Source organism: Streptomyces daqingensis (assembly GCF_014645895.1).
Lineage (GTDB): Bacteria > Actinomycetota > Actinomycetes > Streptomycetales > Streptomycetaceae > Streptomyces > Streptomyces daqingensis.
Window position 1 is genome coordinate 456,058 of record NZ_BMMP01000001.1, and the last position, 57,671, is coordinate 513,728.

Consider the following 57,671-nt stretch of genomic DNA (forward strand, 5'->3'; position numbering starts at 1 on the left):
GTCCGCGAGGAAGTTCGCCAGCAGCACGCCGACAGTGGTGAACAGGAACAGGGTCTGCATCAGCGGGAAGTCCTTGTTGGACACCGCTTCCAGCAACAGCCGCCCCATTCCCGGGTAGTTGAAGATGCTCTCGACGAGCACCGTGCCGCCGAGGATGCTGCCCAGGGCGATCGCGAACCCCGTGACGTTGGGGAGGACGGCGATGCGCGCCCCGTAGGTGAGCGCGATGCGGCGCCGCGAGAGTCCCTTCGCGCGGGCCAGCCGCGCGTAGTCCTCGCCGAGGTTCTGCACCATGTTGTTGCGCATCCCGAGGATCCAGCCGATGGGCCCGGTGATCAGCAGCGACACTGCGGGCAGCACGCTGTGCTGGAAGGCGTCGGAGAAGAACAGCCAGGTCCAGCCCGGCTGACTGCCGCCCCCGTAACCGCCGCCCTCCGGGAACCAGTTGAGGGTGATGGCGAAGACGAAGATCAGCAGCAGGCCGATCCAGAAGAACGGCAGCGTGCCGATGAACGTCGACCCGAGGGTGATCAGCGAGTCCGTCCTGCTGTTGCGGCGGTAGGCCGCCCACGCCCCGAGCACCGTGCCCACGGCGAACGAGATGACCTGGGTGACGCCGACGAGGACCAGGGTCCACGGCATCGCCTCGCTGATCACGTCCGTCACCGAGTACGGGTAGTAGGTGTACGAGACGCCGAAGTGGCCCTGGGCGAGCGCACCGAGGTACTCCCAGTACTGCTGGAGGAGGTTCCCGTCCGGCGTGCCGAGCAACTTCCGTACAGCCGCGAGCTGGGCGGGGTCGACCGCCTCGGTCCTGCTGCTCAGCCGGGCCAGGAGCGCCTCGGCCGGGTCCCCGGGCTCCAGCCGGGGGATGAGGAAGTTGAGCGTCACCGCCGCCCACAGGGTCGCCAGGAAGAAGCCGGCACGCCGGACGAAGAACGTCATGTCACTCAGTCCTTGGCGGGCTTGAGGTGGGTCAGCCAGACGAGGTTGTCGCCGGCGGCCGCGTACGGGTCGTTCTCGTCGGGCCAGCCCTCGGCCTTCGTCGTCTTGTACTGGAACCACTTCGCGCCGTACCAGACCGGGATCATCGGCACGTCGGTCATCATCACGTCGACGAGCCCGGCCACGGCCTGCTTCTGCTTGTCGCGGTCGACCGTGAGGCGCAGCCGGTCCAGCAGCTTGTCCGTCCGCGCGTCCTTCCAGCGCACCGTGTTGCTGGGCGCCTTCTCACCGATGGGAGCGGTCTTCTCGCTGCTCAGCGGATCCGCGAAGTTGGTGTAGTTGTTGCAGGTGCCGGGCAGCACGCCGAACGTCATCTCGTAGTTGCCCGTCGCGCGGTCCTCCTCGTGCGCGGTGGGCGTCGGCGTCTCCATGTCCACCTGGAGGCCAAGGGCCTTCATGTTGTCCGTGAGGATCTTGGCGGAGGCCACCCAGTCGTTGTAGGAACCGGGGACCTTGAAGCTGAACGAGATGGGCTTGCCGTCCTTGCCCAGCCGCCGTCCCTGCGAGTCGCGCTTGTAGCCGGCCTTGGTGAGGGCCGCGCTCGCAGCCTTCGGGTCGTAGCCGATGCGGCCCTCGTCCGGGAGGCTCCGGGGCAGGAAGTCCTTCTGGCCGGGGACGATGAGGCCGCTCTGACTGGCGTGCGTGACGTAGCCCAGCTGCGCCTTGCTCACGACCTTCTGGTGGTCGAAGGCCTTGGTCAGCGCGCGGCGGAAGCGGACGTCCTTGAACGGCGCCTTGGTGAGGTTCATGTAGACGCTCACGGCGCCGCCGGGCGCGTACCAGTACTTGTGGTGCTCCGGGTCCCGCTTGACGTACGTCTTCTCGATGTCCGGTACGTACAGGCCCTGCTGGTCGTACTCGCCGCGGCTGAGCTTCAGCTGCTCCACCTGCCCGCCGGCGTCGGTCTTGTTGAAGCGCAGCTCGTTGACCTTGACCTTCTCGGCCTGCCAGTAGCGGGGATTGCGCTCGGTCACCAGCTGCTTCGGGCTGAAGGACTTCATCTTCATCGGGCCCGTGCCGACAGGGTTCTTGGCGTTGGTGAAGGTCTTGGGGTCCTTCACCTTGGACCAGATGTGCTCGGGGACGATGGGTACTTCGTTGATGGCGGTGAAGGAGGAGGCACCCGCCTCCTTGAAGGTGAAGACGACCTTCTGGCCCTGGGCGTCGACCGACTTCAGGTTCGCCCAGGCGCCCTTGGTGTCCAGGGCCGGGTGCTTCTTGATCATGTCGAAGGTGAAGGCGACGTCGTCAGCGGTGAACGGCCTGCCGTCGTTCCACTTCACCTTCGGGCGGATGTCGAAGACCAGCCTCTCGGGGGTCTCCCACTCGTAGGCGCTGGCCAGCCACGGCTTCTCCTTGCAGCTGTTGCCCTCGATTATGTAGAGGCGTTCGAAGATGTAGCCCGTGGAGCTGAGCTTCACCGCGTCGAGGAAAGGGTTGTAGTTCGGTTTCGGTGCGGCGCCGCCGCCGAAGTCGCCGAAGTTGAGGTAGTCGATCCTGCCGCCGGCGCCGGTGGACTCCCCCGTTCCCTCGGTGCCCGTACAGCCTGAGAGCAGCAGGCTGACGACTGCGGTGCCCGTCACGAGGACGGTGGACGTGCTCCGTGGTCGACTCATCGTCGAGTACCTCCATCGGTGCCACCGGCGGGTTGGAATGCGCCGGCTGTGGTGATCGGTCACGTGCGTGCCGGGAACCGCCGTTCGGCGGCGCGCCCGGTCCCCCCGTCGTGGCAGAGGCAGTTCAGCTGTCACCGCCGGCGGTGGCGTCCCGGCCCGTCTCGCCGGAAGGCCTGTCCGGGCAGCCGCACGATCCGCGCAGTACCACGTCCGTCGTAAGGAGGGTGTCGCCGTCCCGCTGTGTGAGCGGAGCGTGCAGCAACCGGGCGGTGACCGTGGCCAGTTCGCGCACCGGCTGACGCACCGTCGTGAGGCCCGGCTGGACGAGCGCCGCCATGGGCATGTCATCAAAACCGGTGACGGCGATGTCCTCCGGAACTCGCATGCCACGGCCGAGCGCGCCGAGGATCAGACCGAGGGCCGTCTCGTCGTTGGCGCAGACCACGGCGTCCGGAGGTTCCTCCTCCGAGTCCAGGAGCTTCTGCGCGGCGATGGCGCCGTCGGCCTGCGCGAGGCCGACGAGCGTGGGCCCGGCCGGCGGCCGGGCGCCCGTCTCGGCGTGGGCGGCGAGGAACGCCTCCCAGCGCGCCGTCACGTCGGGCGACCCCTCGGGGGTGCCGACGAACGCGAGCCTGCGGTAGCCGTGTTCGACGAGAAGGTGCCGGGTCAGGGTGCCCACGGTGCCGCTGTCCGTGCTGACGGAGGCGTGCGCCGGGCCCGCCTTGTGGGCCATCACCACCACGCGGATCGTCTGGGAGACGCGTTCGATCATCGCCTCGGAGACCGTGCCGGCGTGGATGGCCATGCCGTCGACCCTGCCCGCGAGGTCCAGGACCTTCGCGTCGGTGTCGGAGCGGTAGTGCGAGGAGAGCAGCAGCACCTGGTCTCCGGTCTCCAGCGCCTCCGACTCGAAGCCCTGGATCAGCTCCGAGAAGTAGGGGCCCGACAGCCCGGGGAAGACGAGGCCCAGCGATCCGTGCCGCTTCTCGGCCAGCGCCCGCCCGAAGTGGTTGGGCCGGTAACCGTGTTCCTCGATGACCCGCATGACCCGCTCGCGGAGCTCGGGCGAGACCTGGGCCGATCCGCGCGAGACGCGCGAGACGGTGGCGGGTGACACGCCGGCCTGCTCGGCCACCCAACGAACGTTCACGCGGCTGTTGCTCATCAGAGAAGCTCCGGATAGGTTCCTGAAACCGGTTTCTTGAGACCGGTTTCAGGAACCTAAGCAGATCCCCTCCGCAGTGGCAAGACCCGAGTACACGCCCCCGGCGCGACCACCCGTTTTCGAACCGGACCACGGTGAGGACCCTTTCGTGACCACACCACAGACCGCAGGCCGCCGTACCGCCCGACCTGAGCAGGCCGGAAGGCCGCCGGCCGGGGAGGTGCGGCTGGAGAGCCGCCGGCTCCTCGTCGACGGGGTGCCGAGAATCCTGATGGCGGGGGAGGTCCACTACTTCCGCCTGCGACGCAGCGACTGGGCCGACCGGCTTGAGAAGCTGGCCGCCGCCGGATGCACCGCGGTGGCAACCTACATCCCGTGGCTGGTGCACGAGACGCCGACGGGAGAAATCGATCTGGACGGCGGCACCAGCGAGTACCGGGACCTCGTCGGGTTCCTCGAACTCGCAGCCGCGAGGGGCCTGTCGGTGATCGCGCGGCCCGGGCCGTTCATCATGGCGGAGCTGAAGAACGAGGGGATCCCCTTCCGCGTCTACCGCGAGCATCCCGAGGCCCGCCCGCTGGGCTGGGACGGCGAACGGGGCCCCACCGAGACCCTCGACTACCTCGATCCGGGCTACCTCGGCCACGTGGAACGCTGGTACGCCGCCGTCATGCCCGTCCTCGCGGAACGCCTCACCACCCGGGGCGGTCCCGTCGCCGCGGTGCAGCTGGACAACGAGGTGGGCATGCTCTCCTGGGTCACCAACACCCCGGAGATGACGGACAGTTCACTCGCCGCCCTCGCCAGGCGCGCCGAACGCCGTTTCGGCAGGCAGGGCGCTCTGGCCCGGTTCGGCGCCGACCCCGGCGACGCGGCGGCGTGGGCGTCGTGGTGGCGCTGCGGTGGAACACCCGGCGGAACCGAGGCGCAGCAGCTCGCTCTCCACCACGAGCTCGGCGTCCACCACCGCGAGCGCTACGCGGAGTACGTCCACCGGCTCAGCGACCTCGCCCGCCGGCACGGCATCGACGGCGTGCCGTTCCTGGTCAACCTGCACGGAACGGCCGAAGGGCGCGGCCGCACCTTCCCCATCGCCATCAGCCAGCTCTCGGCCGCGTACGCAGGCCGCCCCCAGACCACCTCCGGCTCGGACCACTACATCGGCGAACTCACCGTCGAGAACGTGCCCGACCTGTACGTGATGAACGCGTTCATGGCGGCCGTCCACGATGCCGAACAACCGCTGACGTCACTGGAGTTCGAGGCGGGCACCGGCGATTACGGAGAGGACCTCAGCAGGCTGGTCTCCCCGGAGGCCACGGAGCTCAAGACACGGCTGTGCGTGGCCCAGGGCAACCGGCTGATCAACTACTACCTGTTCGCCGGCGGCCACAACCCGCCCCTCGACGAACCCGTCGGCGACGGCAACGACCGCATCGCCTTCACCGGCGAACGCCACGGCTTCGCCGCCCCGCTCGACCCGGAAGGCCGCCCCAGCAGCACCTACGAGGCCACGCGCAGTGCCGTGCGGGCCGTCGCCGGCGCCGAGCACCTCCTCGCCGCCATGGACGAGGAACACGATGACGTCGTCCTCGGCTACGTACCCGACCACTACCTGACCGAGTACGCGCACCCGGCGGCACAGGCGCGGCGCCGGCAGGTCGGCGAGCTGGAACGCTTCCGCGGCATGGGGGCACGGGACGTGCTGGCCCGTGCGCTGCTGCTCGGCGGCCACTCCTTCCGCGCCGTCGACCTCTCCGCCGCACCCCACTCGGCGGGGGCGCGCCTCGACCCGGAAGGTCCCGCCGTCGCCCTGGCGAGCCCGCCCGTCCTCGGCCGCGAAGTCCAGGAGCGGCTGGCCGCGTTCGTACAGGGCGGCGGACGGCTCCTGCTGCACGGGCTCCTCCCCACGCACGAGGAGGACGGCACGCCCTGCACGGTCCTCGCCGACGCGCTGGGGCTCACCGCCGGCGCCACGCTCGACGGCAGCGTCGGCTACTTCCCCTCCGTCCGCGCGACGGGCTGGCTCCCGGAGCAGCCGGAGGTGCGGGCCGGTTTCGTACAGCGGCTGCGGACGGCCCTCGGTTGCACGTCGCAGCCGCTGGCGCTCGACGTCGCCGACGGCTCTCCGGCCGCCGTCGAGGTGGCCCTCGACGGCGGCGGCCGGGCGATCGTGGTGGCCTGCGACTACCCCTGCCATCTGGCGTTCTGGCGGGGGCTGACGGCCCGCCTGGGCGTGGGACGCCGCATCACCCTCGACGGGGCGTCACCGGGGCTCGTCGCCACCACCACCGCCGACGGCGAAGGGCAGCGGCTGCTGCACCTCGTCAACGTGGCGCCGTCCGCCCAGAACTTCACGGCCGCGCTCGGGCAGACGCCCGTGGCCGGGGGCTTCCGCTTCCAACTGGCGGCCCGCAGCGGTCTGATGCTGCCGCTGGACGTACGGCTGGAGGGGGCGGTGCTGCGCTGGTCCACAGCCGAACTGGACGGCGCGGGCGACGGCTCGACCGTGGTGCTGCGGCGCGGAGAAGGCCCGGGCCAGGCGCTGCTGGAGACCGCCAGGCGTGTCACCGCGGACGCCGGCGCCGAGGTGTCGTCCACCGCGGAGGGGCAGCTGGTCAGCTGGCCCGGCGGCAGCCCGGGCAGCGTGCTGCGTATCCAACTCACGTGACCTGAGGGGCAGTTCAGGGGCGTGCCGAGACGAACAGGCTCTGCACGCCCCGCCCCATGGGGCCGCGCTCGTCGTGGAGCGCGGACTCCGCCATGCCCACCCCGGCTCCGTCGATGCTGGTCGCGGCGTCGACGCACACCCACTCGCCGCACGGATAGCGGTGCAGATGGACCGTCAGATCAGGGTTGACGAACACGTGCCGCGAGAAGTCCAGCACGTTGCTCACCCCGTTCCCCGAATCCGCGGCGATCAGCACCCTGTCCAGGGGAGCGGCCTCCTCGCCGGCCACCAGCGGCACCCTCATCCGCAGCCAGCAGGCCGCCGCCCCCTGCTCGCGGAACGAGCCAGAAGCGAAGCGGAACTCCATGCCCGTGTGGTAGCCCTTCTCCCACGGCACGTCGAAGAACGGCTGTGCGGCGGAACTCTCCGGCGGCGCGACCACGGGCCCGCTGACCACCTCCGGCACCGAGTCCGGCTCGGTGCGGATGCGCAACGCCCTCGCCCGCATGACCTCCTGCCCGCCCTCCGGCGTCAGGGTCGCCTCGACCAGCTCCACGCTGCGCCCCTCCCGCAGGACGCGGGTGGCCAACTCCAGCGGCTTCAGGGGGACGGGTCTGGTGATCTCGAATGTGATCCGGGCCAGAAGCATGTCCTCGCGGGCGTCCTCACGCCGTAGCACGGCCCGTCCGAGCAACGCCGCAGGGGGACCGGCGTGCTGGCTGTCCGCGGCCCAGGGGCCGCGCGTGTAACCGCTGGGCACGTACCGCGCCCGGCCGTCCTGCTCGAAGAAGGCCTCGGCGCTGCTCTCCCGCACGTCCACTCCTGCTCTCCCCGCTCCCGGCGACGCGAATCACCCTACGGGGACGGGGCATTCGGCGCCGCACCGCATCCGTGCGGCCCCGTGCGGGCTCCGGTCCGGCCCGCTCAGGTGCGATGGAGAGTGGCCCACACGACGGTCACGAGGATGGCCAGCGGCACGGTGATCATGACGAACAGCGCCGGGATGCTGGGGTCCCGCAGACTCCTGCGGCGCCTCCGCCGCGGGGCCTGCCGGGAGGGGGCCGATGGCGGACCGGTCGTCCCCTGCGGTGTGGGAGCCGGCTGTGCGGGGGCGGAGGGCCGCCCCGGCGTGCCGTTCGAGACGACCCGCTCCCGCACGACGGACTCGCCCTGCCCGCCGCCGTTCACGGCAGCGGCGGGAGCGGGGGCCGAGGGGTGCACCGTGCCGTCGGCCCGCACGGCGGTCCGGGTGAGAACGAGAGGCTCGCCCGGCGTGGCGGCGACCGTCTGGACCCGTGCGGCGGCCGCCTCGCGCGCGGCCCGCTGCTGAGCCTCGGCCTGCCTGCGGGCTTCGGCCTCACGCTGCCGCTCCTGGACCTCGCGCTGCCGCTGCGCCGCGGCGGCGTGCAGCGTCTTCAGCCACTTCTCCCGTGTGGTCTCGGGAAGGTGCTCGGCGATGTGCGTGGCGGGGACGGCGAGGAGCCCGGAGTTGACGGCGATGGTGTGCGCGACGTGGGGCGCGAGACCGGTGTGGGTGGTGAGGGTGTGGGCGAGCGCGGTGAGGCTGCGCTGCCGCTGTCCGGCGGTGATGTGCGAGGACGTCAGGGCGTGGTGGAGGAAGGTGCCGGTGTCCTTCTCCAGGCGCTCGACGAGCGCGCTGGTCAGCGCGTGCGGCCCGGTACCCCCGCAACTGCCCCCGTCCAGCGGCGGGTGGCACTCGCGCAGGGTCCGGTGCAGCTTGTGGAGGGTGTGCTCGTCCAGCGGCGCGGGGTGGGGGCGGTGGTGGAACTGCCACGCGGTCTGGATGAGCGCCGTGGCCTCCTCCTCGGTGCCGGCGCCCGCCATCGCCTTGAGCGCCATCAGCGCCTGCAGAAGGTGAGGATGGGCGTGGGGGAGGCCCTGCTTGGCGGCGCCGCGCTTGAGGTAGGTGGTCTCGTGCTCGAGGAGGGTCAGCGTCGCGGGCAGCGAATCGGTCAGCTCACCGGGGGAGTTGAGCAAAACGCTGGTGAGCGCGTCCATGTGCAGCGTGAGGATGTGCGGGGGTGTGCTCTTGGTGACGGTCGCCGTCTGCGCCGGAGGAGTCTGGGCGGCTGTCGACGCGCGCTGGTCGGCTGCCTGGTAGGCGTCCCAGTCGTCGGGCGTTCCCGCCCTGTGCAGGGTGAGGATCCGCTTGCTGAAGTCGATCTCGGCGAGTTCCTGGATCTGCGCGGCGGTGTGGTGGCGGTAGAGGGCGTCCGAGCCGAGGCGTACCGGCGGGTCCAGTACGAGCCCGCGGTAGTGGTCCTGCAGCTTGTGCCACCAGCTGCGCGTCGAACGGGTCAGGAGCAGGACGCGGATGCGGTGCTGCGGACGCTCGTGCGTCGCGAGGACGGAGAGGAGCTCGTCGACCTGCTTGAGGCGCGTCTCCGCCTCGTCGACGATGATCAGCGCGGGTCTCGTCAGCTGCCGGAACATGCCGTAGGGCGGCGGCTGCTGGGCCGGTATTCCGGAGAGGAACCCCGCGGTCCACGGGATGTCCGCGCTTCCCGGCTGGTGTTCGGCCTCGGGCCGGCGCTCGCTCAGGCGGCGCGCCAGCTCCGCGCCCAGGCGGCTCTTCCCGACACCGGCGGGGCCTTCGACGGCGGCGACGCTCACGCCCTCACGGGTGTGGCACCAGTCGGTGAGCGTGTTGATCTCGGTGTCGAGCCCGATGAAGTCGACGACTTCGGAACGCGGGTCCAGCAAGTAGGAGGCCGCGGCGGCCGGTTGGGGGAGGCTGTCGAAGAGCCCGTCGAGGTCCGCCGCCTCCAGGCGGGGCCGGCTTCCGCAGGCCTCCTCGATGATGTCGCAGAAGCCGCGGTCCTCCAGCAACTGCCGCGCGGGCACGGCCTCGACGCGGCTGTGCAGACCCGCGCCCGGAGCGTGGGCCACCATGCCCATCAGCAGGTCGGCGCAGAAGACGGCGGCTCCGGACATCCCCTGCCACGGCGAGTACGCCTGGCCGTCCAGGTGCTGGGAGGGCCGCAGCGCGAGGTGAAGCCCGTACGCGGGGGAGGCGTTGGCCACGGTGTCGATGTCGACGTGGACCGGTGCCTTCAGCGGCTCTGGCCCGCCCGCGTCCGGCCACCCGGCCTCCTCATCCCTCCGCGCGCCCGACTCGATGGAGCGCATGCCGTTCGGTGCCAGCCCCAGGGCCGAACACTGCGGCGGCGCGACGGGGTCGGTGCAGGTCATCTCCCCCCACCGCACGGGCGTGAACTCCTGGCCCAGGTCCCTGGGGCGGCAGCGCAGCAGCGCCGCCTCACCGCGCCGCCAGGCCACTTCGGCCTCGGCGCGCGGGCCGGGGCGGCCGGTGCTGAGGACGCGCACGATCCGCGGTTCACCCACTGATTCCGTCGAGGCGGGCTCCACCATGCGGCGGGCGGTGAGGATGACTCCGGGTGCGACGACACAGCCCACGCCCACCCGTCCCGCGTACTCCACCGAAGCTGCGCGATTCCACACCGGTACTGCCCCCTACGCCTCGGGCTGAGCGCTGCGGGCCTCGCGGCCCCGGCGCTGGTCAGCGGACATGCTCACGGTCGATTCCGGCGGAGCGGCCCCCGAAGGGGGCACGCTCCGGCGCACACCAGCGATGCCCTCGCCCTGGCAGTCTTCCGGCTGGTCCTGTCCGTCTTCCTGTTCAGTCGAGGTCATCCGAGTCCGCGGCGTCCGGCCACGCGCGCCCGCCCGCGCGACGGCTCCCGGACCGCTGGGGCCCGGACGCCGCGGTGAGAGCCCGGTGCACACCGAAGCCGCAGATCACAGACACAGCACTACCACCGCGCGGTCACGCGATGGCCACTTCGTGCGAACTTCGACAAGTCCCCTCCACACATCTTGACGTGGCGCTTCCGCTCTTCCCCGGGCGTGCGGCGGGGCCTCGCGGCGCGCCCTTTCCGGCAGGGGCGGGACCCGTCCTCCCGCCCGTGCCCGGCGCCGTGGCGGTCACCTTCCGCCACGTCCGCTGACCGTCCGCTGCAGCGAGCGGCGCACGCCCCTCACGAAGGCCCCACCTGGGACGGGATGCCGCACCGCCTGCCGCCCGGCGCGGATCGAAGGTGCCGGGCATACGCGGCCGCCGCGAGGACACCCGGGCGTCACACCGTCCGCACCGCAGAAAGGGGCGCCCGTCATGGCGAAGAAGCTCCGCAAGGGCGACCGTGTGAGCTGGAGGAGTCACGGAAGCACAGCCGTCGGAACGGTGAGGAGAAAGCTGACCCGCCGCACCCGGGCAGGCGGCAGGACCGTCGACGCCTCCCCGGAGGAACCGCAGTACGAAGTGGAGAGCGAGAAGTCCGGGAACACCGCGGTCCACAAACCGGAATCGCTCAGGAGGAAGGGCCGCTCCTCATGAGCGCGCACCGGACCGGCACCGAACGCGACGAGGTCCTAGCCGACTTTGACGACGCGGTCAACATGAGCGCCGGCGAACTCGAGGAGTGGCTGGCGACGGACGAGTCGTGGAGCGTCGGGCAGCACAAGGAAGGGGAGGAGAGCACCGGCCATGCCTCCGGACGGCGCATCGTCGCGCTGCTGCGCACCGACCGGGACTCGCTCAGCGACGACGACCTCGCCCATATGCGGAAGGTCGTCGGCTACGTGCGCAGGCACCTGGGCCAGCCGCCCGGGGGAGACGCCCGCGACTCGCGGTGGCGCTACTCGCTGATGAACTGGGGCCACGACCCTCAGCGTTGAGGACCGGGGCCCCTCCGCAGCCTCTTCTGCGCTGCGCTTCCGCTGCCTCTCTACGCTTCCGCTTGGTAGACGCGTTCGCCGCCGACGTAGGTCGCCCGGACGGGTATCGAGGCGATGCCGTGCGGGTCGGCCGTGAGCGGGTTCTCTCCCAGCACGGTGAAGTCGGCGAGGTACCCGGGGACCAGCCTCCCCTTGTGGTCGTCGGTGCCTTCGGCTTCAGCCGAGCCGAGTGTGAAGACGCTCAACGCCTCGCCCGGCGTGACCCGTTGGGAGGGGCCGACCGTGACGCCGTCGTCCATGCCCTCCCGGGTGACCATCGACTGCATGCCGCGGAGCGGCTGATACGGGCCGCACGGATAGTCGGAGGAGCCCGCGACGCAGACTCCCGCGTCCAGGAAGGCCCGGTGCGCGAACATGCGTTCCGTACGCTCCGGGCCGTACCAGCGGTTCAGCGAGCCTCCGTGGTAGCCGACGTACCCGGCGAAGGGCACGGCGATGGCCCCCAGCGCGCGCATCCGCTCGACGATGCCCGCGTCGATCACGCTGCAGTGCTCGATCCTGTGCCGCAACCCCGGCCGGGGAGTGCGGCGTTGGGCGTCCTCCATGGCGTCGAGGACGAGACGGATGGCGGCGTCGCCGTTGGCGTGCACGCCGATGCGGTTGCCGTCGGCGTGCACGGTGTGGACCTGCCGCACCAGCTCCGCGGTGGGCGTGGTCTGCAGCCCGTACCCGCCGGTGTCCGCGAACGGCTCGTCGAGCAGGCAGGTACGGCCGCCGATCGCCCCGTCGACGAACGCCTTCACGCCGACCAGCCGCAGCATGTCGTCGCCGAAGCCGCTGCCGAGACCGAGCGCGCGTGCGGCACCGTAGTGGTCGATGGACAGCAGCATCCCTACGCGGAGGGTGAGTTGGCCGCTCTGTCGGGCCTGGTGCAGCAGGTCGGTGTCCTGCGGCGCGATCAGCGCGTCGCACACGGACGTCAGTCCGGCCGCTTGCCACGACCGCTGGGCGCGTGCCAGGCCCCGCAGCTTGTCCTGGGGCGAACTGGGCTGCAGGGGCGAGGGGTTGCCCCGCGCGGTCGCCGGATACACGACGTTCATCAACGCGCGCTCGATGAGCCGCCCGTCGAGCCGTCCGTCGGACGAGCGCCCGAACTCGCCGCCCTCGGGCGGCGCCGAGTCCTCGTCGATGTGCAGGGCGCTCAGGGCCGCGGAGTTGGCGACCCCCCAGTGCCCGGCGACCTGCACCACGAGCACCGGATGGTCCGGAGCGGCCGCGTCGAGCTCCCAGCGGGAGAGCGGGCCCGTCTTGGTGTCGTCGTAGCGGCTGCCCCGGATCCACTCGCCGGGCGCCGCCTGCGAGGCCTCGCGGCGGATCTGGGCCAGCAGGTCCGGCACGTCCGTCACCGCGTCGGCGGACAGGTCCAGATGCAGCATGTCCTCGGCGGCTATGGCGAGATGGATGTGGGCGTCGTTGAGGCCGGGCACGATGCACGCGTCGCCGAAGTCGACTTCCCGCGCACCGGGGAAGCGGTCGCGCAGGGCGGACACGGACCCGGTGGCCCGTATCCGTCCGTCCGCGACGGCCAGGGCCTCCGGCTCGCCGCCCGTGTGCCCCTGACTGACGATGCGGGCGGCCCGGTAGAGAACGGGCGTGGTCTCGTCCATCACGAAGTCTCCCCGGATGTGGAGGCGGCGGCCCCGCCTCCGGCCGGCGCCGCCGCGGCCGGGCGGTCGGTCCCGGGCCGCAGTCGCGAGACAGCGTAGGCGACCGCGAGGTTGGCGCCGAGAGCGATGATGCCGCCGTTGACGCCGTTCCACGGGTCGTTGCCCGAAGCCCACAGCGCGGTCATGACCGTGAGGCCGACGAGAGTTCCGGCTCCCGCGGCGAGAGTCGTCATCCGGCGCCAGTACAGCCCCAGCAGGACCGCGGGCACGAGCTGTGCGAGGCCCTCGTAGGACAGGACCGACAGCTCCACGAGGGTGTTGGGGAAGAACAGCGCCCCCGCGAGTGCCAGCAGGCCGGCCAGGAGGCAGACGAGCTGCGAGAGCCGCTTCGTCCGCACGTCGTCGGCGGGAGCCCGGCCCGTGCGGCGGCTGCGGGGGTCCGCGCCGTTCCCGCCGCCCAGCAGGGTCCGGCCCCACAGCGTGCCGATCGACAGCATGAACACGCTCATCGGCACGATCGCCGAGAGCGCCCCGGCCACGCCGATCACGGCCACGACCGGTGCGGGCAGCGACTCGGTGACGAGCGAGAACAGCGCCAGGTCGGGGTTGTCGAGGTTCGGGATCACGAACAGCGCCGTCGCCCCGACCATCATCGGGATGAACAGCAGCAGCTGGTACCACGGCAGCAGCAGCGCGTTGCGGCGCAGCGCGTTCGGGGACTTGGCGCTGAGGTATCCGGCCACCGTCGTCGGGAAGATCGTGATCGTCACCGCGTTCAGCAGCAGGGTGCTGATGAACCACGTGCCGTCCAGGCCGCCCGAGTCGTGGCCCGGGAAGGTCAGCCACTCCGGCTTCTCGGAGACCATCCGCTGCATGAAGTCGCCGACGCCGTCCACGTAGTGCATCGGCACGTACACCGCGAGGAACGCCACGGCCGCGATCACCAGGACGTCCTTCAGCGCGCTCACCCACGCCGAACCGCGCAGCCCCGAGACCAGGATGAAGACCTCAGCGACGACGAAGGAGATCACCGCGGCGACCCGCAGGTCGACGCTCCCGTACGTCATTGCGTTGACCACGAGGCCCATGCCCTGAATCTGAACCTGGATGTAGGGGACGATGAAGACGGTCGCCACGATGGCGACGAGAATCCCCAACGGCCGGGAACGGAAGCGGTGTTCGGCCATGTCCGCGATGGAGATCAGGCGGTGCCGACTCGCGTACGTCCACAGCGCGGGTCCCACCACGTACGCCACGGCGAAGCCGGTGGTCAGATACGCCACCAGGTAGAGGATCGGAACCCCGAAGGAGAACGACCACCCCGCGGTCCCCAGGAACGAGAAACTGGTGTAGGTCTCGCCCGCCATCAGCAGCCAGATGAACAGCACGCCCAGGCCGCGGCTGGAGACCGACCACTCGGCGAGCCCCTTGTCGCGGCCGCGGGCGCTCAGCACACCCACGGCGATGGTGGCGATCATCGCCACCGCGAATATGGACGTCGCGATCGTCGCGGAGGAGCTCATCGCGCACCCCCCTTGCCCGCGGAGCCGCCCTGGCCGCCCGCGTCCTCGCCGAGCGGGTCGTCGTCGACCGGGACCGGCTCGATCGCCCCCGTCCGGTAGGCCGGATCGAGCCGCGCGACGGCCCATATGACGAGCGGGGAGATCACCGTCGCGGCGATGATCCACGCCAGCAGGAACGGCACGCCCAGGATGCGCGGCTCGATGCTGTTGGCCACCAGAGGCGCCGCGCAGTACAGCACGGCGGGCACCAGCAGCAGCCACAGCATCCGGCGGCGCGGTGCCACCGTGGGCAGCGCGTCGAAGGCGGACGAACCTGGTTCCTGCGGGAGCGGCGGGGACTCCTGCCCGCCCGGTGAGGGGCTCTCGGACATGTGGCTCCTTGATGTGCTCGGTGCTCGATGCGTGCTCGTGCGCTGTGCTTCCGTGCTGTCTGCTCTGCTTTCGGCGGGGTGCCTGTTCGCAGCTCCCGTCGTGGAGTTCGGCGTGCGGCGCGTCCGACGCCGGGGTGTCCGCTCAGCTCACACGGACGGGTCGTAGCGTCCGTCGACCGCGGTCCACCCTCCGTCCACGGTCAGAACGCTGCCGGTGACGTACGTGGAGGCGTCGGAGACCAGATAGGTCACGGCACCCGCGATCTCGCCGGCGCCGGCCCACCGCTGCAGCGCGGAGGCACGGGCGTACGCGTCGTACCACTGAGGGTCGTCCGCGATCTGATCGGTCAGCGGTGTACGGACCACGCCGGGCGCCACCGCGTTGAACCGCACGCCGCTTGGCCCCCACTCCGCGGCCGCCGTACGCAGCAGCTGCACCAGCCCGGCCTTCGACGCCGCGTACACGCTCTGCCCGGCCTCCACCTGGAAGGCGCGCATCGACGACAGCCCCACGACGCTGCCGCGCCCGCGCTCGGCCATGCCGGGCGCCACCGCCTGCACGAGCGTCAGATAGGCGCGCAGGTTCAGCGCGAGGACCTTGTCGAAGTCGGACGCCGTGTAGTCGCTGATCCGCTTGCGCACGTTCGCGCCCACCGTCACCACGAGACCGTCCAGCTCGCCCCACCCCCGTACGGCCTCGCGCACCGCGTCCCCGTCCAGGACGTCGAGCCGGTGCGTGCTCACCCGGCCGGTGGACGCACCCGGGGCCGGCGCCTCGAGCGAGGCGAGCCGCGCCGTCTCGGCCGCGCCTTCATCGTCCCGGTCCGCGACGAGCACCTCGGCGCCGTGCGCCGCGAGGGCCCGCGCCGACTCCCGGCCGATGCCGCTCCCGCCGCCGACCACCGCGACCCGGCGGCCGTCCAGCCGGAACAGGCCCGCGTAGCCCGCCGGCGCCGGCTGTCCCTCCGGCGTCCGCTGTTCCGCCGTCATCGCCGGATCACCGCCATACGTGTCACCGTCATCTCCTCGATGGCGAACCGCGGGCCCTCCCGGCCCGTCCCCGAGTCCTTCACGCCGCCGTAGGGCGCGATGTCGCAGCGGTAGCCCGGGACGTCGTTGACGACGACGCCGCCGACCTCCAGCTCCTCCACGGCGTCGAAGGCCGCGCCGAGATCCCGGGTGAAGACCGCGGCGTGCAGCCCGTAGCGGCTGGCGTTGACCGTCGCGTACGCCGCCGCGAGGTCCGGCACCGCCCGCAGGCACACCACCGGCCCGAAGATCTCCTCGTCCCACGCCGGCTGGCCGTCGGGCACCCCCGTCAGCAGCGCCGGAGTGAGGCAGCGCCCCTCGCGCGTCCCGCCGTGCACCAGGCGCGCACCGGCCGCGCGGGCCTCGTCGACCCACCGCCCGACCCGTTCCGTCGCCGCCTCGTCGATCAGGGCGGACACGCGGGTCTCCTCGGCCCGCGGGTCGCCGACGAGGACCTGCGGCAGCCGCTCCGTGATCTTCCGCTCCAGCTCCGCCGCGACCTCCTCGACGGCGATCACGCGCTGGACGGCGATGCACGCCTGCCCCGACGCGTAGTACCCGCCGCGCACGACGGCGTCGGCCGCCGCGTCCAGATCGGCGTCCGCCGCCACCACCAGCGCGGCGTTGGAGCCCAGTTCGAGGACGACCTTCCGCGGCGCCGCCTCCCTGGCGATGAGATGCCCGATCCCGGCCGATCCCGTGAAGGAGACCGCCGCGACGTGCGGATGCGTCGTCAGGGTCCTGCCCACCCCGGCGTCGCCGGTGACCATCTGCACCGCACCGGCCGGAGCCCCCGCCGCCTCCAGCTGCTCCCGCACGAGCCGCACCAGCCACAGCGTGGCCAGCGGAGTCGCGGGCGCCGGCTTGACGATGACGGGGCAGCCGGCCGCCAGGGCCGGAGCGATCTTGTGGGAGGCGAGCATCATCGGGTAGTTGAACCCGGTCACGCCCACGACCACTCCGACCGGCCGCCGAGTCCAGAACCCCGTCATCCCGTCGCCGGAGGGCAGCAGATCCAGGGGGACCGTCTCCCCGTGCGTGCGCGATACCTCGTCGGCCGTGGCCTCCCACGTCGCCACCGCCCGCATCACTTCGGTGCGGCAGTCCACCCGCGGTTTGCCCGTCTCCAGGACGAGCAGGTCCTCCATGGGGCCGGCCGCGTCCCGCAGGGCGTCGGCGACCCCGAGCAGCACCCGGCGCCGTACCCGGGAGGGCAGCGCCCCGACCTGCTTGCGCAGCGCCGCCGCGTGCTCGGCGGCCCGGTTCGCTGTCGCCTCGTCGCCCAGGGGGGAGCGGGCGATCTCGGTGCCGTCGTAGGGGAAGTGGACGGGCTGCGAACCGTCGGTGGCCACCAGCGCCTCCCCGACGGGCAGTCCCGCCGTGAGGTCCGCGGGGACCCCGGGCAGACCGGAGACGGTGCCCGCTTCCGACGGGGAGTGTGCCGCGGGGCTCACCGGGCGGCCCCACCGGTCAGGAACTGGCGGGCGGCGTTCGCGTAGACCCTCGCGTACGCCCCGATCTCGGCCACCTCCACGAACTCGTCCTTCTGGTGCGCGATCCACTTCCCGCCCGGGCCGTAGACCACGGTCGGCAGGCCCGCGTCGCGGGTGAGGATCGTCCCGTCGGTGGTCCCGGGAACGGCGCCGTACGCGGGCGGTACGCCGTGCTCGCCGAGATGCGCGGCGACGAGGGCCGTGACGACGGGGTGGTCCTGCGCCACCTCAACGGCAGGCCGGTCGTCGACGACGGTCGTCTCCACAGTGACGCCGGCAGTGGCCGCGGCCTCTTCCGCGGCCTGACGGATACGGCCCGTCAGCTCCGCGTGGCCGGTGCCGGGGATCGTGCGGACGTCGACGCCCACGAGGCCGTGCGCCGGGATGACGTTGAGCTGTGCCGCGTCCCCGGCCTGCAGCACCGTCGGCGTGACGGTCACCGCACCTGCGTGCGGGTGCGTCCCCCACTGCCCGACGGCCCACTCCTCCACTCCGGCGAGGGCCTCGATGATCCGTGCGCCCGCCAGCAGAGGGGACTTGGCCTCCTGCGGCATCGCGCCGTGCGCCATCACCCCCGTCAGCTCCAGGCGCAGCCTGATGCCGCCGCGCGCGGAGGTGCACACCTCGTAGCCCTCCGGCTCGCAGACGATGACCCCGTCCACGCCGGCCGCCGCCGGGGAGGCCGAGAACGCCTTGGCGCCGAGCATCATCCCCTCCTCGTCGCACAGCACGCCCAGGACGATCCGTCCGGGGAAGGGCCCGGCCAGCTGGAGCGCGCGCACGCCGTGGACCATCGCCGCCAGACCGGACTTCATGTCCGCCGAGCCGCGGCCCCACAGCTTGCCGTCGCGGATCTCCCCGCCGTACGGGTCGCTGCTCCAGTCCGCGCTGTCGCCCTCGGTGACGACGTCCGTGTGCCCCTCGAACATCAGCGTCGGCCCGTCGCCGCCACCGCCCTCGACGACGGCGACGAGGTTCTGCCTGCCGGGGGCCACATCGACCACTTCGTGCTGCCAGCCGAACTCGGTGAACAGCCGGGCGAGCAGCCGGACGGCCGGACCCTCGACCTCCTCCGCGTCGGCGACGGTGCGCAGCCGCACCAGGTCGCGGGTGAGCTCCACGGCCGCGTCCGCGTCGACCACGAGGTCGCGCGGCGGGCCACCCGATTCGGAATGCATAGACAAGCCTCTCCCACAGCCCTTTGCCGGCCTTCTCCACCAGGCCAGGTGACTGGTCAGACCAGTTGATTTCCCGTACTCTCCTAGCGCGCTGACGCGTTGGTCAAGGGGGAGGGGCGCCGTAGGCACCGGAATCTGCTTCCGGCATGGTGTCCGCAGACCACGGCGAGGCGGCGACGCCGAGCCGGAGCGAGGACATGGGCGACGACAAGAGGGGCGTGCGGTGGCTGCTGGGGGAGTGCCGTTCCAGCCGGTGAGAGCGGTGCGCGCGTACGAGCGCGTCGCGGAGGAGATCGAGAACAGGATCGTCAGCGGAGTGCTGCCGCCCGGCTCGCGCCTGCCGGGGGAACGCGAACTCGTCTCGCAGTTCGGCGTCGGACGCTCTACCGTGCGCGAGGCGTTGCGAGTCCTCGAGTCGGGCGGCCTCGTACGCTCCCGGCCGGGCGACCCGCTCGGCGTGGAAGTCCTCGGCGTCTCCTCGGAGGGCCTCACCCGGGCCCTGGGCAGGCTGACGCGCTCCCGTGTCGCGTCGGTGGGGGAGCTGGTCCAGTTCCGGATGGTGCTGGACGGCGAGAGCAACCGGCTCGCCGCCTGCCTTCGGCAGGAGAGCGACCTGGAGCGGATGGCCGAGCAGATCGCCCGCATGGAAGAGCTGAGCCCGGTAGGACTGCGCGCCTTCAGCGAGGCGGACGCCCTCTTCCACCAGGCCGTCGCCGAAGCGAGCGGCAACGCGCTGCTGGGGCTGTGCGCGCGTGCGGTGCACGAGGCGGTGGTCGGCGTGATCGAGCAGAAGATCGCCGCCGTCTCGGACGCGGGCGCGTGGATGGAGCGTTCAGTGGCCCACCACCGACGCGTACTGGAAGCGATCCGGGCGGGAGACGGCGAAGGCGCCGCGCGCCTGGGACGAGAGGCGCTGTTCGACTACTACGCGGACCTCGTGGGGGAGGGCGACCGCCAGCTGCTGAAGGCGGCGCTGGGCTAGGCAGTGTCCGATGAACGGCGTCGTCCTCCGCGAGCAAGGCGCGTTCTGTCGGACAGGGCGTAGGGCGCGTCGTCGCCTCGCATGGTCAGAGCCTGCCGATGAGGACGCCGCGCCAGGTCCAGCCCGCCGAGAGGACCGTGTCCCGGAGAACTCCCCGCAACTCCGCGCGGTCGATGCGGAAGGTCTCCGTGGTTTCGCCCCCGTCGTCGGCCCTTCGGGCTGTTTCACTGACGTGAGACCGACCGTGCGGGACCACGGGTATACGTGGCGCGCACCTGCTTCCCGCCCACGCGTTTCACCTCCGACTGCTGTTCCAGGGCGCGGACTTCGCGCTGCGCCGCAACGAGACGCATCCGTATGCGCACCGTATGGCGGATCTCGGTGCGGGCGGAGAACATCCCCAGGGCCGGCTCGCGGACCTGCCACTCCGCGATGACGTCCGCTCCCTCCGGGGTGCCGTCCCGGACGTCATAAGCGGCGTGGGCGGCGTCGAGATCGAGCAGCATCGCCCGCACGTCCTCGGCCGGGCGGGCCGCGACGCCGCTGCAGGGGCGCCTGGTGCCGGTCAGTCTGTCGAGGAGGCCCATCGCGCCAGCCTATCCGCGGCAGTCGGGCACAACTCCGCCACCGGAAGCGACGCGGACAGGAGCATGCGCACGGCCTCCTGGGCGGGCGGGCTGCGAACTCGCGGAGGAGGGTGCCGTGTTGCGCCGGGGTGTGGTCAACGCCGGGCCGAGATAGGCCAGTCCAGCGCATTCCGAGCACCAATGCCCGGGAAATCGAGCACGCGCCACGTGGACGTCGCGAACGACGGGACGCGTACGGAGTCGCCGTCGCTGCCCTCAACTACCGCTCGCGGGCGGGACGTTGTGGTTGAGGTGGAACGTGTTGCCGGGGTCGTAGCGGGCCTTGATGCGCGTGAGACGTTCGTAGTTGCGGGGCCCGAAGGCGTTGACGAGCCGGTCGTGGCCTTCCTGGCCGATGAAGTTGAGGTAGACGCTTCCGCTGGTCCAGGGGCGCAACTCCCTGAGGAGGCCGCGGGCCCAGGCGACGGCGCGGTCGTCGTCGACGGGGTCGCTCCACAGCCCGAACGGGTGGACGGTCCAGGGAGCGTGGCGCCAGGGGACGGGGTAGTCGTGCGGGTCGTCGTCGACGGCGCCGCCCTGGGGGAAGAGCACGTGCTGGGAGGGCGAGGGGACGATCATCTCGTGCGCCTTCCTGCAGAAGACGTCCACGGCCTCGTCGGGGAGGGACTGCAGGTGCTCGGCCGACCAGTAGTTGCGGTAGCCGGGCGGGTCGTCGAGCATGCTCTGCAGTTCGGCGTAGGGCATCTCGGCGATCATCTCCCCGGCGGGAGCGAGGCGCAGCAGCGGTTCGAGGACCTCGCGGGCCTCCTGCTCGGGGCCGGTGTAGGTGACCAGGGCGAGGCAGGCCAGGGAGCCGGTCAGGTCTTCCGGGACGAACGGCTCGTCGGGAGCGGTGACGTAGATGAGGCCGCCGCCCACCGAGTCGGGGGCGCCCGCGATGAAGTCGCGGTAGGCGCGAGTGACCTCCGGCCCCTCCTCGGGCCGCCAGATCAGCAGCGCCGCTGTGAGCGCCGCCAGAGGGTGCAGGCGCAGGGTGAAGGAGGTGACGGCGCCGAAGTTGCCGCCGCCTCCGTGCAGGGCCCAGAACAGGTCCGGTTCGGTGGTGGCGTCGGTGTGCACCTTGCTGCCGTCTGCGGTGATCAGGTCGGCGGCGACGAGGTTGTCGCAGGCCAGCCCGAACGTCCGGTCCAGCCAGCCGGAGCCGCCGCCGAGGAGGAAGCCGCCGACTCCGGTGGTCGAGACGCGCCCCCCGGTGGTGGCGAGCCGGTACGGCTGGGTCGCTGCGTCGAGGTCGGCCATGGTGGCGCCGCCGCCGACCGTCGCGGTACGGGCGTCGGGGTCGACGGTGACGGAGTCCAGATGCCGCAGGTCCACTACGAGACCGCCCTCGGTGGTGCAGGTTCCGGCCACGCCGTGGCCGCCTCCGCGGACGGCGGTCTCCGAGCCCGTCTGCCTTCCGAAGCGGATGGCGGCGGCCACGTCGTCCTCGGTGCGGCACTGGGCGATCAGGGCGGGATGCCGGTCGATCATGGCGTTGAACAGGGTGCGACACCCCTCGTAGCCGGGGTCGCCGGGCGCCAGCAGCGCACCGGTGAAGTTCCTTCGCAGCGTGTCCAGGGCAGTGCGGTCCAGCGTCCGCGTTGACATATTCGTCCCTCTTTCTTCCCCTTTCGACCGTAACTCTCCTGGTGGCGGGGGTGACGGGAGCCGGGCGCGAGGCGGGGCGGCCCACGCTCGAGGAGGGAGCGTCGCGCGCGTGGGCGGCGGCCAGGGCGCGCTGAGCGCAAGCCGCCGGAGGCGTCTCACTCTCAGCAGTCGAAGACGGACCAGCAGATGTCGTTGCGCAAGCGCTGGTCGTCGAGGACGAGTTCGCGGATCGCTTCGGGGAGCTGGTCCCGCTGCCATCGGCACTCCAGACGGCCCGCGGCGTCCTCCTCGCCCTTCGGCGCGGCAGCGCGTACGGCCTTGATCGCGTAGGCGGCGGCGCCGAGTTCGTGGGCGGCGACATGCGCGACCGCCCCGGCCTGCCCCGCCGCGTACGCGGCATGGCGTGGTGCCCCGCGCAGGTCTCTCGCCGCACCCATCGCGTGGCCGCCCGCCGCGCGGGCCCGCATCATGGCGACCTCCCCGCGTACCCACGCGCGGGCGTGCTCGATGGCCTCACGCGGGCGGGGGTCGTCGGGCTGCGCGGACTCGAAGAGGCCGAGGACGTGCTCCGCGCAAGCCGCCGCCCAGAGCGCGAGCAGACGATGATCCTCGTCCGTGAGGGTGCCGCCCCGGCGGATCGTGATGAAGCGCGGGTCCCGGATCTTCGGGAGGATCATCTCTGCCGGCGCTCCTTCTGCTGCACCTGATCGCGCGGTTCTGACGGGCCGGACGGCCTGGTCCCCAGATGTTTCGACGGGGCACCGGCAGTCGGGCGTCGGAGCTCAGTATCCTCCGTCAGCGTGCCGACTTATTCGGGAGAACGGGGAGCGGACTCGCGGTAAGGTGCGCCGATGTCCCGGATCAGGCAGTTCCAAGTCACCTTCGACTGCGCGGAACCTGAGCGGCTCGCCCGCTTCTGGTGCGAGGTGCTGGGGTACGTCGTCGCGCCGCCACGGGAGGGGTTCGCCGCGTGGAGCGACTTCCAGAACTCCCTGCCCCCTGAGGAGCGCGACGCGTGGTGCGCCTGCGTCGATCCCTCGGGCGTGGGTCCGCGACTGTACTTCCAGCGCGTGCCTGAAGGGAAGGCCGCCAAGAACCGGCTGCATCTCGACGTGCGGGTGGGCACCGGACTCGTGGGCGAGGAACGTCTCGCCGCACTCGACGCCGAGCGCGCACGGCTGGTCCCGCTCGGCGCGGTACACGTGCGAACGCTGTACGACGGCAGTGACGCGTGCATCCCCATGCTGGACATCGAGGGCAACGAGTTCTGCCTCGACTGAGCGCCCTCGGAGCCGGCGGGGCCGCCCGAGCGAGACAATTCCCGCAGTGCGGAGGCTCGTCGTACGCACCCCTCGTACGCGCTCCGCACACGTGCTTCACCGGGAGTCGCGCACGGCTTCCGCGATCTCCTCGTCCGCCAGAGAGATGGCCGCGTCCGCCCGCTGGTACCAGACTTCCCGGCGGGCCGGTGCCAGTGTCGTCCAGGGGTGGCGCTCGGCGCTGAATCCGAGCGTCGAGTAGAGCGCCCTCGCGTACTTCTCACGGCGATCGGTGCTGCCGTCGGCGGTCACGTGCTCTCCTCCGCGCTGGTGGTCGGCCGGTGCGATGAGTCTCGCAGCATCCGCGAGTCTGCAATCACAGGCCCGGACAACGGCATCTGAGGGGATCGACATGACCGCCACTTACACCTTCGACGTCTTCTCCAGCCTCGACGGTTACGGGGCCGGCGGCGGCGACTGGGAGGGCTACTGGGGCAAGCAGGGTCCCGAACTGCTCGACCACCGCCTCGCCCTGTACCGGCCGGAGCAGCGGATGGTGCTCGGGGCCAACACCTTCCGGGCCTTCGCGAAGATGCTCGCCTCGAGCACCGAGAACTCCGACGTGCGCGACCCGTGGGTCACCAGGCTGCGAGGCATGCCGACGACGGTGGTCTCGACGACGCTGGAAGCCCCCCTTGCCTGGTCGAACGCGACGATCGCGCGTGGTGATGCCGTGGACGTCGTCGCACGGCTCAAGGAGGAGTCCGACGTGCCGTTGCGCTCGCACGGAAGCCTGTCGATGAACCGGGCGCTGATGGCCGCCGGCCTGGTCGACCGCGTGCAGGTGACGATCTTCCCCGTCATCACCGGACGGACGGGGCTCGATCCGGTCTTCCGGGGCGCGGCCGATTTCGACCTGGAGCTCATCGAGAACCGGACGCTGGACGGCCGCATCCAGGAACTCGTGTACCGGCCCACCCTCCACTGACCTGTAGGGGAAGCACGCCCCGCGGCGGCGGTCGCCCGGCGCCGCCGACTGCGAGGGCGTCGATCGTGATCCCCGGCTTCTGCTGCGCGCCAGCCGTTATGTCCGCCGCCCTGAACTCCGGGTAACAGGTGGGGAGGCGCTGTCTCTTGACCTCACCGGCAGGCGGGCCTAACGTGCCCGCCACGCTTCATCATTGTGACGCACCTTCAACATAATGATGGAGGTGCTGGTCAGTCACCAGCCGGCCGAAGCGGGGAGGTCAGGCGCGTGAGACGAGTCAGCCGACGGGAGGCTGCCGCACCCCGCGACAGATCAGGCTTCGCCGGGTGCCTTGGCGAATCACTGCGAAGAAGCGCAGTAACAGTCGGGCGGACCCTGGCGTTTCGCCCGATGCCGCTCCGAAGAGCCCCGTCGCGCCCCTGAGTCGGTATGGCAACCGAACGCGCATCGACTCACCCGGGAAGCGGCAGACGGCTCCGCACTCCATACGCGCGACAGCCAACAACCCCCACATGCGGCGCCACACGCGCGTCGGTCGAGGAAAGGAAGCCGTATGACGGGACGTCACCGTCAGCCCTCCGAGAAGCTCCAACGTCATCTGGCCCGGTATGCCACCAAGCGCAGCGGATTCGTCATAGCGGGAGCGTTCGCCGCGAGCTTCATGGCGGCCGGGACCGCTGCCGCAGCCGACACCGGCCCCAACTCCAGCACGAGCGCCCCGGATTCGGGGACGAACGCGCAGGGGAGCGTCCGGTCGGGCCTGAACGCCAGCCCGGGGAACACCGTCGGTGCGAACGCCCAACGGACGGGACCGGGCGGGGCGGCGTCACATGACTCGCCCAGGTCGGGCACCACCCAGATCAGCGTCCGCGACAACGGGGACGGGACGAGGACGGTGTCCACCCAGCACAGCACCCACCGCTTCAACTCGCCGGAAGGTGGAACGCCTGGCGGCGATCCGGCACCGCCGGACCGCGGTAACCCAGGATCACCGGACCGGGGAGGCCCCGGTGACAAACCGGGATCAGCGGGCGGCGACGGCCCTGGCGCGTCACTCGGTGAGGCGATCGCCTCCGCGCTGAGCGCGCCGCAGGCGGACGCCCCCGCACCGACCCCGGCGAACGACGCACCGCCATCCGCGAACGACGCACCGGCTCCGCCTCCCGCAGACCCTCCGCCTCCCGCCCCGGCCGCTGAGGCACCAGCCGCCCCCGCGCCCGATGCTCCGGCTCCGCCACCCGCTGAGGCGCCCGCTCCAACGAACGACGCACCGGCTCCGCCTCCCGCAGACCCTCCGCCTCCGCCTCCGGCACCGGCTGCCGAGGCGCCTCCCGCGCCTGAGGCCGAAGCCCCGGCCCCGCCTCCGGCTGACCCCCCGGCCCAGGCGCCTGCCGATCATCCGGCACCGCCGCCGGCACAGGCTTCGGGACCCGACGGTCCGGCCCCGGCACCGCCCGGTCCGGCGCCTGTCGCGGAGCCCGAGCGTCATGCTGCGGACGGTCTCCCGGCGCCGACTGCTCCTGCGCCTGCGGGTCCGCCGCCCGCTCGTGCCGGGAACGCTCCCGCGCCTGCCGGTCCGCCGCCTGCGCCTGCGGGTCCGCCTCCGCGGCCGGTTGCCGAGCCCGAGCGTCATGCTGCGGACGGTCTCCCGGCCCCGGCTGCTCCTGCGCCTGCGGGTCCGCCGCCCGCTCGTGCCGGGAACGCTCCCGCACCTGTGGGCCCGCCGCCTGCGCCTGCGGGTCCGCCTCCGGCTGCGCCCGCTCCGGCTCCGCGGCCGGTTGCCGAGCCCGAGCGTCATGCTGCGGACGGTCTCCCGGCGCCGGCTGCTCCTGCGCCTGTGGGTCCGCCGCCTGCGCCTGTGGGTCCGCCTCCGGCTCCACGACCGGTTGCCGAGCCCGAGCGTCATGCCGCGGACGGTCTCCCGGCCGCTGAGGGGCCGGCTCCGGTGCCCGCTGCGCCTACCCAGAATCCGGCTCAGGTTCCCGCGCCTGCGGACCAGGGGCCGGCACCCGTGCCACCCTCGCAGGGCGCCATCGAACCGACAGATCTCCGCGGCCTTCTCGGAGCCCCGCCCGCCCCGGCTCCGGCGCCTGTCGCGGAGCCCGAGCGCCACGCTGCCGACGGCCTCCAGGCTGCTCCAGCCCCTACGGAATCCGGCCCGCTGCCGGCGGCTCCGGGGAATCTCCCCGGCCGGCCGCTGGAGATCGGACCGGACGTTCTCATCCCGACGCACGAAGTGCCCGGGCTGGACGCCTACAAGCCGGCGCCGAGCGCAAGCGGAAACATCACCTCTCCGTACTCGGCCACGGTGTATCTCCCGGGCCACGTCGACCCGCCCAGCGCCGGCCCGCTGCCGGAAGCGAGCTGGAAGAACGGGTTGTTGAGCGCGTGGCATCCCAACACCACAGGGGACAAGGTGAGCATCCCCGTGAAACAGCCGGGCGAGACCGTTCAGGTCAACGGGCGGCCCATGACCAAGCCGGGCAAGCTGGAAGCGTTCGACCTCTCCGTGGACCGCAGTTACCAGATACGAGCCGTCGGGATGGACGCGGTGGACTCCCAGCAGATGGTCACGCCGCAGGGACAACGCGTCACCCGGGTGAACTACGAGTACCAGTACGAGGTTCGCGAGGGGACCAACGTCATCTTCAACGAGATCAACTTCCCGAGCGATTCGGAATGGAAGCGCGTCTCGACAGAAAACGTCGCCGATCTGGTCCGGAACAACGGTGTGGCGTCCGCGAATCTGCCGGGCCGGGAAGGCAAGTGACCGTCCCTCTGCCCGGCCCGAGAGGTCCGTCGGTCGGCCGCTGAAGTACGGGGACGCTTCTGTCCCGCGCGACCCGGCCTGCCGGGGGTTCGCATCGCGCAGCGGCAGGTGACGCGGGCCCCACTGGGGCCCCGCTGCTCGACTCCGAGCAGCGGGGCCACAATTGCTCCCTCGTTCCCGTGTCCGGGTCACATATCGAGCGTCCGCCAGTTCTGTCAGTGCACCCGCGAACTGCCGGCACTGCCGCCTCCCGGGCTGCGTTGGACGAGCTGAGCGCGGAACTCGACTTCACCGCGCCGTCCGCCGAAGCCGGCCATTCCGCTGACGGCCGGAAGGTCATCCGCGGGCAGCTCGTCGACGAACACGCCGCGACCACCCCCGGCTCGCCGGACCACCACCACGCCGCAGGAACCTCTCGGGTACGGGAAGCCGCTGGCTCCGAAAGCGATGCCGGACCTGACGGCCCGGCCCCGGCGACGCGAACCTCAACTGCCCGATGGGGCGCCAGGAGAAGCGGATGGCGGCGCCCGACGAGCCTTCTCGTGGCAGCCGCTGTCCTCGTGCTGCTCCCATTGTCGTTCTACGAGAGCCGCACGACTGGAATCGGCTACGACATGGGAAACCTCCCGGTGAGGAGTCCGCGGAGTCGCCGAAGCCGACCTACTCCTGGCAAGGGCTGCGGCGGTCATCGAGAAAGGCCTGCCCTCCGATCCTGAGCCCTTCCATCCAGTACGAGGGCTGGTGGAGATGAACGTAACCCGCCCCGATGCGGCGAACCCGGCCCCGGATCGGCGGCGCGTGGTGTGACACGGTCTCATTCCCGTGGGCAGGCGTCCGGGTCTGTGCCCCTGTACGTGCGGTACAGCGGGTCGACGGATTTCGGGTCGGGCCCCGTGTCCCAACTGAACTCGAGGACCGGGACCGGTTTGCACACCGACCACTGCTGGTTCTGGCCGCTGCGCTCGAATCCGAAGCCGTATCTGCCTCCGGCGCCGCGAAGGCATTCGTCGCACCTGTCCTCGTCGATGCTCGGGTCGAGAAGGGTGTCGTAGACGAGGTCCTTGTCCGGGATCTTCGGGGACCCCGTGTGCCCCTTGTTGAGGTCGTCGAAGCTGTAGTCGACGGCGTCGGCGAGGATCTGGACGGAGTCGTAGTACATGGCCGAGTAGCCGTCGTCCAGCGAGCGCCGGCCCAGTTTGTAGGTGTCCTCGAAGCCGCGGAACTCGCGGAGGAAGCGCGTCACTCCCAAGGGCGCCTCACCGCCGCGCCACCAGGAGGTGTCGACGGAGGAGGCGTTGACGAGCCGGGCGTTGGCGTCCAGCAGGTTCAGCCGGGTCTCTTCGGAGGTCAGGGTGGGGTCGAGTCCGATACCCACCTTGAGGATGCGGAGTTTGCGGCCGTCGCCGCACGGCGAGTCCGCGATCTTCTCCACGAAGGCGGGCAGGTCCTGGTCGCGCCCCGCGAAGAAGATGGTGTCGTAGTCAGGCCCCCTGCAGATCTTGCCGACTGCGCCCGTGAAGCGCCGTGGTATGCCCTTCTTGTTGCCGGTGACGCCGAGGTAGGGGGCGCTGCTGTCCTCGAGGCCCCAGGTCTTGCCGAACTCCTCATCGATGACCTTGCGCAGGTTCTTCGAGTAGACGTCCGTGGCTTGCCGGTCGTAGAGCAGGAACCCCCGCTCGGGACGCCGACCCTCCGCACCGTGCTCGTCACGCTTCAGATACTGCTTCAGAGCCTCGGCGAACTCTCTGTTGTTCGGTGAAGTCTTGAAGAAGTACTGGGAGTTCATATCGGCCGAGGTCGTGGTGGGGCCGACGGTGGGGATCTTCCTCTTGCTCAGATCGTCGATGGCCTCGCGCGTCTCCGAGGTGCTGCTCGGTATGCCCGCGACGCCCACCAGCGGGTTCTCCTTCTCCCGGGCCAGTTCGGAGAGCCGCTCATGCACCGGAAGCCACTTGTCGAGGTCCTTGCCGTCCGGGGCGAGCAGCAGCTGAAGGTGTGGCGCTGCCTTCTCGTTGACCTCTTGCTGTGCGGCCAGCGCTCCGGCCACGGCGCGGCGGATCATGTCGGGCGTCATGGCGCTGGTGTCGTCGTAGGTGAACGGCATCTTCAGCGCGACCCGCACGTACGGAGTGTCCGACGGCGACTCGTACTTGTCCCGCACCCGGTCGTTCTGCTTCTCGATCTCCTGCAGCAGCTTTCCGGTCTCCGGGTCCTTCACCTCGAAGGCGCGGTCCGTCACCCCGACGCACTCGCCGTCCACGGCCTCCAGGCCCTCCTGGCATTGGTCGGGCCAGAGCCAGGTGACCAGCGAGACGACGGCGACGATGACGGTTCCGGCGGCGACGGCCGCCAAGGTCCCCGTCACGGGGCCCCACTCCCTGTGGTGAATCGCTAAGCGCAATGTTCCTCGCAATCAGAGCTGTCAGGCCGGGCCGCGGAAGGACTGGCTCGTGCCGGGCTTGTCCGCGGTGGCCGGGGGAACGGTGAACGGGCGCTTCTTCTCCGCGGCCGCCGGCCACGTGCGCGCCACGTGCCGCAACTCGGTGCGCCATGTGGGGTGCAGCCGGGAGAGGCAGCCGAACTCCTCGCGTACGGCGGCACGCAGGTCGCGGTCGGGTTCGGTGTGCGCCTCGGACAGGCACCACAGCGCGTGCAGAAGGCTGTTGATGGAGAGCAGCGCCTCGTCGCGTGACCCGGCCTCGTCGTAGGGGCCCGGATTCCCGGGCGGGCCCGCCTGCTCGCGGAGCGCCGTACCCGTACGGGCGTCCTCCCCGTCGTCGCACGGCGGTACGGGGGCCGTCGCGCAGTACGCCAGCAGCGTCAGCCACTCTCCGGCTCCTCCGCGCTGGCCCTTCCCCAGTTCGAACAGCTCCTCCAGCACGCCGGCGACCGTCTGTGTCCTGCCCGCGGCCATGGAGTGCCACTGCGCGTGCTCGACGCCGCCGTTGCCCGGGTCGCGGTGGTGCTGGACGAGGAAGTCGTGGACGTCCTGCCAGAGTTCACCGCCCTTGTCGCTCATGATGCGGCGCGCTTCGGCCATCAGGAGCCGCTGGAGGAGCGGGTGGGCGACAAGCGGGCCGTCAGAGGTGGGGTAGCGCTGCCACTGGTGCGTCTCCAGATAGTCCTCCGCGGCGTTGGCCTGGAGCTGTTCCGGCCCACGCAGGCCGAGGTGGCCGGCGAGCGCCTCGGCCGCCGTGCGATCGCGGGCGAGGCAGAGCTGTACGAGACGGTGGCGCTGACGCGGCTCCGGCACGAGGCGCTCGAGTATCGCCGTCGTGACGGGCCGCCCGTCCGGGCCCCGCAGCCTCAGCAGCGACTCGGGGACGACGTCCTGCCCTCCGCGTACGGCGGCCAGAACGGCGTCGCAGAACATCTCGCTCGCCGCGGGATGGCCGTCGGTCACCGCGTAGACGGCGGAGGCCAGGTAGTGGTGGAGCGTGGTGTCCGCCCGGTCGAGCAGGGAGAGGATCTCTCCCGGCCCGAGCGGCGTGAGCGGGACGACGAGGAGCCCCGCGGACGGCGAGCGGCCCCGCCTGGGCGCCGTCTCGCTCAACGCCTCGGCCAGCAGGGGGAGTTCGCAGCGCACCGCGTCGGGTGCGTCGTCGGGAACGCCCCCGAGATGGGTCGCGGCGACGATGAGGTGGTCGTCCGGCTGCCGGTCGGGCTTCGCCCTTTCGCCGAGCAGCAGGTCGATGAAGCGCTTCCCGGACGGGTGGTGGGCGTCGTCCAGCAGGATCAGAGGCCAGCGTTCCCGGTTGGCGCGCTGGAGTGGTCCGTACGCGGCGGCGATGTCGTGAAGCAGGGCGGCCACGAGGGTGCGCGCGCTGGCGTGCCCAGGGTCGCCGCCCTGGTGCAGCCGCAGGCCGAGTCGGACCAGCGGAGCCGGGCTGTCCGCCGAAGCGGCGGCGACCTCGCCGTGCTGCTTCCCGTACCAGATCTGCGCCGGGGAGACCGGGCAGAACTCCTCGAGCTTCTCGGCCAGGCGCTGCGTCAGCTGCCGGCGGTGCGCGTCCTCCCGGTTGCCGCTGTCCTTCTGCTTGCTCCCGTTCTCCCGCTCGTGACGCCCGGCTTCGGCACCGAGGTCAACCTCGTCTCCGCCCTGTTCCGGCGGCAGGTCGACGGCTTCGGCCAGGGCGCGGGCGAGATCGCCGGGCTCCTCGCTGCTGAGGCCGCACGCGATCAGCATCCGGGCGATGCGCAGGCAGGTCTCGTCGCGTTCGGCGACGGCGCCGGCCTCCCACGTCGAGACGGCCACCAGCCCGGGGAGCAGAACGCGGAACGGATGCCGTGCGCTGGGGCGGCGCAGCGGATACCGGGAGGGGAGGCCGGGGGCGAGGCCGCACACCAGTTCCTGGAGGAGCTGCACCAGGTTTGCGGCGGTGCTCGGAGCCCCGTCGCGTCCCGCTGCGGTGGGACGCTGGTCGGGGGGCACGGCACGTATGTACGCGAAGGGCAGCCGGCCCGCGTACCGCGAGGCGAGCGCGTCCAGTACCGCGGTACGCCCCATGCCGTGCTGTCCGGTGATCAGGACGACGGGAGGGTCGGGGCGGGGCTCCCAGCGCACTCGCGCGCGTTCGCCGTATGCGAGGCCGGTGAGCTGTGGCATGAGGGAACGCAGGAGGGGATCGCGCCCGTAGAGCAGCCGCGCTCTGTCCGCCATGCACATGCACCCGATGCGTCATCCGCCCGACGCCTCTCGCGCCGGCCGGCTCGCCAACTACTGCTGGAAGCAAAGAACTTACATCTGCGTCACCGCGTGGGGCCAGCGCGTGACAGTGTGGAGGGCGGTACGGGTGAGGTCGTCACGAGTGCGGGTAGATGTCGATATCCACCTCCTCGGGGAGCAGATCCCCGCCGTGGACCACCCCCGGATACTCCAGCCGTACGTGCTGGAGGTCCCGCAGCCTCACGAGTTGGGACAGGTCGATCTCGGCGGCCTGGAAGACATGAAGCTCCCTCAGCCCCGGCAGCCGCAGGGCGATGGTGTCCAGGTCCAGGCGGGTCCCCGCGCGCGCTCGCACTTCCAGACGCGTCACCTGCGGTATCTCGACGCGGGGAGCCGCGAAGAGCAGCGTGCTGAGCTGCGAGGGGGAGAGCGAGAGCGTCCTCAGCCGCGGCATGCCGCCCAGCAGCGAGCCCCACAGCTCCGGCAGCAGCCGTCCGCTCGCCTCCCGCAGATGCAGCTCCTCCAGGGAGCCGAAGCCCTCTATGCCGTCCAGCTCGGAGGCCGCCGGCGGGAGCGCCAGCACCCGCAGGTCGCCGGTGCGCGGCAGGTCGCTCAGGCCCCTCCACGGCACGTCGCTGCCCACCTGCAGCTCCTCCAGCGAGGCGCACTCTTCGAGCGTGCTCATCGGCTCGAAGCCCGGAAGGTTGCGCAGCGTCAGCCGTTTCAGGTTCCGGAGGCGGGTGAGGGGTGCGGGGTCGGTCAGGTCGCGGCAGCCCTCCAGCACGAGCGTATCCAGGCGGCCGAACCGCTCCAGCTCGCCGAGACCGTTGTTGAGCCCGTGAGTGCCGCGCAGCCGCAACTCCCGCAGGCTGCCCGGGTCGAGGGCGGCGAGGACGTCTCCGAGGGCGAAGTCGCCGTGGCAGCCCACTCGTTCACGGCCGTCCATGCGGCTCAGCGCGGCGAGCTCGCCCTGCGACCGTACGGTCACCACGCCGCCGGGGGTCGATTCCAGCAGCGGGCGGATGATCTCCTCGGCGTAGGTCTCCGTGTCGAACCGGTCCCAGTGACCGAGGAGTTGGGCCCGGACAGACGCCTGGCCGGTACCCAGGAACTCCTTGAGCCGCGTGATGGCGGCGTCGCCGCCGATCTGGCAGATTGCGTGCACGGTGGCGAGTTCCTCGTCTCCCGTCAGCTCGGCCGCATCGGGTAAGAGGTTGAGCAGCAGAGGCCCTGTGCGTGCCAGCGCTCTCGCCTCGCGCAGGCTCTTGGGCGGCAGCATGCTGGACGCGTGCTCCCTGACGGTCTGCCGTACCTCCGGCGCGAGCCGGGTCGCCAGCTCCAGCGACGCCAGGGCGAGCAACTGCAGGCGTGCCTGGACGGAAGGCTGCGGCGTCCGGAGGGCGCGCTCGGTGAGACCGTTGAGGATGTCGGCGCGCTGCGAGTGGTCACCTTGGGCAACCGCCATCTGCACCACGTCCTCCCACTCGTCCAGGTGCGCGTTGTTAATCAGCATGCCCATGTCCCGTTCCTCAAGCAGCGCTTTGGCGCCGAGAAAATCCTGGAAGGTGCGGTGGATGAAGGCGACCGTCGATTCCGTGGGTTCCCGCAGCAGGCCGGAGCGCTCCAGCAGGAACTGGAGCGCCTCCTCGGCGGATCCCAGATCCGCCAGGAGCGGCACGGACAGCTGCAGCCGGCGTACGAGCTCCGCCGCGTCGTCACGGTCCAGCTGCGTACGTTCGTTGCGGATCAGCCAGTGCGCCAGCCATTTCAGCGGCTCCGTGGCCGACTCCCGGTTGAGCTTCGTGTAGACCTTGCGTTCGGGATCGCGGCGCCGCAGCAGCATGTCGAGCGCCGCCTCGTACAGGGTGACCCGGTCGCGGGGCAGGACGCCCCGCCGTTCCCGGTTCAGCGCGCAGATCAGGCCGCACATCAGGGGGTTGGTGGCCAGCCTGCTCAACTCGGGGGTCGAGCGCAGCACATCGGTGAGGTCCCGGCCGGAGGCCTCGTCGGCACCCGCCGCGACATGCCAGCGCTCCACGAACCGCCGCGTGTCCGAGGGGCGCATGGCGTCGAGCCTGTACTCGCGGAAGAGTTCACCCGCGAGCCAGCCCTTCTCCAGCGCGGCGGGACGGGTCGTGACCAGCCACAGGTTGCCCGGAAAGGACGCGAGCAGGTCGCGCAGCCACTCGCGCACGCCGTCGCGCTGGTCCAGCGGAATCTCGTCGACGCCGTCGATCAGCATCAGAGCACGCCCGCTCCTCATCACGCGCTGGGCCCACCCGTCAGGGGCTTCCATCACGCCGCCGGCCCAGCCCAGGAAGTCCTTGGGGGAGGGCAGCTCGGCGTTCCTGCGGGTCAGGTTGCGCAGCGGCAGGACGAAGGGCACGCGGCCGGTCAGCTGCGGCGGCAGAGCGCCCCCGTCCGCGCCCTTCTGCCGCGCGGTGATGAACGCGAGCCACTGCACCAACGTCGTCTTGCCGGTCCCGGCGACGCCGCGCAGGATCACGCGCTCGTGATCGGCGAACGCCGCCTCGAGCGGCCTGCCCGCCCGCTCGGCCTCCGGCTCTTCGCCGTCCTCGCCCTCCTCCCCGGGGCCGTCGGACCCCACTGGCCCGGGGCCGGCGTGTGCCGGGACGGTGTCGAGAGTGAGATACGCGCTCTCCAGCGGCCAGTTGGCATCACCCGGGCCGTCGAGGTCCACTCCGTGGATGGCGAGGCGATTCTGACGGCGGACGACGAACGCCGCGTAATCCGCCTCGAACTCCGCGTCGCCCTCGGCCTCTTCACGCGAGAGACGGCCGAGCTGCTCCATCACGCGGCCGACCTTCTCGTTGATCTCCCGGACTTCCTGGCGCGTTTCCACGTCCGCCCGCGCCGCGAAACCGGGCCGTTCGCTGAAGAAGCAGAGGATGTGCACGCACGCCGTGACGAGCAGCCTGTCGTGGAACCGCCCGGCGTCGTCACCGAGGAGACGCCGCGTCTGCGTCCCCGCCGCCTCCGCGAGCTTGGCGGCCAGGGCCTCCGGTCCGAGCGCGACAGCCTGCACATCGTCCATGTCCAGGTCCCCGAGCGCGTGGAGCGTACGGGTCAGGGCCTGCCCGACGGCGTCGCGCTGTTCCGGGACGACGGGCGGATCGTGCGGGCCCGCCGCGAGCACGGCACGCCGGACCAACTCCCGTGCGAGCTTGTGCAGATCGTCCTCGGTGAGCGTGCGGTGCTCGCGAACGAAGGCCAGCAGCCGGCGGACGGGGACCGCTCTCGCTCCGTACTCCGCAGCCGGTACGCGGGACGCGGGCAGCAGGAGCCGCTTCAGCAGCGGTACGACTGTCTTCGCGGCGATCTGAAGCCCCGTGGTGCCGCCTTCCACAGCCGTCCCCCCTTGTGCGCTCCCCGCTGGACGCGCCTCAGCCTAGCGGCGCCCTCGCCGCGTACGAGGCCCCAACGGCACAGATCACACTTGCCCGTTGGGGTATTCGTTCGCGGTCGCGCCCGCGTGATGCCGGAGAAGGAGAGGCACGCAATCCGACGCTCTGCGCGATGTCTGGAGCCCCTGCTCCAGGAGCCCCCACCGAAAAAACGTGCCCGGATCCGAAGGTGCCGTCGGGACCCGGGAGCGAGGGGGCCAGGCGCTCACTCGTCCTTCGGCTCCGCAAGGGTCTCGATCTGCTCCGGCGACAGCGCCACGTCGAATACCTTGACGTCCCGGATGCTGCCGAGGAACCAGTCGGTCGCCCTGCCGTCGGCACCGTTCGCCCGCCCGATGAACAGCTTGTCGCCCGGGGCCCGGACCGCGGGGCTCGCCGCCGTTCGGGACCGCTGCTCGACGCCGTCGACGTAGAGGTGCAGCGAGTGCTTCCTGCGCACGCCCACGAGGTGGGTCCACCTCTTCAGTTCGGCCTGAGCACGTGATGTCGCGCCGCCCTCCCTGTCCGCGAAGGCCCAGCGGCCCTCTGCCGGCGCGTACCGCAGGAAGAAGTCGCTGCTGTCCCCGGCGGACTGCGCGACGGCGGTCGCCATGCCCTCGGGCCTCTTGCCGAGATACACCCACGCGGAGACGCTGAAGGCCTTGTCCGGAGCGGTGTCCACCACCTTGTCGTGAACGACGACGTCGCTCCTGCCGGCGAACAGTGCCGCCCCGTCCGCGCCGTCTCCCCAGCCCATCCTGTACTGCTTCGCAGCCCGGTCGCCGACGGTGTCGGCGGTTTCCGACCGCGTGTCCAGAGGCCATGCCGCGATCGGAGCGGGCACCTCTTCGCTAGTGAGGTAGAAGCCGGCCGGTATGGCAGCGGCCACGATGATGCCGGCGGCGGCGGCCATTGCGGTGCGCCGGGTGAGGCCGCGTCGCGGTTTCGGTTCCGGGGCCGCCGCAGGCGTGGTCTCGGGCGGGGCCTCCCGTAGATCGACGTCGTTCCGGGTGGCCGTCTCTGCCTCGGCGACCGCCCGGTCGGAGCTGTGGACGCGGTCGGCGGCGGGCTTCCAGGCGGCGTTGTCGAGCAGGGTGGTGAGCTCCTGGTCGAAACCCGTGCGCGAGAGGACGTCTTGAGGAGCGGGCCGCTGCTCGGGGGACTTGGCCAGGCAGTCGGCGACGAGGCTGCGCAGGGCCGGCGGCCCGAGGGCCTCGAGGTCGGGTTCCTCGTAGACAGCCCGGTAGCCCATCGCATGGGCCGGTCCCTCACCGAACGGATTGGCGCCGGTCGCCGCGTAGGCGAGCACCGCGCCGAGGGAGAAGACATCGCTGGCCGGGGTGATGTCCGCGCCGTTGATCTGCTCGGGGGACATGAACCCCGGGGAGCCGATCATCATGCCCGTTCTGGTGATCCTGCTCGCGTCGTCGACACGCGCGATCCCGAAGTCGATGACTCGCGGCCCGTCCTCGGCGAGCAGCACATTGGAGGGCTTGAGGTCGCGGTGCACGAGCCCCGCGTCGTGGATCGAGATCAGCCCTTCGGCCAGCGCCGCCGCGAGGGCGGACACCGTTGCCGGAGGGAACGGCCCCTGGTCGGCGACGGCTTGCCGCAGCGACGGGCCGGGCACGTAGCTGGTCGCCAGCCAGGGAGCGGGCGCGTCGGGGTCCGCGTCCAGCACTGGTGCCGTGTACGCCCCGCTCACCAGCCGATTGGCCAAGACCTCCCGGCGGAACCGGGAACGGAACTCCGGCTGCCGCACCAGCTCGGCATGTACCAGCTTCACCGCGACGCGCCGTCCGCCCGGGGAGGTCCCGAGGAACACCTCGCCCATGCCGCCCGCACCGAGACGGCACGACAAGCGGTAGTTCCCGACAGTACGTGGGTCCCCCGGCTGCAAGGCCCTCACCACACAAACCCCCCTGCGTCGCGCGGCGTTGATCCGGGTTTTCCGGACCTGGCCGCCTGTGCCAGCGTAAACGCCGTCTGACGGGCCGTCGGTTCCGGGCGACAGCTTCACGCTTTCGTGCCGGTACGGAGGCGGAACGGTCAGTCCAGGTCGGACATGTCGAGAACGAAGCGGTAGCGGACGTCGTTGCGCCGCAGACGGTCCAGCGCCTCGTTCACCTGTGCCGAGGGCAGCAGTTCGATGTCGGCGGTGATGGCGTGACGTGCGCAGAAGTCGAGCATCGAAGCGGTCGAAGGGAGGCCGCCGCTGCCAGCGGAGGTGAGGGACTTGCGTCCTACGAGCAGATCGGTGGTCTCCACGGTCACGGCTCCGAGGTGACCGAGGTGGCAGAGGGTGCCGTCCATGGCGACCATGCGCAGGTAGGTGCCGAGGTCGTGCGGGGCGGAGACGGTGTCGATGACGACGTCGAAGCGGTCGCGGGCCGCCGCCGTCTGCTCCGGATCCGTGGAGACGACGAGGCCGTGGGCGCCGAGGCGCCGGGCGTCACCGGCCTTGTCCGGTGAGCGGCTGAGGACCGTGGTCCCGGCGCCGAGCGCGACGGCCATCTTGACCGCGAGATGGCCCAGCCCGCCCAGTCCCGCCACGGCGACGCGGGTCTCCGGGCCCACTCCGAGGGCGTGCAACGGCTCCCAGACGGTGATTCCGGCGCAGAGCAGGGGAGCGGCGGCCGCCGGATCCAGGCCCGGGGGCAGAAGGTGGGCGAAGCGGTCGCGGACGACGTACTCGCGGCAGAAGGCCCCCAGGGTCGTCGATCCGTCGTGGCGGTCGACGCCGCCGTAGGTCAGGGTCGGGAAGGCGTGGCAGAAGTTCTCCTGCCCCGCCCGGCACATGGCGCACTCGCCGCACGAGTCGACGATGTTGCCGACAGCCACCTGGTCGCCGACGGCGAAGCGGGTGACCGCGGTGCCGGTCTCGGTCACCACGCCCGTGAACTCGTGGCCCGGCACCAGGGGAGGGTCCTCGCCGGTCCGGGCGCTGAGGGCGTGCACGTCGGTGTGGCAGACACCGCAGTAGTCGACGCGGACCGCGAGGTCGTCGGGGCGCAGGTCGCGCCGATCAAGTGGAGCCGTTCGCAAGGCAGTCGACGGCCCGTCCGCCCGCCAGCCGATGGTTCTCCTCATGAGGCCTCCTCTTGCAGACAGACTGGTTGGTCTATTTCACTCTAGCAATAGACCAACCAGTCTGTCTGTTAATGTCGGTGCATGGCCGATCAGCCCCTGACCGCGCGCGGAGCCGCGACGTACCAGCGCATCCTCGACGCGGCGACGCAGGAGTTCGCTGAACACGGGATCGCGGGCGCACGTGTGGAGCGGATCGTCACCGCGGCACGGACCAACAAGGCGCAGCTCTACGGCTACTTCGGAAACAAGGAAGGGCTCTTCGACACCATCTTCCTCGGCTCGCTGGAGCGGATCATGGACGTCGTCCCTGTCGACGCCACCGACCTCGCGGACTGGGCCGTGCGCCTCTACGACGAGTATCTCCGCCGCCCCGACCTCATCCGCCTGGCCACCTGGGCCCGCCTGGAGCGGCGTCCGGCGGGCCACCTGGTCGAGGAATCGGGCCGCCTCGACACCCCCAAGCTGCGGGCCATCGCCGAAGCCCAGGCCGCCGGTCTGGTGCGCGACGGAGACCCGTTCGACGTCATGGCCATGGTGATCGCCATGTCGATGGCATGGTCACCGGTCAGCAATGTCTACGCCGCGACCGCACAGGAGCCCGCTGAAGTGCACGAGCGGCGCCGGACCTTGCTCCGCGACTGCGTCCGACGCGCGCTGACGCCGTCCTAGTTCCGCTGTCGTCCTGTCCGATGCGCTCGCCACGCAGTGCCGAGTCCCACGGGCGCTCACACCTGCACAGCAACTCCGGCGCAGTCGTGCACCTGTGGAGAGGGATCGGTGCGGTTCCTTGCCGGAAAGGGCAGCCGATAGCGACGCACCGTCAGCCTTCGGCTTGTGACGCTCGCGCGTGCACGTCTCATGAGCTTTCCGGCAGCTGCAGTCTCGTGCAGTTTCCGCGGCGCACCTGGTCCTTCGCGAACGCGGTAACGTACGCGCTCAGCTGCTTGCGCTGCCTCTTCCGCGTGGCCTCTGTCTCTGACGTCGCATCCGCTCGGTATGGCGAGTTGTAGCTCCAGTTGGCGCCGAAGCCGACATTCTCGCCGCCGCATCTGGCGACGGCCCATGCCAGGGTCTCGGAGAGCGCGGGCTTCCAGGCCGCGTGCTCGCCCATCGGAAGCGAATGCACTTCCGCGCCCAGTTCGTACATGTTCCCGCCCCAGTTGCCGCGCCAGCTGGTGAGTTCGACGAGCGGATCGATGTGATCACGGTCCTTGGGGGCCAGCGGTGGCGCGTACAGGGTGCAACGCCCCATCACCCCGCCTTCAGCAATGGCGATGCGGACCCTCCATTCCGGATCCTCCCAGGGGCGGGCCACGGACAGAGCGTTGCAGGCGGTGCCTTTCGCTTGTGCTCGGGTCGCGTACTTGCCCCGGTCCGGCACGGCGCCGTGCTTCGGCATGGGGAGCGGCTCGCCGCCGCAGTCGAGCCTCTCGGTCATCTCATTGGTCATCCGCACAGCGAGCCGTAGCATGGCCGACTTCTCCTCACGGCTCTTGGCCGAGTACGTCCATGTGCCGACCAGGAGCCTGTGATGTCCCCCCAACGCATGCCCGGCGCGTCGTGGGCACTCGGGCATGAGATAGACGCGGCTGTATTCCACCTCGAACCCGGGTAGTCCGCCCGGCAGCACCGCATGTGGAGCATAGAATCTGGCGATGCTCGACATCTCCTCAGCTCGGTCCAACCCGGCGAGATAGGCGTCCACGGCGACCACGACCGTGCCCTCGTCGTTCTTCAGCACGCAGCTGTACCGGCCCTGCTCCTCGTCGAAGGACTCCTCCTCCGATCCGAGCCGCGCATCCGTCCTTACCGTCTGCACATCGCCATGCGGCAGCTTGCCTCCGCACGCCTTGTGCGCCAGCCACAGGTCCTTTAACGGCGCCCGCGCCGAGAACCCGACGACGGCCAGCACGACCAGCACGCACGTCGAAACCCGCAGCCACTTACGGTGCTGCCGAACCCAATTCCCCACCCGTTCCCCCCAGTTCCTGCTCACGCGTCGCTCCTTGCCACCTCTGTTCCGAGCGGATTCGCACTGCGGACGTCGATGGTCAGGCTCAGTGAGGCACAGTACGCGGAGGTGTGGACCGGGCGTATCGCTACGCCGGTCCGCCGCCGCACACGGGGAACTGACGGCCAATCGGGATCGGGCCGGGTCGTCCGTACGCCGACGAGGCCGTCTGCCACCGAGATTGGCAACCGCCACGGGTGCCGACGCGTCGAGCCTGACATGACCGCCAACTCCGAACCCGAGTACCCGCACTGCGGCCGCGGCGCCGGCGACGCAGACCCTGTCGGCTGCCGTGGGCGGCTCGTCGTGCGCTCCCGACCGGCGGACGGGGGCATCGGCTTCGGACTGTTCGACGCCTGCCTGGCGCACCTGGACGACAGCGACCGGCACGCCTATCTGAGTTCGCTGGGCCCTGGGAGCACTCTCGACCACCGGGGCACCACCATCGATGCCGCCCTCCTCGAAAGCCTCTGGCAGCCCCTCCGCTCCTCGCCGAACGAGCCCGTCTCGGTGGGGACAGCACGCTTCGACGGGGCGGTCTTCGAGGGAGCGGTCCGGTTCCGCAGGGTGATCTTCACGGGGAGGGCGACGTTCAACGGGGCGAGGTTCAGGGGCCAGGCCAAGTTCGACGGGGCGACCTTCGAGGGCGACGCCCGATTCGAAGGCGCGCAATTCGTGGGCGACGCCGAGTTCGACTATGCGAAATTCGACAGTGAAGCCGCGTTCGACGAGGCGAGGTTCGACGGCGGTGCCTGGTTCGACGAGGCGACTTTCACAAGCCGCGCCAGTTTCAGCCGGGCGAGGTTCGAGGGGCGCACCATGTTCGGACGGGCCAAGTTCGAGGACCGCACACGGTTCGAGGAAGCGAGCTTCGGGGACCACGCTGTGTTCCGCAACGCGAACTTCAAGGGCTACGTCGGGGCCCACGGAGCGAGGTTCAACGGCGACTCGCGATTCACCGAAGCGCAGTTCAGCGGCGGTGCCGACTTCGGCGAGGTGAGCTTCCAGGGGGTGGCGGATTTCACCGGAGCGGCCGTCGACGGTCACGCGTGGTTCGGCAGTGCGGCCTTTGAACGTGAAGTCGTGCTCAGCGAGACGGTCTTCACGGGGTACGCCGATTTCGGCGGAACAACGTTCAAGGATCAAGCATGGTTCGGGGGAGCGCAGTTCGGGGGCTCCACCAGGTTCGTCGGAGCGACCTTCAAAGAACGCGCAACGTTCACCGGGGCTGCCTTCGGAGGTGACGCAGGCTTCGAGGGAGCCACTTTCGAGGGCAATGCCGCCTTCCGCAGAGCGTTGTTCGAAGCCGCTCCACAACTTGGCCCGCTGGAATGCCGGAAGGCGGTGGATCTTTCGGCGGCGGTCTTCGCGGTAGCCGTGACGATCGACATCGCCGCGGAACACGTCTCCTGCTCCCGTACACGTTGGGCGTCCACGGCCGTGCTGCGGCTCCGGCGTGCAGAGGTGGACCTCAGTGACGCGGTGCTGGAGTACCCGGTCAGCGTGGCCACGACCACCGCACCCGCCTCGTCGAGAGACGACGAGGAGAACACGTCGCGGCCATCCGCGGTGCCGGAACCGCCAGTGCGTGTGCTGTCCCTGCGGGGGGTGGATGCTTCCCATCTGGTGCTAGCCGACGTCGATCTGAGCGAGTGCCGCTTCGCCGGAACGATCCGGCTCGACCAGCTGCGCCTGCATGGCTGCTGCCGGCTGGCCGTCACGCCGTCGCGGTGGTTCCGCCGCGGTCTGCTCCCGGTGCGCTGCACATCCAGGCAGACCCTGGCCGAGGAACATGACTGGCGAGCCGCACAAGGCCGCGCCGGGGCCGGCTGGAGAACCGGTCCAAGCGATGGAGCTCCGGTGGAGCCCGCCGCGTTGGCGTCCGTATACCGGGAGTTGCGCAAGGGCTTCGAGGACGCGAAGAACGAGCCGGGGGCCGCGGACTTCTACTACGGAGAGATGGAGATGCGCCGCCACGACCGCCATTCATCCGGCGCCGAACGAGTGCTGCTGTGGCTGTACTGGGCTGTCTCCGGCTACGGGTTGCGCGCTTCCCGGGCGCTGGGCTGGCTGCTGGGGGCGATGGCCGTCACGGTTCTGCTGATGGTTCTGTGGGGTCTTCCGCAGGCCGACCCGAAGCCGGAGAGCACCGGCTCCGTCGAGGGCGAGCGGATCACCATGACCACCGACACCCCGAACCCGGTCAATCCCCAGGGGCCGTTGCTCGAACGGCTCTCCGGCGATCGGTTCGAGCCCGCCATACGTGTGGTGTTCAATTCGACTGTCTTCCGCTCCAGCGGCAAGGAGCTGACCACTTTCGGCACGTATACCGAGATGTTCTCCCGCCTCACCGAACCCGTCCTGCTCGGCCTCGCCCTGCTGGCCGTCCGCAACCGCGTCAAGCGGTAGGGCGCGGACGACGGGACGCCATGGCAGCGCGGTGTGCACGACCTGGTGCTGGGCTCCCGAACCTCGGGCGCCCAGCACCAGGGAACCTCTAGCGAATCGGCAGGACGACCGGGAGGAACTACTCGATTGCCCCTGCAGGGGCGGGCAGGCCCGGGTGGTCGCCTGCCGTGAGCTGGGTGCCCGGCCCCGCTCGCCGTCCGGGCCGGCCGGTGAACCGGGCCCGGCGCCCATGGTTCGGGGTGCTCAACTCGCCGTCCAGAGGGCGCAGTTGACGCAGCTGTGGCAGGGGAGCGAGTAATTTATATACGCGTAGACAAAGTGGTGCCGGGTCTATACGATCGATCCGGTCCTGGAGGCACGTCCGTCGGTCGTGCCGAGCGGGGCCGTGTGTGCGGTGGGTTGCGACGTCTCGTGGTGGCTGGACTGCGGGTGAGCGGTGCGCAGAACGGAGCCTTGCGTGAACGCCGATTCAACGGCTGCTGAGGAGCAGCCGAAGCTGGTCAACCGGCGACCGATTCTGCTGGTCTGCCTGGCGGTGTTCGGATTGATGACCGGGCAGCAGATGGTGAACCCGATCCTCGCCCCGCTGGCGCGTGAACTCGGCTTCAGTGAGCTGGCGCTGGGTTTCGTGATGTTCGTGGGTGCCTCTGGAGTGGTGCTGGCGGGCACCTTCTGGGGGCGCCGTGCGGCCGTCTGGGGACACCGTACGGTGCTGTTGATCTCGCTGGTGGGGGCTACGGTCAGCCTTCTGGCGTTCGCGGTCGTCGCTCAGAGCGGACTGGCCGGCGTGCTCCCCAAGCTCGTGACATACGTGCTGATCATCGTCACCCGCGGTGTGCTGTTCGGTCTTGCGTGGGCTGCGACCCCGGTCACCGCGCAGTCTTACGTGGCGCGCATGACGTCCGGCGAAGCCGAGCGCGTGCGGGGGATGTCCGTCTTCAGTGCGGCGCAGGGCCTGGGCCTGGCTGTGGGGCCGGCGGTCGGCGGCCTGCTGAGCATCGCAGGTCTGCTCCCCCCGATGTATGTGGCCCCGGCGATCCTTGTCGTCATCGCAGTGGTGGTGGCGATCAGCGTGCCCAAGCCGGAGAAGGGGGAGGAGCGTCCGGAGTCGGTGAAGGTCAGCCCCTTCGACCGTCGTCTGTGGCCCTTCCTGACGATCGGATTCGGGTTGTACCTGGCCATGACCATGGTGCTGATGACGGCCGGCTTCCTGCTGCAGGACAGGCTTCATCTGAACGCCCAGCAGACCGGCACCGCGACCGGCATGGTGACGCTGGCCGGGGCGGCGATGATCGTCATCGTGCAGGTCGTGGCGGTTCCGCGGCTGAGCTGGTCGCCCGTGCACTTCATGCGGGCGGGTTCCGTACTGATGACCCTCGGAATGGTCGTGGTGGCGGTGTCCGCGAGCGGTCCGCTGATCGGCGTCGGTGTCGCTCTGCTCGGAGCCGGTCTCGGATTCGGAATGCCGGGAGTCATGTCCGCGCCGACGCTTCTCGCAGAGAAGAAGGAACAGGCGAGTGTGGCGGGGCTGTTCAACGCCTCCGTCGCCGTGACCTTCATGATCGGCCCGCTCCTGGGCAACGGCCTGTATGAACTGGGCATTGCCGTTCCGTACGTCTTCGGCGCGATCATGCTGGCAGGCCTGGTCGTGTTCACCCACGTCCATCACGGCGTGCGGCAGACAGCCCGGAAGTCCCCCGCGGCTCCGGCGGTCACCAGTGGAGAAACCGAGCAGTCCGAAGTCTCGTAAGACCTCGGCCCATGGCGCGAGGCCGGTCGCTGTACCCCCGACAGCCGACCGGCCTCGTTTCTCTGTGCGGGCGCGTGTGTGCGTCGTCGAGTGCGCACGATGACACCGTTCGCGGTCATAGCAGCAGCAGGTCTTGATTCCCAGCCAATCCCGTATGGATAGCCCCTGTCAGGGGGTGTCTACCGCGGTGGAGTTGCGCGAGAGAGGCCGCGTCGAAAAGGAATCCGCCGCCCGCATCCATCGACTGAGCAAACCAGGCAAAACATATGAAAACGTCCGCAACCCGAGGGTGCGTGTTCAAGTGTTCACGGAAGAAACTATTTTCGTACACGTATGTTATGGTCCTGAGGTCTCAATCGATGGAGGACTCGAGTGGGCATCGATGTAGCGCTTTTCGACGATCTGCACTTGTCCAGACTTGCACTCACGACACTTATCGAGCAGTGCGATGACGTTACGGTCGTCGGGTCGCTGGAAAGCAAGCCCGCTGCTCTCGAATTCGCCGAGCTCCGTCGCCCGGATGTCATGGTCATCAGTTTCGACGGCCGGGACAACGAAACCATCGAGTTCGCCGAGAAGGTTGCGACTCTCCCGGCGTGCCGAACGCTGCTACTCGCCACCGAATGCCCTCGACCGGTTGTCCGCAGAGCCTTCACCGGCGGGGTCGACGGCATACTGCGGAGGAATGACTCCACTCAGCGGCTTTTCGAGGCTATTCACGCCGTGCACAAAGGTGATCGGTTCTTCGACGCCGAATTGACGGTGGCGGCGCTGGTCAACGAGGGATGTCCGCTCACGCTCCGGCAGTTATCGATTCTCGAGCACCTTTCCTGCGGCGACACCGTGGGGGAGATAGCGGCGCGGCTTTGCCTGTCCGAGGGAACTGTGCGCAACTATGTCTCCTCCATGGTGGCGAAGCTTGGTGCGCGCAACCGCATCGACGCTTTGCGTATCGCCCGGGATGCGTACTGGATCTGAAAGCCGGAGGCCGTCCCGGCGTCACGGGTGAGTAATGCGCCATGCGTTGCGATGAATGCGGTGCGGCGGTGCACGTCTTCTGGTTCCGGCTATGCGCCACCCCCATCAGCTGCTCGCACTTTGTCATCTGACGGCATGGAATTCTGAGTTCCGTGCCACAGACATCGGGCGTTATTTCTCGCGGCTCTTTTCTCGAATGCCGGCAGCTGCTTACCGGTTTCGGCCAGAGACGGCTCCGTTCCCGCTATGCCGCGCGCCCCGGCCCGCCCCGCCCCGGTTTCGGTGAGGTGTGCGCCCGCGATGTGTCGCCCCGAGCTTTTTTCGGACACCCCCGCTCGGTGGCCATCGTGATCTATGTGATCGTAGGGGTTCGTGTGAGTGATGGGACGCGCCCATAACGGGCGGCTGCCCTCCCTTTTGTCGTCGCCTGTCTGGACTGATGCGGCTCGGTCAGCCCGACAATCGAGCGGTGCCGGCATCGGTTACGGCGAACGTACAGGCACGGTGGGTGCGGGCAGGCGCCGGGCCTGCCGTGCCGACGCGAGCGTGCCGTTCTGGGCTCCTGTGTCTCCGAGTGCGCCTGTTAATTCTGCAGAAGCGATCGTGAAAAACTCACGAAGAGGAATGTCAGGTAAACCTGTCGAGCGTGACCCCCTGGCTGATAATGTCGGCTCTGCCTTCGCGGAATAATGCCGAATAAGGCTGGTAGCAGCGAGATATCCCGGCGAAAGATGCATTGACGATGCATGCGAATTACGCCCGGGTGTCCATATCGGGGGAGAGACTGTGCCGCACCGAACCGAAGTCGCGCATACGCCGTGGGCGGAAGTAGCAGAGTCTATCGAGTTCGTTCCCGACGAGTACTCGCACAGGACACTTCCGGAGTTCTCGGCACAGGAAATGCTCGCATGTTCTCAGGAGGATATAGAGTTACTGGTCGACGCAGGTCTGCCCTGTGAGCGCCGGCCTGAAGGGCGCTTTTTCGACACGAACGACCTGTACAACCTCGGAATGTATTCCGGAAAGACGAGGACGCAGCCCGAGCTTGCCTTCCGGATGCTCTTCCGGTTCGCGGGGCGCCCGGTTGACGGCCTGCTGCGCCCGAAGTCCTGGAACTTTCGAGTCGCCCTGGAGTGCCCGGAGTGCCCCGAAGCCGCCCCGTGGCATTTCGAAGGGCCGGACGTCGCCCGGTTCGGCGGTGACGTCGCCGGCGTGACCGTTCCCGAGGCCAGTCAGGGTTCAGCCGAGTATGCGGCGACGGTCACCGTGACGGGGGCGCGTACCCCCTTGCAATCGGCGGAGCTCCGGAACACGGTGAGGGACTATCTGGACGCGGGCTATCGCTGGCAGATGATTCCCGTGGCCATGCAGTTCGACTACGAGCTGGTCCATTCCCTTGGAGCCACGAGCTGCATCGCGGCGAGCCTGTTCCTCGCCGAGCGCTTCCGTGCCGCCGGATATCAGGCGAACGTGCGTAGAGGCTGGTTCTGCGGAGTCCTCGGCGGCGCTCTGGACCTGCCGCACGCATGCGTCGAGGTAACGGACGACGACGGCCGCGTCAAGACAGTCGACATAGCCAAGGCGCAGCTGGCCGCGCGGCTGGCCAAGAACACCGGAGAATTCCAGGAACTGTGCATCGGGTCGATCTACAACAAGGTGATCCTTTCCACCGCCTCCGGTGACGCGCCGCTCAGTTACCACGGATGTGGTTCGCAGTCACCGGTCCAGGTGCGCGCGGATGTTCAACCTGCACGGTGAACTGGTGTTTCTGAACTATTCCGTCGGAAGGACGAGCTGAAATGGCGGTACGCGGAATCGAGCCCGTGGTGCTCGAACTGGATCGCTTGGAGAACCTGGCCGAGTCGGGTTACTACAACCCGTATACGATGTTCGACTGGCCGGACGCCATCGAGCCGGACCTGCCGTGGATGAGCGAGAGCCTGGTCACGCTGGCCGGAACGCCGATGTGGGACGAGCTGAGCCGCGAACAGCAGATCGCGCTGACCCGGTACGAGGCCATCAACTTCTTCAGCCTCAATATCCACGGCATACGCGAGCTGATGAGCGAAGTCGTGATGCGTATCCACGAGCGGACGTACGCCGATGTCTCGGAGTTCCTGCACCACTTCATCGGCGAAGAGAACGAACACATGTGGTTCTTCGCGCAGTTCTGTCTCCGCTATGGCGGCAAGCTGTACCCGGCGCAGCCCACGCTGAAGGCCGGTTCGGTGGACCACCTCTCGCCGGTGGCCCGCGAGTTGATCGTGTTCGCGCGCATTCTGATCTTCGAGGAGATCGTCGACTTCTACAACGCGCGCATGGCGACCGACCAGTCCCTGCCGCACATCGCCCGGGAGATCAACCGGGTGCACCACCAGGACGAAAGCCGGCACGTGGCCTTCGGGCGGATGATCTTCACCAATCTCCTGGAGCAGGTGGCCAAGCGCGACCCGGCAGAGGTGCCGGTGGTCGCCGATTACCTGGAGCAGTACCTGCAGTACAGCATCGGCACCCTGTACAACCCCGCCGCTTACCGCGACGCGGGGATTCCGGACGCGTTGGCGCTGCGCCGCCAGGCCCTCGAGCACCCGGCCCGGAAAGAGGCGCACGACGAGGTCCTGAAGCGGACCAGGAGGTTCTTGGCCAAGTCGGGTCTGGAGACGGAGGCGAGCAAGTGACGAGCGAGCCGATGCAGGAGGTCGAGAAGTTCATCCTCGGCCGTAATCCGGAACTCGACCACATCACGCGCGATCTCGACCTGATCGACAGCCGTGCCATCAATTCGCTGGCTTTCGTCGAGTTCATCTTCCTGCTCGAGGAGTTGACGCAGGAAATGATCGATCCGGAAGAAGTGGATCTGGACGACTTCCGCACCCTCGACGCACTGGAAGCGCGTTTCTTCAAGAAGGAATCAGCATGACGACCTTGCGCACTGACAACGGTCTGGGGATCCTCGACGGCGGCCAACTGCGGCTCCTGCGGGCGATCGACGCGCTCTTCCTGCGCTGGGCGGAGGACTGGGAAGCGCCGGAGTTCCGGTACCCGTTCCTGATGCGCTGCGACGATCTCGACAGCCTGGACTACTACGACAACTTCCCGCATCTGGGTCTCGCGGCGACCCGGCTCGATCCCGAGCGTCTGGGCAAGGCGCTGACGGAGGCGTCCCGGCCGATCGACCGGATTCCGGCCGAGGCCATGGAGCCGACCTCGTTCGCGTTGCCCTCGGCTGCCTGCTACCCGCTCTACGTGCATCTCGCGCATTCGGAGCTGCCGGCCGAAGGTGCGTTGCGTACCACGGTGGGCACCTGCTTCCGCAACGAGGACCACTACCAGGGGCTGCAGCGGCTCCTCGGCTTCTCGATGCGGGAGATCGTCTGCGTCGGACCCGAGGAGAGGGCGAAGAACCATCTGCTGCGCGCCAAGGACACGGTGAAGGAACTGTGCGCCGAACTCGGCCTCGACGTACGGCTGGAGGTGGCCACCGACCCGTTCTTCGACAAGAAGAGCGCGAAGGCGACCATGCAGCGGCTGTTCCCGGTCAAGGAGGAGTTCGTCGTCGGCGGCCTGGCGATCGGCTCGGTCAACTACCACAGGAACTTCTTCGGTGAACGGTTCGACATCCGCACGGGGCCGGAGACCGCGCACACCAGTTGCCTCGCATTCGGCCTGGAGCGGTGGGTGCACACCCTGACCGAGCGGTTCGGCGGTGCCGACGCCGCCTTGCGCGCAGTCGAAGGTCTCCGCTGATGCGTCCCTCGGCCGCGGAGGTGCTCGGTGTCCCTGTGAGCCTGCTGCAGTCCGGCATGGGAGGCGTGGCGGGCGCGGAGCTGGCGTGCGCGGTCTCCAACGCCGGCGCGGCCGGCTGCGTGGGCGGGTACAAGCTGTCCGGCGAGGCGCTCTCGGCCATCCTCGGCCGGCTTGCCGCGGGCACGGACCGGCCCGTCGGGGTGAACCTGATCCCCGAAGTGGTCGGGCCGGAGCTGCTCGGACGCCAGGTGCGGCAGGTGCTGGACGAGACACCGGACCACGTGTACCTGTCCCTGTTCGGCGTGCCCGACGATGACGCGGTCCTGGAACGGATCACGGGCGCGGGCCGGCACCTGGTGGTGCAGGTCGGGACCCCCGAGGACGGGGAGCGCGTGGCCGGGCACGGCGCTGTGGTGGTGGCGCAGGGAACCGAAGCGGGCGGCCATCTGCTGGGAACGTCCACGCGTGACGAGCTCGTCGGCGTACTGCGTGCACGGTTGCCGGGGAGCTGCCTGGTCGCGGCGGGCGGGATCGGATCGCCCGACGCAGCCCGCCGGGCCCTGGCCGCCGGAGCCGACGGTGTGCTGCTCGGCACCGCTTTCGTGGTCGCGCACGAATCACGTGCGCACGCCCGCTTCAAGTCGGCTGTGGCCGGCGGGAAGGGGAGCGAGACCGTGATCACCGATGTCTATGAGATCGGCTGGCCTGGCCGGCGGCACCGTGTGCTGGCCACGTCCGTCACCGAAACCCCGGCGCAGGCCAAGAAGTTCATCGGCCGGACCGTGGTCGAGGGCAAGCCGTACCTGGTGCCGCGTTTCAGCGCGGCGGTGCCGACCGAGGCGACCACCGGCCGGATCGAGGAAATGGCGATGTACTGCGGCCTTTCCTGCAGCGACATCTCCGGGGAGACCTCCGCCGCCGACGTCGTCGCCGCGTTCGCGCACGTCCTTCCCACGGTCCCGAGCGTCGAGAACAGCTGAGGAGAGGAACAGCAATGTCAGACGGTGAAGCACAAGAGGGACAGGACCTGTCCTACCGCGACACGCCCCGGATCCCCACCCGGGAGGGCGTCGAGCTCTACTACGAGTCCCACGGTGAGGGCACCGCCATCACGTGCCTCAACAACTTCTTCCTCACCAGCCCGTTCTGGCGGGAGTACACCGGGGAACTCGCCCAGAACTACCGCGTCGTGACGTACGACTTGTGCAACCACGGCGCGTCCACGCACCTAGAGGAGGAGCCGAGCTGGGCCGAGCATGCCGAGGATGTGATCGGGCTGCTCGACGCTCTGCAGATCGAGTCCACCTACCTGATCGGCACCTCGGCCTCCACGCAGCTGGCCAGGGACGTGGCGCTGGCGTACCCGGACCGCGTCAAGGGGCTGATCCTGGCCGGACCGGTGATGGGCCTGCGGGGCATGCGGCGCCACCGCCAGCTCAACCGCTCGTGGCTGCTGACGCTGGAGACCCACGGTCTCGCGACCCTGTACAACCAGATCTATCCCGAGGTCATCAGCGGGGAGATGAACGAGGAGGGCGGCACTCCCGGATTCCTGGGGCTGCGGGAGGCCTTCACCGCCATGAACACCCCCGAGGAGCTCGCGGGCGGTCTGCGCCTGGCACAACAGGGCGACACCAGCCCGGAGTTGCTGTCCCGGGTCCAGGCGCCGTCGCTGATCGTCCTCGGCGACGACGACATCCTTCTGAGCCCCGCGCGCGGCCACGACGTGGCCGCACTGTTCCCGAAGGGCCGTTGCGAGATCATGCCGAACGCCGGTCACGTGCCGTTCCTCGACGACCCCGACGGCTTCCAGGCGATAGTGCGCAAGTTCGTCGAGGAAGTCGAAGCGGATGCCTGAAGGAATCGCCGCCGTCCGGCAGCGCATCCGCGAACTTCTCGCGGAGCTGTTCGGCGGCAACCGGCGGTTCGAGGGCGTGCCGGACACGATGTCGCTCCGGGAGGCCGGAGTGTCCTCCACCGGACTGGTCAGTCTGCTGGTCGCGATGGAGGAGACGTTCGGTTTCGAATGGGAAGACGATGTCGAACCCGAAGTGCTGCGGTCGATCGATTCGCTGGCCGGACATGTCGTGGCGCTGCGAGGGTGAAAGAGACGGTGGCCGGGCTGCGGCTTCCCGCGGGCGTCCCGCCGAAGACGCCGCTCGGCTGCTGCCGGGTGCCGCCGCCCTACGGGCCGGCCCAGCAGACCGCTGCGGGGCGCTGTGCGGCGGCCGCGGCCCTGGCGTCAGCCGGGTCGGGCGTCCGGCACGTACCGCGTGAAGCCGACGGCCGGCCCCGCTTCCCGCCGGGTTTCGCCGGCTCGATCTCTCACACGGAACGCCTGGCAGCCGCGGTGGTCGTTCCCGGCGCCGCGGGAGTCGGCATCGACATCGAGGACGCGGACATCAGTCCTCGCGTCGCCGCTTTCGTCCTCAGCGAGGAGGAGCGGCAAACGTTGCTCCCTCCGGCCGGCGAGTACACCCCGCGTGAGTTGTTCGCCTCCAAGGAGGCTGCTTTCAAAGCCCTGAACGGCTCCGGCGCACTGGGCGCCTTTCCGTTCTGGCGGCTCCGGCTCGCCCCCTGCGGTGAGCGGCTGACCGCGTCCTACCGAGGCGAATCGGTGGCGGTGTGGGTCAGCCCGCCGACAGGCCTCTCGTTCGCCGTAGCCATACGGCGATGAGCTCGGTCGCCTCACCTTTCGGGCTCGCGCAGGAACAGAGGAAGAGTGCACCGCAGGGAGGAAGGAAGAAGGCATGAACCGAGAGATCCTCGGCGTCGTCGATGAACTGTTCCGTCGCCAGCTGCAGGTACCCCAACTCGACCCGGATGTTCCGCTGGTCGACTACGGACTGGATTCCGTCCGCTCCATCGAAGCGGTCATCGAGCTCGAGTCGGCTTTCGACGTGCACATCTCTGATGACGAGGCGGCGTCGATGCAGACGCTGCGCGACGTGGTGGAGCAGATCACCGCGTCTCTGACGGTGCATGCCGGGCAGGGAGACGGTGACGTATGAACGCCAAGTCCGCATTCGCGCGCTACACCAGGCCCGAGTTCGCCCGGCTCTTCCGCGCCCTGCACCTGGATGTGACGTACCGGGCCGGCCGGGGCGACCACCTCACGCAGGAGACGCCGAGCGCCGGGAACGGTGAGACGGCCAGGGACGTGCTGGACCTGGTCGGCGGCGCCGGCGCCTCGCTGTTCGGCCACAACCACCCGGCGCTGCTGGAGGTTGCGCGGCAGTGCCTGGAGGAGGAGACCCCCTTCAACGCCCAGGCCAGCATCCGGCCGGGAGCGGCCGAGCTGGCCGAGAGGCTGTCCTCGCTCGTCGGGGCGACCACCGGCGCCCGCTACGTGACCACGCTCGGCAACACCGGCGCGGAGGCCGTGGAAGCCGCGGTGAAGCACGCGACCGTCGAGCACAGGCGCCGCCTCGGTGCGCTGCAGGAACAGTACGAGGTCCAGCTGCGGCGCGTACGGCGTGACGGGATGGCGGACACCCCCTGTGCGAGCGGGCCCGCGGCCGGCCGCCCCTGCGAGGAGCTGCTGAACCAGGCTCTGGAGCGGATCGTCGAACTGCGCGGGCTGGACCCGGTCTTCGTCTCGCTGGCGAACGCCTTCCACGGCAAGTCGACCGGCGCGGGCACCCTCACCCACGGAACCAACGTGCCGGCGGACCTGCACGTACCCGGACCGCAGCACCGGCGTCTGAGCGACTGGACGCCTCAGGCGGTCGTGACCGCTTTCGACTCCCTGCGCGCCGAGGTGCCTTCGGTCACCGTCGACTCCTCCGGGGTACCGCACTCGACGGTGCGTCACCTCTCGCCCGTCGCCGCGTGCTTCGTCGAACCGATCCAGGGAGAAGCCGGAGTCCACGAGGTCCCGGCCGAGACCCTGGCCGCCCTGCGTGAGCTGGCCGATCTGCACGACGCGGCGCTGGTCTTCGACGAGATCCAGTGCGGCATGGGGCGTACCGGTACCTTCCTCGCCTCGGAGAAGTCCGGTGTGGCGGCCGACTACTACCTGTTCTCCAAGTCGCTCGGCGGCGGTCTGGCCAAGATCTCGGCGCTCCTGGTCCGCGAGGACCGGTACGTGCCGGAGTTCGGGCGCCACCACACCTCGACCTTCGCCGACGACGAGTTCTCCTCACGCATCGCCACGGCCTCACTGGACCTCGCCTGCGGGTACCTGGACCGGATCACCGAGACGGGCACTCTGCTGCGCGACCGGCTGGCGGAGGTGGCATCACGCTGGCCGGACGCGGTGGTAGCGGTGCGGGGCCGCGGACTGCTCTGGGGCGTCGAATTCGCCCTGCCCCGGCCCGCATCGGGTCTCCTGCGGGAGCTCTTCGACTCCGAGTCCCTCGGCTACCTGATCGCGGGGCGTCTGCTGCACACACACGGCATCAGGGTCATCCCCACTCTCTCCGCTCCCACGACCGTCCGCATCCAGCCCTCGGCGCTGCTCGCACCCGCGGACGTGGACCGCATCGCCACCGCGTTCGACGAGGTCGCCGGTCTGTTCTCCCGCGGCGAGTACGCGACGCTGCTCGAGCATCTGACAGTTCCGGCGGACGGAGCGTGGCAGCCCAGGCAGCACGTTCCCCTGCCCCGGCGTGACCGCGCGGCTGCCGACGGCAGCGCGGAGACGGACGTGTCACGCGTCGCGTTCCTCGCCAACATGGATGTCCCGGGCAAGCTGCGGTCGTTGGCGCCGGAGCTCGGCGAGTGGTCGGACGACCAGTGCGCGGCGGTGTTCGACCGCATGTGGGGGGAGGCCGACCCCTTCGAGGTCGCACGGAACCGCATCACCTCGGCGACGGGGGAGACGGCCGAAGTGATCATGGTGGCCGTCCCGTTCACGGCCGCTCAGGCCGTCACCGCTCTCCAGGCCGGTCACGGGGCGTGGCTGCGCCGGACGGTACTGGACGCGGTGGAGTTCAGCGTCTCGCTGGGTGCCGGTGTCATCGGCCTGGGGGGACACACCTCGATCGTCACCAGCGCCGCGCGGGACGTGGTGGAGGACGACGTCAAGGTGACCTCCGGCAACTCGCTGACGGCGGCCTGCGCGTACGACCTGCTGCTGACGAAACTCGCCGGGTCCGGCACGGGCGAACGCCGCGTCGGTCTCGTCGGCGGCATAGGCAACATCGGTGCCGTGATGGCCGAACTCATCGCCCCGCACTGCGATTCGATCGTGCTGGTCGGCAGGCCCGGTTCGGCGCGGCGGCTCAAGCGGCTGGCGGACCGGCTCGCCGGCCAGACGAAGATCTCGATCGCCGAGGACCTCGACGCGCTGCGGGACTGCCCGATCGTCGTCAGCGCCACCAACTCGGCCGACCCCGTGATCGCCCCCGGCCATCTGGCCGGAGACCGCGAGGTGCTGATCTGCGATCTCGCGGTTCCCGGCGACGTGCACCCGGACGTGGCAGGCATGTCCAACGTCACGCTCGTCTCCGGTGGCCGTATCCAGCTCCCGGAACTGCAGACGCCCCACTACCCGGGGATCACGCTGCCGCCGGGGATCGTCTATTCCTGCATGGCCGAGGCGACCCTGCTCGGTCTGGAGCCGAAGACGCCGAGCCCCTCTTACGGAGGGCTGTCCCTGACCGGTGCGCTCGCATCCCGGGACCTGGCGATCCGGCACGGGTTCCACCCCGCTCGCATCGTCCATGACGACGTCTCCGTGGAGCCGTGGGTCGAGGACCAGCTCAGCAGCCCCCTTAAGGAGTACCGATGACCGGACTGCGTCCGAAATTCCCCAGCGTCGTGCATGCGTTACTGGCGCAGGCCGAACGCGGCCCCGACGGGGCGTCGATCACGGTGATCCCGGAACCGGGCAAGGAGGAGGCGCTGCGCCACGACGTGCTCCTGGCCCGGGCGGCGCGGTGCGCCGCCGCTCTCGCGGAGCACGGTGTCGGCCATGGCGACCGGGTGGTGCTGTGCCTGCCGACCGGACCGCAGTTCATCACCGCCTTCTTCGGCGCGCAGCTGCTCGGAGCCGTGCCGACGGCCGTGGCTGTCCCCCTGAGGTTCGGGGGAGCGGCGGGTGCCGAAGGGCAGATGAAGGACATCGTGAGCTATCTGCGGCCGGCCGCGGTGGTCACGACGGCCACGGTGATCGACGCTCTGCCCGATCTGGACGGCGCCGCGATGCTCGACGGCGGGGAGCTCTACGTCCGCGCCACCGCCGAAGACGCCCCCGCGCACCCGGTACGGCGGCCCAGCGGCGACGATCTGGCGCTGATCCAGTGCACGTCCGGGTCGACGGGCACGCCCAAGGGCGTCATGATCTCCCACGCCAATCTGGCGGTGAACTGCGAGCAGTTCACGACGGCGATCAACTGGACACGCGAAGACGTCAACGTCAGCTGGATACCGCTCTACCACGACATGGGCCTGATCACAGGACTCATGTGCCCCGTCTACGCGGGTTCGGACGGGGTGCTCATGCCCCCCGCCCGGTTCCTGCGCGAACCGGCGGAGTGGCTGCGGCACATCAGCACCTACCGCGGCACCCTCGGGGCCGCGCCGAACTTCGGCTACGGGTACGTCACTTCACGCGTGCGTGACGAGGCCCTGGAGGGAGTGGACCTCTCCAGCTGGCGGGCCGCTCTGTGCGGCGCGGAACCGATCCAGCCCGACACCGTCCGGCGCTTCGTCGAGCGGTTCGTCGACTGGGGCCTGCCCCGCGACGCCTTCACCCCGGGCTACGGCATGGCGGAAGCCTCGCTGGTCATCACCACCGGCATGCCGGAAGACGCCATGAGGGTCGACTCCATCGACCGCGGCGCGGCCGCCACCCACGGCCAGGTCACCGATGTCGACCCGGAGAGCGTCGAGGCTCTGCACGTGGTCGACTGCGGCCGGCCGATCGAGGGTACGGAGATCCGCGTCGTGGACGGCGACGGCCACCCGCTGGGCGAGGACCACATCGGTCACCTCCAGTTCCGCAGCCCCTCGCGCACGGTCGGGTACTTCGAACTTCCCCAGGAGACCGCCGCCTGCCTCGAGGAGGAGGGCTGGTGGAAGACGGGCGACATCGGCTACCTGCGGGACGGCAGTCTGCGCATCACCGGCAGGGCCAAGGACCTGGTGATCATCCGCGGTGCCAACTACTTCCCCTCCGACTTCGAGCAGGCCGCCGAGACCGTGCCCGGTGTCCGCCTGGGCGCCGTGATCGCGGTGGGACACCGTGCCGCTGACAGCGACTCCGAGGACCTCCACGTGATCGCCGAGACGGAGGTCGAGGGCGAGGAGAGGGAAGCCCTGCGCCTGGCGATCCGCGGTGCGGTCAGCTCGCGCACCGGCGTGACTCCTGCGCAGGTCCACCTGGTTCCCCGGCGGAGCATTCCGAAGACGACCAGTGGAAAGCTGCAGCGGTCCAAGGCACGGGAGTTGTTCGTCGAACCGGCTGCCGCAGCGGACGAGTGAGCCGGCGCGGCCGCAGCCCCGCGGCGGTCCGTGCAGCTTCCTGAGCCCGGACGGACCCCGCGGTGGACGGGCCACCCGGTTCGTGTCCTCTCGGGGCCGACCCGCGGCGAGCCCACCGGTGCAGGCCAAACCGGCGACTGCCGGCGCCCTGGAGCTGATCCCAGGGCGCCGGTTCCGGTCCTGCCTGTGTCTCCGGGGCGGGGCGGCCGGCCCTTCCCGCCCCGGCGCCGTCCGTCAGCGGGACGTCCCACGGGCGGCAGCCGCCGCCTTCGCCTCGCTCCTGCCTGCGGCTTGCTCTTCCGCGGCACCCGGCTCCGCTTCACGTACCGGACCGAGTACGGCGTCCAGCTCCTGAAGTACCCGCTGCGCACGCTTCGCTGCCGCCGGCACCAGTTCGTGCATGAGGAAGTAGCCGTGTATCAGGCCCGGCCCCGGCACGTGACGGACGTCGACCTCGCAGACAGCCAGCTTGTCGGCCAGCTCCACTCCTTCGTCACGGAGCGGGTCGAACTCCGCCGTGCCGATCACGGCGGGCGGCAGATTCCGCAGGTCCGCGTGGAGCAGATCGACGGCCGGGTCTCGGCGGCGTCGCTCGTCGGGCACGTACAGGTCGTAGAACCAGGCCATGTCGTCGACCGACAGCAGATACCCCTCGGCGCACTCGCTGCTCGCGGCGAACAGCAGTGACGGGTCCGCCGGCGGGTACAGGAGGAGCTGAGCGGCGAACTCGGGGCCACCGGCCTCGCGTGCCTCCATGGCGACCCCCAACGCCAGGCTCGCGCCGGCGCTGTCGCCACCGATCACATGGGCGCGGCCGGGGAAGGACCGGCTCGTCCAGCGCGCCGCGGCGCATGCGTCGACCAGCGCCGCGGGATAGGGGAACTCCGGCGCCCGCCGGTAGCCGACCGAGACGACCACCGAGCCCAGCGACTCCGCCACCAGACGGCAGGCCCTGTCGTGGCTGTCGAGGTCCCCGGCCACCCAGCCTCCCCCGTGCAGAAACGTCATCACCCGCCCCCGGTCCGTGCCGGCGGGGGAGTAGACGCGGCACGGCACGACGGCCCCGTCCGGGCCCTGGACCGTGAGGTCCTCCGTGCTGACGGCGTCGAGAGGAGAGTCGCCGTGGCCGTCGGGACGCACCGAATTCGCCAGATACCTCTCGCGCACCTGCTCGGCGGTCAGTGCACGGGCGGGAACCGGAGGGCCGTCGGCGCTTTGCCAGGCGATCAGACTACGGAATATGCGGTCTAATGGCATACCAAGCCACTCCTCGGACGGGCCGGTGTATGAATACGGCAAGCAGGGATGCCGTCGCTTCTTTTCGGGAGCCGGGGAAGACATTGTCTGACTTCTCCCACCCGACGACAATGTACTCGACCTGCCACGCTGTCGTTACGTGCTTCACCGCTGAGTTCCGCACGGCACGGATGATTCCGGCTACTGCATATTGTGAGGAACTCACATATGGCGGTGTGATACGCATGTTGCCGCGTTCTGGTAGACGCCGGTAACGTAACGGAA

Annotated in this window: 46 protein-coding genes (1 of these 46 running past the window's edge); 22 read left to right on the forward strand and 24 right to left on the reverse strand. The window is 70.2% G+C overall.

Features of this window, described 5'->3' with window-relative positions; translation table 11 throughout:
- The 3 genes from IEY56_RS02025 to IEY56_RS02035 all read right to left on the reverse strand — a co-directional run.
- Positions 1-945, reverse strand: the 5' portion of a protein-coding gene (locus tag IEY56_RS02025) for an ABC transporter permease (RefSeq protein WP_189035271.1). The gene continues 51 nt to the left of window position 1, outside the view; 945 of the gene's 996 nt are visible here — the first part of the coding sequence; it begins with the start codon at positions 943-945; its stop codon lies beyond the left edge, outside the window.
- Between the two features lie 5 nt (positions 946-950).
- The gene (locus tag IEY56_RS02030) at positions 951-2,621 is read right to left on the reverse strand and encodes an ABC transporter substrate-binding protein (protein ID WP_189035272.1); all 1,671 of its coding nucleotides are present in this window, start codon (positions 2,619-2,621) and stop codon (positions 951-953) included.
- 124 nt (positions 2,622-2,745) lie between these two features.
- Positions 2,746-3,771, reverse strand: a complete 1,026-nt coding sequence (locus tag IEY56_RS02035) for a LacI family DNA-binding transcriptional regulator (RefSeq protein ID WP_229711471.1) — start codon at positions 3,769-3,771, stop codon at positions 2,746-2,748.
- Positions 3,772-3,934: 163 nt separating this feature from the next.
- On the opposite strand from IEY56_RS02035, the gene IEY56_RS02040 reads away from it, so the two are divergent.
- Entirely contained in the window at positions 3,935-6,457 is a 2,523-nt protein-coding gene (locus tag IEY56_RS02040) for a beta-galactosidase (RefSeq protein ID WP_229711472.1), read from the forward strand.
- Positions 6,458-6,470: 13 nt separating this feature from the next.
- Here IEY56_RS02040 and IEY56_RS02045 read toward each other — a convergent pair whose 3' ends face one another.
- Entirely contained in the window at positions 6,471-7,271 is an 801-nt protein-coding gene (locus tag IEY56_RS02045) for a thioesterase family protein (RefSeq protein WP_189035274.1), read from the reverse strand.
- A gap of 110 nt (positions 7,272-7,381) precedes the next feature.
- A complete protein-coding gene (locus IEY56_RS02050; protein WP_189035275.1) occupies positions 7,382-9,940 on the reverse strand; it encodes an ATP-binding protein in 2,559 nt (852 codons plus the stop codon).
- A gap of 670 nt (positions 9,941-10,610) precedes the next feature.
- On the opposite strand from IEY56_RS02050, the gene IEY56_RS02055 reads away from it, so the two are divergent.
- Both IEY56_RS02055 and IEY56_RS02060 read left to right on the forward strand, forming a co-directional pair.
- Entirely contained in the window at positions 10,611-10,832 is a 222-nt protein-coding gene (locus IEY56_RS02055) for a hypervirulence associated TUDOR domain-containing protein (RefSeq protein ID WP_189035276.1), read from the forward strand.
- Positions 10,829-11,173: a DUF3140 domain-containing protein gene (locus IEY56_RS02060; protein WP_189035277.1), complete on the forward strand. Its 345-nt coding sequence runs from the start codon at positions 10,829-10,831 to the stop codon at positions 11,171-11,173. The genes IEY56_RS02055 and IEY56_RS02060 overlap by 4 nt, the downstream gene beginning before the upstream one ends.
- A 50-nt stretch (positions 11,174-11,223) precedes the next feature.
- On the opposite strand, the gene IEY56_RS02065 is transcribed toward IEY56_RS02060, so the two are convergent.
- The 6 genes from IEY56_RS02065 to IEY56_RS02090 all read right to left on the reverse strand — a co-directional run bounded on the left by IEY56_RS02065 (position 11,224) and on the right by IEY56_RS02090 (position 18,434).
- On the reverse strand, positions 11,224-12,840 hold the full coding sequence (locus IEY56_RS02065) for an amidohydrolase (RefSeq protein ID WP_189035278.1): 1,617 nt from the start codon (positions 12,838-12,840) through the stop codon (positions 11,224-11,226).
- Complete coding sequence (locus IEY56_RS02070; protein ID WP_189035279.1) at positions 12,840-14,363, reverse strand: sodium:solute symporter family protein; 1,524 nt, start codon at positions 14,361-14,363, stop codon at positions 12,840-12,842. Before IEY56_RS02070 ends, IEY56_RS02065 begins: the two co-directional genes overlap by 1 nt.
- Positions 14,360-14,734 (reverse strand): DUF3311 domain-containing protein, encoded by a 375-nt coding sequence (locus tag IEY56_RS02075; protein WP_189035280.1) that lies wholly within the window; start codon positions 14,732-14,734, stop codon positions 14,360-14,362. The genes IEY56_RS02070 and IEY56_RS02075 overlap by 4 nt, the downstream gene beginning before the upstream one ends.
- Positions 14,735-14,881: 147 nt before the next feature.
- Complete coding sequence (locus tag IEY56_RS02080) at positions 14,882-15,724, reverse strand: SDR family NAD(P)-dependent oxidoreductase (protein ID WP_189035281.1); 843 nt, start codon at positions 15,722-15,724, stop codon at positions 14,882-14,884.
- The gene (locus IEY56_RS02085; protein WP_229711474.1) at positions 15,721-17,217 is read right to left on the reverse strand and encodes an aldehyde dehydrogenase family protein; all 1,497 of its coding nucleotides are present in this window, start codon (positions 17,215-17,217) and stop codon (positions 15,721-15,723) included. Before IEY56_RS02085 ends, IEY56_RS02080 begins: the two co-directional genes overlap by 4 nt.
- The gene (locus tag IEY56_RS02090; protein ID WP_189035282.1) at positions 17,214-18,434 is read right to left on the reverse strand and encodes a M20 family metallopeptidase; all 1,221 of its coding nucleotides are present in this window, start codon (positions 18,432-18,434) and stop codon (positions 17,214-17,216) included. The genes IEY56_RS02085 and IEY56_RS02090 overlap by 4 nt, the downstream gene beginning before the upstream one ends.
- Positions 18,435-18,657: 223 nt before the next feature.
- Here IEY56_RS02090 and IEY56_RS02095 point away from each other — a divergent pair, with 223 nt between their 5' ends.
- Positions 18,658-19,416, forward strand: a complete 759-nt coding sequence (locus IEY56_RS02095) for a FadR/GntR family transcriptional regulator (RefSeq protein ID WP_229711476.1) — start codon at positions 18,658-18,660, stop codon at positions 19,414-19,416.
- Positions 19,417-19,640: 224 nt separating this feature from the next.
- Here IEY56_RS02095 and IEY56_RS02100 read toward each other — a convergent pair whose 3' ends face one another.
- The 3 genes from IEY56_RS02100 to IEY56_RS02110 all read right to left on the reverse strand — a co-directional run bounded on the left by IEY56_RS02100 (position 19,641) and on the right by IEY56_RS02110 (position 22,327).
- A complete protein-coding gene (locus tag IEY56_RS02100; protein ID WP_229711478.1) occupies positions 19,641-20,003 on the reverse strand; it encodes a hypothetical protein in 363 nt (120 codons plus the stop codon).
- A 255-nt stretch (positions 20,004-20,258) separates the two neighbouring features.
- Entirely contained in the window at positions 20,259-21,650 is a 1,392-nt protein-coding gene (locus tag IEY56_RS02105) for an FAD-binding oxidoreductase (protein WP_189035283.1), read from the reverse strand.
- A gap of 161 nt (positions 21,651-21,811) precedes the next feature.
- Entirely contained in the window at positions 21,812-22,327 is a 516-nt protein-coding gene (locus IEY56_RS02110; protein WP_189035284.1) for a putative immunity protein, read from the reverse strand.
- A gap of 174 nt (positions 22,328-22,501) precedes the next feature.
- On the opposite strand from IEY56_RS02110, the gene IEY56_RS02115 reads away from it, so the two are divergent.
- Entirely contained in the window at positions 22,502-22,930 is a 429-nt protein-coding gene (locus tag IEY56_RS02115) for a VOC family protein (protein WP_189035285.1), read from the forward strand.
- A 96-nt stretch (positions 22,931-23,026) separates the two neighbouring features.
- On the opposite strand, the gene IEY56_RS02120 is transcribed toward IEY56_RS02115, so the two are convergent.
- Complete coding sequence (locus IEY56_RS02120) at positions 23,027-23,221, reverse strand: hypothetical protein (protein ID WP_189035286.1); 195 nt, start codon at positions 23,219-23,221, stop codon at positions 23,027-23,029.
- 100 nt (positions 23,222-23,321) lie between these two features.
- Here IEY56_RS02120 and IEY56_RS02125 point away from each other — a divergent pair, with 100 nt between their 5' ends.
- Complete coding sequence (locus IEY56_RS02125) at positions 23,322-23,897, forward strand: dihydrofolate reductase family protein (protein WP_189035287.1); 576 nt, start codon at positions 23,322-23,324, stop codon at positions 23,895-23,897.
- 594 nt (positions 23,898-24,491) lie between these two features.
- Here IEY56_RS02125 and IEY56_RS02130 read toward each other — a convergent pair.
- The gene (locus tag IEY56_RS02130; RefSeq protein WP_189035288.1) at positions 24,492-24,824 is read right to left on the reverse strand and encodes a hypothetical protein; all 333 of its coding nucleotides are present in this window, start codon (positions 24,822-24,824) and stop codon (positions 24,492-24,494) included.
- A 1,309-nt stretch (positions 24,825-26,133) separates the two neighbouring features.
- Here IEY56_RS02130 and IEY56_RS02135 point away from each other — a divergent pair.
- Positions 26,134-26,667, forward strand: coding sequence for a hypothetical protein (locus tag IEY56_RS02135; protein ID WP_189035289.1), 534 nt, complete (start codon positions 26,134-26,136; stop codon positions 26,665-26,667).
- Positions 26,668-26,882: 215 nt separating this feature from the next.
- Here IEY56_RS02135 and IEY56_RS02140 read toward each other — a convergent pair whose 3' ends face one another.
- The 6 genes from IEY56_RS02140 to IEY56_RS02165 all read right to left on the reverse strand — a co-directional run bounded on the left by IEY56_RS02140 (position 26,883) and on the right by IEY56_RS02165 (position 37,827).
- Positions 26,883-27,032: a hypothetical protein gene (locus IEY56_RS02140; RefSeq protein WP_189035290.1), complete on the reverse strand. Its 150-nt coding sequence runs from the start codon at positions 27,030-27,032 to the stop codon at positions 26,883-26,885.
- A gap of 449 nt (positions 27,033-27,481) precedes the next feature.
- The gene (locus IEY56_RS02145; RefSeq protein ID WP_229711479.1) at positions 27,482-29,032 is read right to left on the reverse strand and encodes an ABC transporter substrate-binding protein; all 1,551 of its coding nucleotides are present in this window, start codon (positions 29,030-29,032) and stop codon (positions 27,482-27,484) included.
- Between the two features lie 57 nt (positions 29,033-29,089).
- On the reverse strand, positions 29,090-31,327 hold the full coding sequence (locus tag IEY56_RS02150; RefSeq protein ID WP_189035292.1) for an ATP-binding protein: 2,238 nt from the start codon (positions 31,325-31,327) through the stop codon (positions 29,090-29,092).
- Positions 31,328-31,469: 142 nt separating this feature from the next.
- The gene (locus IEY56_RS02155) at positions 31,470-34,700 is read right to left on the reverse strand and encodes an NACHT domain-containing protein (RefSeq protein WP_189035293.1); all 3,231 of its coding nucleotides are present in this window, start codon (positions 34,698-34,700) and stop codon (positions 31,470-31,472) included.
- A gap of 263 nt (positions 34,701-34,963) precedes the next feature.
- On the reverse strand, positions 34,964-36,598 hold the full coding sequence (locus IEY56_RS02160; RefSeq protein ID WP_308424104.1) for a protein kinase domain-containing protein: 1,635 nt from the start codon (positions 36,596-36,598) through the stop codon (positions 34,964-34,966).
- Positions 36,599-36,786: 188 nt separating this feature from the next.
- The gene (locus tag IEY56_RS02165) at positions 36,787-37,827 is read right to left on the reverse strand and encodes an NAD(P)-dependent alcohol dehydrogenase (protein WP_189035294.1); all 1,041 of its coding nucleotides are present in this window, start codon (positions 37,825-37,827) and stop codon (positions 36,787-36,789) included.
- An 81-nt stretch (positions 37,828-37,908) separates the two neighbouring features.
- On the opposite strand from IEY56_RS02165, the gene IEY56_RS02170 reads away from it, so the two are divergent.
- Positions 37,909-38,496 (forward strand): TetR/AcrR family transcriptional regulator, encoded by a 588-nt coding sequence (locus IEY56_RS02170; RefSeq protein ID WP_189035295.1) that lies wholly within the window; start codon positions 37,909-37,911, stop codon positions 38,494-38,496.
- Between the two features lie 187 nt (positions 38,497-38,683).
- Here IEY56_RS02170 and IEY56_RS02175 read toward each other — a convergent pair whose 3' ends face one another.
- A complete protein-coding gene (locus tag IEY56_RS02175; protein ID WP_189035296.1) occupies positions 38,684-39,823 on the reverse strand; it encodes a hypothetical protein in 1,140 nt (379 codons plus the stop codon).
- A gap of 234 nt (positions 39,824-40,057) precedes the next feature.
- Here IEY56_RS02175 and IEY56_RS02180 point away from each other — a divergent pair, with 234 nt between their 5' ends.
- The 14 genes from IEY56_RS02180 to IEY56_RS02245 all read left to right on the forward strand — a co-directional run bounded on the left by IEY56_RS02180 (position 40,058) and on the right by IEY56_RS02245 (position 56,150).
- Complete coding sequence (locus IEY56_RS02180) at positions 40,058-42,247, forward strand: pentapeptide repeat-containing protein (protein WP_189035297.1); 2,190 nt, start codon at positions 40,058-40,060, stop codon at positions 42,245-42,247.
- A 457-nt stretch (positions 42,248-42,704) separates the two neighbouring features.
- Positions 42,705-43,997, forward strand: a complete 1,293-nt coding sequence (locus IEY56_RS02185; protein WP_189035298.1) for an MFS transporter — start codon at positions 42,705-42,707, stop codon at positions 43,995-43,997.
- A 372-nt stretch (positions 43,998-44,369) separates the two neighbouring features.
- Complete coding sequence (locus tag IEY56_RS02190) at positions 44,370-44,975, forward strand: response regulator transcription factor (RefSeq protein ID WP_189035299.1); 606 nt, start codon at positions 44,370-44,372, stop codon at positions 44,973-44,975.
- A 786-nt stretch (positions 44,976-45,761) separates the two neighbouring features.
- Positions 45,762-46,733 (forward strand): hypothetical protein, encoded by a 972-nt coding sequence (locus IEY56_RS02195; RefSeq protein ID WP_189035300.1) that lies wholly within the window; start codon positions 45,762-45,764, stop codon positions 46,731-46,733.
- A gap of 41 nt (positions 46,734-46,774) precedes the next feature.
- Positions 46,775-47,653 carry a diiron oxygenase gene (locus tag IEY56_RS02200; protein WP_189035301.1) on the forward strand — a complete coding sequence of 293 codons (879 nt, stop codon included), beginning with the start codon at positions 46,775-46,777 and terminating at the stop codon, positions 47,651-47,653.
- The gene (locus IEY56_RS02205; RefSeq protein WP_045862104.1) at positions 47,650-47,895 is read left to right on the forward strand and encodes an acetylxylan esterase; all 246 of its coding nucleotides are present in this window, start codon (positions 47,650-47,652) and stop codon (positions 47,893-47,895) included. The genes IEY56_RS02200 and IEY56_RS02205 overlap by 4 nt, the downstream gene beginning before the upstream one ends.
- The gene (locus IEY56_RS02210) at positions 47,892-48,722 is read left to right on the forward strand and encodes an aminoacyl--tRNA ligase-related protein (protein WP_189035302.1); all 831 of its coding nucleotides are present in this window, start codon (positions 47,892-47,894) and stop codon (positions 48,720-48,722) included. Before IEY56_RS02205 ends, IEY56_RS02210 begins: the two co-directional genes overlap by 4 nt.
- A gap of 35 nt (positions 48,723-48,757) precedes the next feature.
- Positions 48,758-49,702, forward strand: a complete 945-nt coding sequence (locus IEY56_RS02215; protein ID WP_189035303.1) for an NAD(P)H-dependent flavin oxidoreductase — start codon at positions 48,758-48,760, stop codon at positions 49,700-49,702.
- Positions 49,703-49,716: 14 nt separating this feature from the next.
- Positions 49,717-50,580, forward strand: coding sequence for an alpha/beta fold hydrolase (locus IEY56_RS02220; RefSeq protein WP_189035304.1), 864 nt, complete (start codon positions 49,717-49,719; stop codon positions 50,578-50,580).
- Positions 50,573-50,827, forward strand: a complete 255-nt coding sequence (locus tag IEY56_RS02225; RefSeq protein ID WP_189035305.1) for a phosphopantetheine-binding protein — start codon at positions 50,573-50,575, stop codon at positions 50,825-50,827. The genes IEY56_RS02220 and IEY56_RS02225 overlap by 8 nt, the downstream gene beginning before the upstream one ends.
- Positions 50,824-51,399 (forward strand): 4'-phosphopantetheinyl transferase family protein, encoded by a 576-nt coding sequence (locus IEY56_RS02230; protein WP_189035306.1) that lies wholly within the window; start codon positions 50,824-50,826, stop codon positions 51,397-51,399. The genes IEY56_RS02225 and IEY56_RS02230 overlap by 4 nt, the downstream gene beginning before the upstream one ends.
- Before the next feature lie 73 nt (positions 51,400-51,472).
- Positions 51,473-51,733, forward strand: coding sequence for an acyl carrier protein (locus IEY56_RS02235; protein ID WP_189035307.1), 261 nt, complete (start codon positions 51,473-51,475; stop codon positions 51,731-51,733).
- On the forward strand, positions 51,730-54,456 hold the full coding sequence (locus IEY56_RS02240) for an aminotransferase class III-fold pyridoxal phosphate-dependent enzyme (protein ID WP_189035308.1): 2,727 nt from the start codon (positions 51,730-51,732) through the stop codon (positions 54,454-54,456). The genes IEY56_RS02235 and IEY56_RS02240 overlap by 4 nt, the downstream gene beginning before the upstream one ends.
- Positions 54,453-56,150, forward strand: coding sequence for a fatty acyl-AMP ligase (locus IEY56_RS02245; RefSeq protein ID WP_189035309.1), 1,698 nt, complete (start codon positions 54,453-54,455; stop codon positions 56,148-56,150). Before IEY56_RS02240 ends, IEY56_RS02245 begins: the two co-directional genes overlap by 4 nt.
- 234 nt (positions 56,151-56,384) lie before the next feature.
- Here the strand turns inward: IEY56_RS02245 and IEY56_RS02250 are convergent, their stop codons facing one another.
- Positions 56,385-57,407 (reverse strand): alpha/beta hydrolase, encoded by a 1,023-nt coding sequence (locus IEY56_RS02250; RefSeq protein ID WP_189035310.1) that lies wholly within the window; start codon positions 57,405-57,407, stop codon positions 56,385-56,387.
- Between the last annotated feature and the right edge of the window lie 264 nt (positions 57,408-57,671).

What these genes read in the sequence shown, in the direction of transcription:
- IEY56_RS02090 (WP_189035282.1), bottom strand. Translation starts at nt 18,434, where the DNA reads ATGCATTCCGAATCGGGTGGCCCGCCGCGCGACCTCGTGGTCGACGCG.
- IEY56_RS02240 (WP_189035308.1), top strand. Translation starts at nt 51,730, where the DNA reads ATGAACGCCAAGTCCGCATTCGCGCGCTACACCAGGCCCGAGTTCGCC.
- IEY56_RS02235 (WP_189035307.1), top strand. Translation starts at nt 51,473, where the DNA reads ATGAACCGAGAGATCCTCGGCGTCGTCGATGAACTGTTCCGTCGCCAG.
- IEY56_RS02165 (WP_189035294.1), bottom strand. Translation starts at nt 37,827, where the DNA reads ATGAGGAGAACCATCGGCTGGCGGGCGGACGGGCCGTCGACTGCCTTG.
- IEY56_RS02060 (WP_189035277.1), top strand. Translation starts at nt 10,829, where the DNA reads ATGAGCGCGCACCGGACCGGCACCGAACGCGACGAGGTCCTAGCCGAC.
- IEY56_RS02250 (WP_189035310.1), bottom strand. Translation starts at nt 57,407, where the DNA reads ATGCCATTAGACCGCATATTCCGTAGTCTGATCGCCTGGCAAAGCGCC.
- IEY56_RS02115 (WP_189035285.1), top strand. Translation starts at nt 22,502, where the DNA reads ATGTCCCGGATCAGGCAGTTCCAAGTCACCTTCGACTGCGCGGAACCT.
- IEY56_RS02075 (WP_189035280.1), bottom strand. Translation starts at nt 14,734, where the DNA reads ATGTCCGAGAGCCCCTCACCGGGCGGGCAGGAGTCCCCGCCGCTCCCG.
- IEY56_RS02180 (WP_189035297.1), top strand. Translation starts at nt 40,058, where the DNA reads ATGACCGCCAACTCCGAACCCGAGTACCCGCACTGCGGCCGCGGCGCC.
- IEY56_RS02110 (WP_189035284.1), bottom strand. Translation starts at nt 22,327, where the DNA reads ATGATCCTCCCGAAGATCCGGGACCCGCGCTTCATCACGATCCGCCGG.
- IEY56_RS02245 (WP_189035309.1), top strand. Translation starts at nt 54,453, where the DNA reads ATGACCGGACTGCGTCCGAAATTCCCCAGCGTCGTGCATGCGTTACTG.
- IEY56_RS02065 (WP_189035278.1), bottom strand. Translation starts at nt 12,840, where the DNA reads ATGGACGAGACCACGCCCGTTCTCTACCGGGCCGCCCGCATCGTCAGT.
- IEY56_RS02030 (WP_189035272.1), bottom strand. Translation starts at nt 2,621, where the DNA reads ATGAGTCGACCACGGAGCACGTCCACCGTCCTCGTGACGGGCACCGCA.
- IEY56_RS02225 (WP_189035305.1), top strand. Translation starts at nt 50,573, where the DNA reads ATGCCTGAAGGAATCGCCGCCGTCCGGCAGCGCATCCGCGAACTTCTC.
- IEY56_RS02170 (WP_189035295.1), top strand. Translation starts at nt 37,909, where the DNA reads ATGGCCGATCAGCCCCTGACCGCGCGCGGAGCCGCGACGTACCAGCGC.
- IEY56_RS02055 (WP_189035276.1), top strand. Translation starts at nt 10,611, where the DNA reads ATGGCGAAGAAGCTCCGCAAGGGCGACCGTGTGAGCTGGAGGAGTCAC.
- IEY56_RS02150 (WP_189035292.1), bottom strand. Translation starts at nt 31,327, where the DNA reads ATGGCGGACAGAGCGCGGCTGCTCTACGGGCGCGATCCCCTCCTGCGT.
- IEY56_RS02080 (WP_189035281.1), bottom strand. Translation starts at nt 15,724, where the DNA reads ATGACGGCGGAACAGCGGACGCCGGAGGGACAGCCGGCGCCGGCGGGC.
- IEY56_RS02200 (WP_189035301.1), top strand. Translation starts at nt 46,775, where the DNA reads ATGGCGGTACGCGGAATCGAGCCCGTGGTGCTCGAACTGGATCGCTTG.
- IEY56_RS02105 (WP_189035283.1), bottom strand. Translation starts at nt 21,650, where the DNA reads ATGTCAACGCGGACGCTGGACCGCACTGCCCTGGACACGCTGCGAAGG.
- IEY56_RS02125 (WP_189035287.1), top strand. Translation starts at nt 23,322, where the DNA reads ATGACCGCCACTTACACCTTCGACGTCTTCTCCAGCCTCGACGGTTAC.
- IEY56_RS02100 (WP_229711478.1), bottom strand. Translation starts at nt 20,003, where the DNA reads ATGGGCCTCCTCGACAGACTGACCGGCACCAGGCGCCCCTGCAGCGGC.
- IEY56_RS02210 (WP_189035302.1), top strand. Translation starts at nt 47,892, where the DNA reads ATGACGACCTTGCGCACTGACAACGGTCTGGGGATCCTCGACGGCGGC.
- IEY56_RS02070 (WP_189035279.1), bottom strand. Translation starts at nt 14,363, where the DNA reads ATGAGCTCCTCCGCGACGATCGCGACGTCCATATTCGCGGTGGCGATG.
- IEY56_RS02220 (WP_189035304.1), top strand. Translation starts at nt 49,717, where the DNA reads ATGTCAGACGGTGAAGCACAAGAGGGACAGGACCTGTCCTACCGCGAC.